At 47.3% G+C, this 57,671-nt stretch carries 53 protein-coding genes, 2 pseudogenes and 3 riboswitches (2 of these 58 only partly in view); of the genes and pseudogenes, 44 read left to right on the top strand and 11 right to left on the bottom strand.

The genetic code is table 11. From position 1 onward, the window contains the following. Both QMA01_RS15270 and QMA01_RS15265 read left to right on the top strand, forming a co-directional pair. Positions 1-198: the final stretch of a PTS galactitol transporter subunit IIC gene (locus QMA01_RS15270; protein WP_290185292.1), read on the top strand. Its footprint begins 1,167 nt before the window's first position; only the last 198 of its 1,365 coding nucleotides appear in the window; its start codon lies off the left edge, out of view; it ends in the stop codon at positions 196-198. Then, positions 195-482, top strand: coding sequence for a PTS sugar transporter subunit IIB (locus QMA01_RS15265; protein WP_290185294.1), 288 nt, complete (start codon positions 195-197; stop codon positions 480-482). Before QMA01_RS15270 ends, QMA01_RS15265 begins: the two co-directional genes overlap by 4 nt. A 69-nt stretch (positions 483-551) precedes the next feature. Here QMA01_RS15265 and QMA01_RS15260 read toward each other — a convergent pair whose 3' ends face one another. Further along, positions 552-1,982 carry a GH1 family beta-glucosidase gene (locus QMA01_RS15260; RefSeq protein WP_290215419.1) on the bottom strand — a complete coding sequence of 477 codons (1,431 nt, stop codon included), beginning with the start codon at positions 1,980-1,982 and terminating at the stop codon, positions 552-554. A gap of 126 nt (positions 1,983-2,108) precedes the next feature. Here QMA01_RS15260 and QMA01_RS15255 point away from each other — a divergent pair, with 126 nt between their 5' ends. Then, on the top strand, positions 2,109-2,573 hold the full coding sequence (locus QMA01_RS15255) for a MarR family winged helix-turn-helix transcriptional regulator (protein ID WP_203341157.1): 465 nt from the start codon (positions 2,109-2,111) through the stop codon (positions 2,571-2,573). A 76-nt stretch (positions 2,574-2,649) separates the two neighbouring features. On the opposite strand, the gene QMA01_RS15250 is transcribed toward QMA01_RS15255, so the two are convergent. Then, positions 2,650-3,165 carry a CarD family transcriptional regulator gene (locus tag QMA01_RS15250; protein WP_191716423.1) on the bottom strand — a complete coding sequence of 172 codons (516 nt, stop codon included), beginning with the start codon at positions 3,163-3,165 and terminating at the stop codon, positions 2,650-2,652. Positions 3,166-3,357: 192 nt separating this feature from the next. Here QMA01_RS15250 and QMA01_RS15245 point away from each other — a divergent pair, with 192 nt between their 5' ends. Beyond that, positions 3,358-3,570 (top strand): hypothetical protein, encoded by a 213-nt coding sequence (locus QMA01_RS15245; protein ID WP_191716422.1) that lies wholly within the window; start codon positions 3,358-3,360, stop codon positions 3,568-3,570. A gap of 198 nt (positions 3,571-3,768) precedes the next feature. Further along, positions 3,769-4,284 (top strand): YehS family protein, encoded by a 516-nt coding sequence (locus QMA01_RS15240; protein ID WP_203341156.1) that lies wholly within the window; start codon positions 3,769-3,771, stop codon positions 4,282-4,284. A 34-nt stretch (positions 4,285-4,318) separates the two neighbouring features. Here QMA01_RS15240 and QMA01_RS15235 read toward each other — a convergent pair whose 3' ends face one another. After that, positions 4,319-4,951, bottom strand: coding sequence for an NAD(P)-binding protein (locus QMA01_RS15235; RefSeq protein WP_290185299.1), 633 nt, complete (start codon positions 4,949-4,951; stop codon positions 4,319-4,321). A 260-nt stretch (positions 4,952-5,211) separates the two neighbouring features. Then, a riboswitch (SAM riboswitch) is annotated at positions 5,212-5,318 on the top strand. Positions 5,319-5,453: 135 nt separating this feature from the next. On the opposite strand from QMA01_RS15235, the gene sat reads away from it, so the two are divergent. The 14 genes from sat to QMA01_RS15165 all read left to right on the top strand — a co-directional run bounded on the left by sat (position 5,454) and on the right by QMA01_RS15165 (position 21,736). Then, entirely contained in the window at positions 5,454-6,617 is a 1,164-nt protein-coding gene (sat, locus tag QMA01_RS15230) for a sulfate adenylyltransferase (RefSeq protein WP_290215418.1), read from the top strand. An 18-nt stretch (positions 6,618-6,635) separates the two neighbouring features. Then, positions 6,636-8,414, top strand: a complete 1,779-nt coding sequence (locus tag QMA01_RS15225; RefSeq protein ID WP_290215417.1) for an SLC13 family permease — start codon at positions 6,636-6,638, stop codon at positions 8,412-8,414. A gap of 11 nt (positions 8,415-8,425) precedes the next feature. After that, the gene (gene cysC / locus QMA01_RS15220; RefSeq protein ID WP_203341152.1) at positions 8,426-9,028 is read left to right on the top strand and encodes an adenylyl-sulfate kinase; all 603 of its coding nucleotides are present in this window, start codon (positions 8,426-8,428) and stop codon (positions 9,026-9,028) included. Further along, a complete protein-coding gene (gene cysQ, locus QMA01_RS15215; RefSeq protein ID WP_290215416.1) occupies positions 9,028-9,834 on the top strand; it encodes a 3'(2'),5'-bisphosphate nucleotidase CysQ in 807 nt (268 codons plus the stop codon). Before cysC ends, cysQ begins: the two co-directional genes overlap by 1 nt. 146 nt (positions 9,835-9,980) lie before the next feature. Beyond that, positions 9,981-10,098: riboswitch (SAM riboswitch) on the top strand. A gap of 155 nt (positions 10,099-10,253) precedes the next feature. Then, positions 10,254-10,967, top strand: a complete 714-nt coding sequence (locus tag QMA01_RS15210) for a phosphoadenylyl-sulfate reductase (RefSeq protein WP_290215415.1) — start codon at positions 10,254-10,256, stop codon at positions 10,965-10,967. 84 nt (positions 10,968-11,051) lie between these two features. Next, positions 11,052-11,828, top strand: a complete 777-nt coding sequence (cobA, locus tag QMA01_RS15205) for a uroporphyrinogen-III C-methyltransferase (protein ID WP_290185311.1) — start codon at positions 11,052-11,054, stop codon at positions 11,826-11,828. A 12-nt stretch (positions 11,829-11,840) separates the two neighbouring features. Next, entirely contained in the window at positions 11,841-12,593 is a 753-nt protein-coding gene (locus tag QMA01_RS15200; RefSeq protein WP_290215414.1) for a sirohydrochlorin chelatase, read from the top strand. Positions 12,594-12,615: 22 nt separating this feature from the next. After that, positions 12,616-13,431: a uroporphyrinogen-III synthase gene (locus QMA01_RS15195; protein ID WP_290215413.1), complete on the top strand. Its 816-nt coding sequence runs from the start codon at positions 12,616-12,618 to the stop codon at positions 13,429-13,431. Between the two features lie 32 nt (positions 13,432-13,463). Continuing rightward, positions 13,464-15,302: an assimilatory sulfite reductase (NADPH) flavoprotein subunit gene (locus QMA01_RS15190; RefSeq protein ID WP_290215412.1), complete on the top strand. Its 1,839-nt coding sequence runs from the start codon at positions 13,464-13,466 to the stop codon at positions 15,300-15,302. 32 nt (positions 15,303-15,334) lie between these two features. After that, positions 15,335-17,050 (top strand): assimilatory sulfite reductase (NADPH) hemoprotein subunit, encoded by a 1,716-nt coding sequence (gene cysI, locus QMA01_RS15185; RefSeq protein ID WP_290215411.1) that lies wholly within the window; start codon positions 15,335-15,337, stop codon positions 17,048-17,050. A gap of 82 nt (positions 17,051-17,132) precedes the next feature. Then, positions 17,133-18,350, top strand: coding sequence for a threonine synthase (locus QMA01_RS15180; RefSeq protein WP_290215410.1), 1,218 nt, complete (start codon positions 17,133-17,135; stop codon positions 18,348-18,350). 49 nt (positions 18,351-18,399) lie between these two features. Beyond that, entirely contained in the window at positions 18,400-19,662 is a 1,263-nt protein-coding gene (locus QMA01_RS15175) for a dicarboxylate/amino acid:cation symporter (RefSeq protein ID WP_290215435.1), read from the top strand. A 197-nt stretch (positions 19,663-19,859) separates the two neighbouring features. Further along, the gene (locus QMA01_RS15170) at positions 19,860-21,059 is read left to right on the top strand and encodes an MFS transporter (protein WP_290215409.1); all 1,200 of its coding nucleotides are present in this window, start codon (positions 19,860-19,862) and stop codon (positions 21,057-21,059) included. A gap of 95 nt (positions 21,060-21,154) precedes the next feature. Continuing rightward, complete coding sequence (locus QMA01_RS15165; RefSeq protein WP_290185328.1) at positions 21,155-21,736, top strand: hypothetical protein; 582 nt, start codon at positions 21,155-21,157, stop codon at positions 21,734-21,736. A 77-nt stretch (positions 21,737-21,813) separates the two neighbouring features. On the opposite strand, the gene QMA01_RS15160 is transcribed toward QMA01_RS15165, so the two are convergent. The 3 genes and pseudogenes from QMA01_RS15160 to QMA01_RS15150 form a co-directional block, all read right to left on the bottom strand. After that, positions 21,814-22,185: a monooxygenase family protein gene (locus QMA01_RS15160; protein WP_290215408.1), complete on the bottom strand. Its 372-nt coding sequence runs from the start codon at positions 22,183-22,185 to the stop codon at positions 21,814-21,816. Then, positions 22,185-22,364: pseudogene (locus QMA01_RS15155) on the bottom strand (virulence activator alpha C-terminal domain-containing protein); the annotation flags it as partial. The gene QMA01_RS15160 and the pseudogene QMA01_RS15155, both read right to left, overlap by 1 nt. Before the next feature lie 12 nt (positions 22,365-22,376). Continuing rightward, positions 22,377-22,643 (bottom strand): PadR family transcriptional regulator, encoded by a 267-nt coding sequence (locus QMA01_RS15150; protein ID WP_238943263.1) that lies wholly within the window; start codon positions 22,641-22,643, stop codon positions 22,377-22,379. Between the two features lie 139 nt (positions 22,644-22,782). Here QMA01_RS15150 and QMA01_RS15145 point away from each other — a divergent pair, with 139 nt between their 5' ends. The 4 genes and pseudogenes from QMA01_RS15145 to metH all read left to right on the top strand — a co-directional run bounded on the left by QMA01_RS15145 (position 22,783) and on the right by metH (position 29,261). Further along, positions 22,783-22,950, top strand: a complete 168-nt coding sequence (locus QMA01_RS15145; RefSeq protein ID WP_290215407.1) for a hypothetical protein — start codon at positions 22,783-22,785, stop codon at positions 22,948-22,950. After that, a pseudogene (locus QMA01_RS18195) lies at positions 22,950-23,549 on the top strand (DUF6920 family protein). The gene QMA01_RS15145 and the pseudogene QMA01_RS18195 overlap by 1 nt, the downstream one beginning before the upstream one ends. A gap of 254 nt (positions 23,550-23,803) precedes the next feature. Next, a riboswitch (SAM riboswitch) is annotated at positions 23,804-23,908 on the top strand. Positions 23,909-23,980: 72 nt separating this feature from the next. Then, positions 23,981-25,840 carry a bifunctional homocysteine S-methyltransferase/methylenetetrahydrofolate reductase gene (locus tag QMA01_RS15130; RefSeq protein WP_290215404.1) on the top strand — a complete coding sequence of 620 codons (1,860 nt, stop codon included), beginning with the start codon at positions 23,981-23,983 and terminating at the stop codon, positions 25,838-25,840. Further along, positions 25,821-29,261 carry a methionine synthase gene (gene metH / locus QMA01_RS15125; protein WP_290215403.1) on the top strand — a complete coding sequence of 1,147 codons (3,441 nt, stop codon included), beginning with the start codon at positions 25,821-25,823 and terminating at the stop codon, positions 29,259-29,261. Before QMA01_RS15130 ends, metH begins: the two co-directional genes overlap by 20 nt. A 270-nt stretch (positions 29,262-29,531) precedes the next feature. Here metH and msrB read toward each other — a convergent pair whose 3' ends face one another. Beyond that, positions 29,532-30,662: a peptide-methionine (R)-S-oxide reductase MsrB gene (gene msrB / locus QMA01_RS15120; protein WP_290215402.1), complete on the bottom strand. Its 1,131-nt coding sequence runs from the start codon at positions 30,660-30,662 to the stop codon at positions 29,532-29,534. A 295-nt stretch (positions 30,663-30,957) separates the two neighbouring features. On the opposite strand from msrB, the gene QMA01_RS15115 reads away from it, so the two are divergent. Then, the gene (locus QMA01_RS15115; protein WP_290215401.1) at positions 30,958-31,965 is read left to right on the top strand and encodes an LLM class flavin-dependent oxidoreductase; all 1,008 of its coding nucleotides are present in this window, start codon (positions 30,958-30,960) and stop codon (positions 31,963-31,965) included. Further along, positions 31,955-32,080 (top strand): hypothetical protein, encoded by a 126-nt coding sequence (locus tag QMA01_RS15110; protein ID WP_263615975.1) that lies wholly within the window; start codon positions 31,955-31,957, stop codon positions 32,078-32,080. Before QMA01_RS15115 ends, QMA01_RS15110 begins: the two co-directional genes overlap by 11 nt. A gap of 326 nt (positions 32,081-32,406) precedes the next feature. Here the strand turns inward: QMA01_RS15110 and QMA01_RS15105 are convergent, their stop codons facing one another. Beyond that, positions 32,407-33,435, bottom strand: a complete 1,029-nt coding sequence (locus QMA01_RS15105; protein ID WP_290215400.1) for an NADP-dependent oxidoreductase — start codon at positions 33,433-33,435, stop codon at positions 32,407-32,409. Positions 33,436-33,617: 182 nt separating this feature from the next. Between QMA01_RS15105 and QMA01_RS15100 the strand changes: the two genes are divergently transcribed. The 6 genes from QMA01_RS15100 (at position 33,618) to QMA01_RS15075 (ending at position 39,981) form a co-directional block, all read left to right on the top strand. Beyond that, entirely contained in the window at positions 33,618-34,742 is a 1,125-nt protein-coding gene (locus QMA01_RS15100; protein WP_290215399.1) for an NADH-dependent flavin oxidoreductase, read from the top strand. Between the two features lie 240 nt (positions 34,743-34,982). Further along, positions 34,983-35,939 (top strand): sugar kinase, encoded by a 957-nt coding sequence (locus QMA01_RS15095; RefSeq protein ID WP_290215398.1) that lies wholly within the window; start codon positions 34,983-34,985, stop codon positions 35,937-35,939. 18 nt (positions 35,940-35,957) lie between these two features. Then, positions 35,958-36,581, top strand: coding sequence for a bifunctional 2-keto-4-hydroxyglutarate aldolase/2-keto-3-deoxy-6-phosphogluconate aldolase (locus QMA01_RS15090; protein ID WP_290215397.1), 624 nt, complete (start codon positions 35,958-35,960; stop codon positions 36,579-36,581). Positions 36,582-36,595: 14 nt separating this feature from the next. Then, entirely contained in the window at positions 36,596-37,672 is a 1,077-nt protein-coding gene (uxuA, locus tag QMA01_RS15085; protein ID WP_290215396.1) for a mannonate dehydratase, read from the top strand. Then, positions 37,669-38,505 (top strand): SDR family oxidoreductase, encoded by an 837-nt coding sequence (locus QMA01_RS15080; RefSeq protein ID WP_290185351.1) that lies wholly within the window; start codon positions 37,669-37,671, stop codon positions 38,503-38,505. Before uxuA ends, QMA01_RS15080 begins: the two co-directional genes overlap by 4 nt. A 138-nt stretch (positions 38,506-38,643) precedes the next feature. Continuing rightward, a complete protein-coding gene (locus QMA01_RS15075) occupies positions 38,644-39,981 on the top strand; it encodes a gluconate:H+ symporter (RefSeq protein ID WP_290185352.1) in 1,338 nt (445 codons plus the stop codon). 54 nt (positions 39,982-40,035) lie between these two features. Here the strand turns inward: QMA01_RS15075 and QMA01_RS15070 are convergent, their stop codons facing one another. Then, on the bottom strand, positions 40,036-41,364 hold the full coding sequence (locus QMA01_RS15070; protein ID WP_290185353.1) for a TrkH family potassium uptake protein: 1,329 nt from the start codon (positions 41,362-41,364) through the stop codon (positions 40,036-40,038). Positions 41,365-41,592: 228 nt separating this feature from the next. On the opposite strand from QMA01_RS15070, the gene QMA01_RS15065 reads away from it, so the two are divergent. The 13 genes from QMA01_RS15065 to QMA01_RS15005 all read left to right on the top strand — a co-directional run bounded on the left by QMA01_RS15065 (position 41,593) and on the right by QMA01_RS15005 (position 55,510). Then, positions 41,593-42,579, top strand: coding sequence for a TAXI family TRAP transporter solute-binding subunit (locus QMA01_RS15065; RefSeq protein ID WP_290215395.1), 987 nt, complete (start codon positions 41,593-41,595; stop codon positions 42,577-42,579). 28 nt (positions 42,580-42,607) lie between these two features. Then, positions 42,608-43,033 carry a DUF1850 domain-containing protein gene (locus QMA01_RS15060; protein ID WP_225218612.1) on the top strand — a complete coding sequence of 142 codons (426 nt, stop codon included), beginning with the start codon at positions 42,608-42,610 and terminating at the stop codon, positions 43,031-43,033. Next, complete coding sequence (locus QMA01_RS15055; protein ID WP_191716397.1) at positions 43,030-45,057, top strand: TRAP transporter permease; 2,028 nt, start codon at positions 43,030-43,032, stop codon at positions 45,055-45,057. The genes QMA01_RS15060 and QMA01_RS15055 overlap by 4 nt, the downstream gene beginning before the upstream one ends. Positions 45,058-45,284: 227 nt before the next feature. Next, a complete protein-coding gene (locus QMA01_RS15050) occupies positions 45,285-46,133 on the top strand; it encodes a MurR/RpiR family transcriptional regulator (protein WP_191716396.1) in 849 nt (282 codons plus the stop codon). Positions 46,134-46,265: 132 nt separating this feature from the next. Next, complete coding sequence (murQ, locus tag QMA01_RS15045; protein ID WP_191716395.1) at positions 46,266-47,150, top strand: N-acetylmuramic acid 6-phosphate etherase; 885 nt, start codon at positions 46,266-46,268, stop codon at positions 47,148-47,150. A gap of 24 nt (positions 47,151-47,174) precedes the next feature. Continuing rightward, a complete protein-coding gene (locus QMA01_RS15040) occupies positions 47,175-48,554 on the top strand; it encodes a PTS transporter subunit EIIC (protein WP_191716394.1) in 1,380 nt (459 codons plus the stop codon). A gap of 72 nt (positions 48,555-48,626) precedes the next feature. Beyond that, complete coding sequence (locus QMA01_RS15035) at positions 48,627-49,679, top strand: DUF871 domain-containing protein (protein ID WP_191716393.1); 1,053 nt, start codon at positions 48,627-48,629, stop codon at positions 49,677-49,679. A 168-nt stretch (positions 49,680-49,847) separates the two neighbouring features. Then, a complete protein-coding gene (nagE, locus tag QMA01_RS15030) occupies positions 49,848-51,764 on the top strand; it encodes an N-acetylglucosamine-specific PTS transporter subunit IIBC (RefSeq protein ID WP_191716392.1) in 1,917 nt (638 codons plus the stop codon). Positions 51,765-51,828: 64 nt separating this feature from the next. After that, entirely contained in the window at positions 51,829-52,989 is a 1,161-nt protein-coding gene (gene nagA / locus QMA01_RS15025; RefSeq protein ID WP_290215394.1) for an N-acetylglucosamine-6-phosphate deacetylase, read from the top strand. A gap of 5 nt (positions 52,990-52,994) precedes the next feature. After that, positions 52,995-53,735 (top strand): glucosamine-6-phosphate deaminase, encoded by a 741-nt coding sequence (nagB, locus tag QMA01_RS15020; protein WP_290215393.1) that lies wholly within the window; start codon positions 52,995-52,997, stop codon positions 53,733-53,735. 5 nt (positions 53,736-53,740) lie between these two features. Further along, positions 53,741-54,463, top strand: coding sequence for a GntR family transcriptional regulator (locus QMA01_RS15015; protein WP_203341127.1), 723 nt, complete (start codon positions 53,741-53,743; stop codon positions 54,461-54,463). 19 nt (positions 54,464-54,482) lie between these two features. Next, positions 54,483-54,752, top strand: coding sequence for a phosphocarrier protein HPr (locus QMA01_RS15010; protein ID WP_191716388.1), 270 nt, complete (start codon positions 54,483-54,485; stop codon positions 54,750-54,752). A gap of 23 nt (positions 54,753-54,775) precedes the next feature. Beyond that, entirely contained in the window at positions 54,776-55,510 is a 735-nt protein-coding gene (locus QMA01_RS15005; RefSeq protein ID WP_191716387.1) for an SIS domain-containing protein, read from the top strand. 155 nt (positions 55,511-55,665) lie between these two features. Here the strand turns inward: QMA01_RS15005 and QMA01_RS15000 are convergent, their stop codons facing one another. Continuing rightward, entirely contained in the window at positions 55,666-56,988 is a 1,323-nt protein-coding gene (locus QMA01_RS15000) for a CitMHS family transporter (protein ID WP_290215392.1), read from the bottom strand. Between the two features lie 178 nt (positions 56,989-57,166). Continuing rightward, on the bottom strand, positions 57,167-57,671 hold the 3' portion of the coding sequence (locus QMA01_RS14995) for a response regulator (protein WP_290215391.1). Its footprint extends 203 nt past the window's final position; the window shows 505 of its 708 coding nt (coding positions 204-708); the start codon falls outside the window, past its right edge; its stop codon occupies positions 57,167-57,169.

Genomic DNA, 57,671 nt, shown 5'->3' with positions numbered 1-57,671 from the left:
AATACCAGTATTTCCTCATTGATTGATGGAGCGGTTTGGACCACCTTCATCTTTGTTTGGATACCTAAAATCCTTAGCTGGTATGGCATGATCGGGCTGGGGCTGCTAATCTTATTCGGATTGATTTACCAAAATAAAATCAAACCAAAGCGACAGAAACGGACGGAAGCAGTCGCAGAAGGGGAGGAAGTTAAGTGAAAAAGCTATTGATCATGTGCGGAACAGGCATCGCCACTTCGACTGTGGTTAAAGGAAAAGTGGAACAGTGGTTGAAAGACAATAACTTGAGCCAGGATGTGAAGATTTACCAATCAAAAGTCAGTGACGAGATAAACAGGATTGATGAATACGATGTCGTGCTGTCCACCACGTTGGTGCCAAATAATATAAAAGAAAAAGTGATCGATGGGGTGCCGTTGTTGACTGGCATCGGAATAGAGAGCATGTACGAGAAAGTAATGGCTGAGATCAAACGTGAGTAGCTTGTAAAAAAATACAATCAGCCAGTGGCGTGTAGTGAATCTCGCAACTGGCTGATTGTATTAAGGGTACTAAAGCTCTTCTCCACGTGTCTCAATTATTTGCCTATACCAATGGAATGACAGCTTTTTCTTGCGGTTTAATCCATTTTTGTGGTCGACGTAGATAAAGCCGTACTGCTTTTTATAGCCATTGAGCCAGCTTAACAGATCAATGGCAGACCAGGCGTAATAACCTTTCAGGTTAATGCCTTGGCTTATGGCTTTTTTGATGACTTTTAGATGTTCTTCAATGTATTTGATTCGCGGAATGTCGACAATTTCACCGGCGATGATCGGGTCTTCATCACCCAAACCGTTTTCTGTAACATACATCTTGACGTCCCCATAGCGCGCTTTCAGCATATGGAGTCCATCCAGAAACCCTTGTGGCGAGATTTCCCAGCCCCATTTGGTATAAGTTTTATCGTCCATTTTGACAGTTCGGTAAAAGCCATCGAAAGAAGGACTGCCAGGAACCAACGTAGAAGTCTCCCGTGAATGTTCGATAGAAGAAACGGCTTCATGATTTTTTTCTACACGGATGGGCTGGTAGTAATTGAGTCCGATAAAATCATTGTGGTCAGCGTTTCTTTTCAAAGTGTCCAGCTCTTCGCCAGTCCAATCGGGCGTCCAGCCTTTTTCCTCCAGGTGCTTCACAACATACGGAGGATATTCGCCTTTTAAAATCGGATCGTAATACCAGTGGGTCTCATAGGCATTGGCATGCTCGGCGGCTCTCGAGTTTTCTTCGGTGTCGTCGACGCTATAAGCCGGAAGAAAGACGTGGGTGATTCCGATTTCACCGTATTGCTTGAGCGATTTATAGGTTTCCACTGCCTTGGCGTGTGCATAGAAAACATGATGGGTCGCCTGAAAGTATTTCTTTACATCGTTCTGAATGCCTGGTGGGTGGGCGCCTTTCAAATAGCCCAATCCACAGAACATAACGGTTTCGTTGAAAGTGATCCAATGCTTGACGCGGTCACCGAACGATCGGAAACAGATATCTGCGTATTTGACGAAAGCTTCTGCTGTCCGCTTATTGGTCCAGCCGCCATCTTTTTCAAGTGCCAGCGGCAAATCCCAATGATACAGCGTGACAAACGGAACGATGCCGTATTTCAGGCATTCATCGATTAGGTTATTATAAAATTTCAGCCCTTTTTCATTAATACTGCCGTCACCGTCCGGCAAAATACGTGCCCATGAAACGGAGAAGCGGTATGACTCCAGACCCATCTCTGCCATCAAACGGATATCTTCTTTGTAGCGATGATAATGGTCGACGGCGATGTCGCCGTTGGTGCCTTCGAATGTTTTGCCGGGAATTTTGGAAAAGACGTCCCAATTGGTCGGCCCTTTACCATCTTCGTTGGCGGCGCCTTCTACTTGATAGGAAGCAGAAGCTGCACCGAATAAAAAGTCATGTGGAAATTTCCGTGGAATGTCCTTGTTTTGCATAACTTAAAAACCTCCATCTTCAGCTATTATTCAGAGTATAACAGGAGGGAGGGGAACCAGACCACTTTCCGCAAACTTGTAAGTATTTCTACAAATTGACTTCGCCAGATGGAATCGGTATATTAAATGGCGAAGAAGATGATAGGAGTGAACTGTTTGGCCCCGGACGCGGAATTACAGAAGTTGAATTTGATCGATTTGATAAGCGAACGCCATATAACAACGCGGAGAATTTCGGAGAAGGCATGGAATGATAATAGCGAATTCCATATTTCCAATTCTGAATGGTACATTATGGCACGCATTTATAAAAAACAGCCCACCATTGCCTACGTTACGAAAAATGTGGATATTTCCAGGCAGGCGATCCATAAGTTCATTAAAAATTTAGCTTCTAAAGGATTAGTGGAAGTAAGGAATGTGGAAAATAATAAAAAAGAAAAGTGTATCCGGCTGACGGCTTTTGGGGAAGAATGCTACGAGAAAAACGAAGCGCTAAAAGTTCAGTTGGAAAATAAAGTCGCTGAGAAAATCGGCCCCGATCACATGGAAATCCTCAAGGACATTTTGAAATCCGATTGGGGTATTTAGCCGAAAATTCGAAGAACGCCCTGCTTCATCAATCGGTTGATGAAGCAGGGCGTTCTTGTATAGTGAAAAGCAGTTATTACACGACCGGAAGAGGTTCATCTTCCTTGATCATGTCATTGATTTGTTTATTGATTTCCTCAAAACTGGTGCCAAGCGCACGTGCCAGTTCTTTGAAAAGAATGATTTGGGTATTGTTTAAAAGTTTATAATCGCGTTCATAGAGCGTCTTTTTCTCTAGTTGCGTTTCGAACTTCTTGCGCATCAGCGTGTTGACGACTCTCGCAATTTCCATGCGTTCTCCCGTATTGATAACTTCAGAATATTTCTTTAAGCGGGAGTTTGGATGGTTGGTCCACTCGCCTCCAGGCTGCTTGAACGTTTCAATGATTTCAAGGGCTTCTTCTTTTTGAAGAAGTTTCAGCATGACAACTTTTTCGTTGTCGACTGGTGTACTGATGGTCACTCGGGTATTCTCCAAAGGATGCAATTTGTAATACTGCTTGGTGACGCCAGAAACGGTTACGTCCTGAATATCGTCAATTCTACATAAACCATGGGCGGAATAAATGATGTGATCTCCAATAGTGAACATTTTTTTCCTCCTCAACTTATCTCAACTAAATTCATCATAACATAAAAAACCTAAATTGTAAACTAGGTTGACAATTTAATTGGATGTATCTATAGACACAGAAAAGACAAAAATAAAGGGTTAAAAAGGTTTAGAAAAGGGAAACTAGAAAAGAATAGGTTAGTTGGTCATCAAAGCGGAGGTCACAATAAAATGAAGAGTGTAGAAGAAGCGAAGCAATTGATCATTGCGGAAAAACTGAGGCATTATAATGAACGGTTTGCGGATATTGAACGGGACCTGCAGTTTTTTTATGATGAATCATTAAATGACCCTGAATCCCTGGAAATTATTACGGTTCTACAGGATAAAGTAAAGCAATTAAAAGACATTAAAAATAAAGAAAATCAAGAGACAGCGATATAAAGCTGTCTTTTTTTGCTGTCTTTCCGGAAGCCTGATGAACTGTGAATTATGTGCTATTATTAGGGATGGATTTATCCCGCTTTACGGTCAGTGAATCAACTAACAATCAGTGGGGGATGAAGAAAACCCCCACTGATTGAAGTTTCTCTTTATAGTGGATAAGCATTCATTACTGGAAATCAACAGGAGGCAAAGAAAATGGATAATAATGATTTATTGATCAGATTGCGTTATGCACTGGATATAAAAAATAACGATATGGTCGAGATTTTTAAATTGGGCGGCATTGATTTGAGCAAGGACGAAGTGCTGAAAGTGCTGACGAAAACACCTGAAAGCGAAGAAGAGGATGACAGCATTTGGGCCGAACAAGATAACGATGACTACATCCGAGCGGATGACCATCTGTTTGAATCGTTTTTGAATGGCTTCATCATTTTCAAGAGAGGCCGTCAGGAGCCGAAACCAGGGCAACCTGAATTCCCGGAATCGACAAACGAGCGTTCCAACAACTTGCTTTTGAAGAAAGTGAAAATCGCTTTGCAGCTGAACAGTGAGGACATGCTGGAGATTTGGGATTTGGCAGGCGTCACGGTGACAAGAGGCGAGCTGGGTGCATTGCTGCGAAAAGTGGGACATAAAAACTATAAAGAATGCGGAGACCGCTATGCGCGCAATTTCTTGAAAGGCTTGGCGATCAAGTACAGAAGTTAACGCTCTTTATCAGCTCAAAAGGACTTGGAATGAATTATTCCAAGTCCTTTTTATTATTCATCAAAAGCCGCAATTCCCGGAGTGACGCTTCTTGTGACGCAACTTGTAAAAAGGATTCATCCAGAAAGCCACGGAGGTATTCTTCTTTTGCGTTTTTTGAAATTGTTGTTTTCTTGAGAAGCTGCCTTGCTTCAAAAAGAAAATCTAGGTATTGTTCATAACTTTCATCAAACTGAGACTTCAGATCTTGCTTGATTTTCTTTGCAAGCATCGGGCTGGCGCCGTTTGTAGAAACTGCGATGCTCAATTTTCCCCTTTTGACATGAGCAGGGAAATGGATATTGCCAGCCTCCGCTTCATCAGAGGCGTTCACTAGGCAATTGGAAGGTGCAGCTTTTCTGGACTCTGCGTTTGTAGCCGGATCATCGGTGGCGATGATCATCATGAAAGCCTCTTCGGCATCCGCTGGCTCGAAACATTTCTGCTTCCAGAGAATTTTACCTTCATCATCCCAAGCGATTATGGCAGGATCGGCCACCGGACTGATGACCAACAGCTCTGCTCCACTATCTATCAAACCACTCAGCTTGCGCTTCGCGATGCGTCCTCCACCTACCACAATCACTTTTTTTCCTTTCATTTCAATCATGATCGGAATCACCGTCATCTTCTCCGCCTCCTCAACTCTTTTAATATTACCAAAAATAATCTCTATGCGTTTTGTGGCCGCTATTCAATTCATCCTGGTAATTCAGATCTCATTTTTTCATTAGAAAAATATTTTTTATCCATCACCTGTTGATAGACTAACTTTTCTGTATAGAAAAAAATAAAAAACTTAAAACATAGTTTGACACTAGGAATAGTCTATTATATACTTTGTGAAATCAAATATTTCAAACAATTCAAATGAAAATTGAATATGCGTTCTTATCAAGAGAGACGGAGGGATTGGCCCTTTGATGTCTCAGCAACCCTCCTTTAAGGAAACGGTGCTAACTCCAATAGGCTTTCAATAGCCTAGAAGATAAGAAGATCGTTTTGTTTTTTCGGACCTTCTTCTTGTCGAAGAGGGTCCTTTTCTTTTTGTCCGAACGCCTTGGAGATTTGGTTTCAGAACGTTTTTGAAATAGACGGCACTACATAAAACTAACCTTGGAGGTAATGAAATGACAAGCAAAGCACACGGTGGAGATTTGGTAAACAGACAGGTGACGGGCAGTGAAAGAGAAAAGGCATTGAAAAATGCAGAGTCGCTTCCTTCTTTATTCATTTCGGATTGGGCAATCTCGGATTTGGAATTGATCGGAATCGGCGGCTTCAGCCCATTGACCGGCTTCCTCGGCCAAAAAGATTATGAAAGTGTGGTACATACATCCCGTCTCAGCAATGGAACGGTTTGGAGTGTTCCAATTACGCTATCGGTTACGGCAGAAGAAGCGGACAGCTATCAGGTCGGGGATGAAATTGCTTTGAAAGGCGAAGACGGCGTCATTTACGGAACAATCGAACTGACGGAAAAGTACGCATATGACAAGCAATTGGAAGCACAGAAAATTTACGGAACAACAGAAGAAGCACACGCCGGTGTGAAGAAATTATACGAACGCGGCGATGTTTACCTAGCTGGTCCGATTACTTTATTGAATCGACCAGACCACAGCGAATTCGAGGAATTCCACTTGGACCCAGTTGAAACACGCCAGTTGTTCCAGGAACTTGGCTGGAAGACGATTGTCGGTTTCCAAACGCGCAACCCCGTGCACCGTGCACATGAATATATTCAGAAAGCAGCACTTGAAGTAGTCGACGGCTTGTTGTTGAACCCGTTAGTCGGTGAAACGAAATCAGATGACATTTCAGCGGCAGTCCGGATGGAAAGTTACCAGGTCATTTTAAAGCATTACTATCCGGCAGATAGAGCACGCCTCGCGATCTATCCAGCAGCAATGCGTTATGCAGGGCCAAAAGAAGCGGTTCTTCATGCCATTGTCCGCAAAAACTACGGCTGCACGCATTTTATCGTCGGCCGCGACCATGCAGGGGTCGGTGACTATTACGGCACATACGAAGCACAGGAGTTCATCAGCCAGTTTGAAGAAGAACTGGGCATCCAAATCTTTAAATTTGAGCATTCGTTCTACTGCAATGCATGTGAGAACATGGCAACAGCCAAAACGTGCCCGCACACTGCAGAAAACCACGTCCATTTAAGCGGTACGAAAGTGCGCGAATTGCTTCGCAACGGAGAAAAACCGCCAAAACAGTTTTCCCGTCCGGAAGTAGCCGATGTACTTATTAAAGGCTTGCGGGAGACCGTAACAAGTAACTAAATTGAAGGATGGTTGCCCATGTCAGTCTCAATGGTTTTTGTGCTAATTGTCATCATCGCTATGGTCAGTGCGCTCCTTTTTGAAATTGCCCGCCCAGATATGATTGTGTTTTCGGCATTGGTGGTTTTGCTGCTGTCTGGAATTTTAACGACAGAAGAAGCGTTGCGCGGCTTTTCCAATCCGGGAATGCTGACCATCGCCTTATTGTTCATCGTAGTCGGGACTGTACAAAAGCATGGCCTAATCGACCAGATGATGATTGGCTGGCTGAACAAGGGCAAAAGCCTGAAAGGTTCACTGTTCCGTATTTTTCTGCCGCTTCCGTTAATCTCTGCTTTTTTGAATAACACGCCGATTGTCGTGACACTGACCCCATTATTGAAGAAATGGTGTGAAGAAAGGAACATTGCACCATCAAAGGTTTTAATTCCTTTGTCGTATGTAACGATTTTAGGAGGGACCATCACGCTGATGGGAACTTCAACGAATCTGGTAGTCCACGGTATGCTGATCGATTATGGGCTTCCTGGATTTTCACTGTTCCAATTGGCGATTGTCGGCATCCCCATCACTATTGTCGGCTTGATCTATCTATTCACCATCGGCAATATGCTTTTGCCCGAGAATAAAGGATTCAGCCAACAGGTGGCTGAAGATTCCCGGAAATACATTGCTGAAATGGTGGTGGAAGAAACCTTTCCACATATCAACCAAACAGTGGAAGAAGCTAAATTACGTGATTTAAAGGGATTGTACTTGATAGAAATCATCCGGAATCAGACACGGATTTCGTCGGTCAGCTCCAAAACGGTCATCCAGTCTGGAGACCGCTTAATCTTTACCGGGCTCATTGCCACCATCGCAGATCTCCAAAAAAGAAAAGGTCTGACCTTAAAGACGGGTACAAACCTCCAATTGGATGACTTGAAAAACGGCAATACGCAGCTTGCAGAAGCTGTCGTTTCCCATGAATCGTCGCTATTGTCAAAAACCATCAAGCAATCCCAGTTCCGCTCACGCTTTGATGCAGGTGTAATGGCCGTTCACCGCAATAACGAGCGCATCAAAAGCAAAGTCGGCGATATCATTCTGCGGCCGGGCGATACTTTGCTATTGCTCGCCGGCAATGGGTTTGTGGAAAAGTACCAGCAATCCAACGACTTTTATGTAGTGTCTTCTATGAAAATGCCTAAGGCACTTGAGGAAAGCCGCTTGGTGGGCTGGTTTTCATTACTGGTACTTTTGGGGGCAATCGCCTGTGTCATTGTCGGTTGGTTGAGCATGTTCAAAGCCATGGCATTGGCTGTGCTGATTTTGCTGGTGACCAAGTCGGTTTCAATGGACGATGCAAAAAACGACGTGCAGTTCAATGTGCTGCTGCTGATCGCCAGTGCATTCGGGGTAGGAGCGGCCATGACCAAAACTGGTCTGGCGCAATGGGCGGCGGATGGCTTGTTGGCAATCGGACAGCCGTTCGGCCTGCTAGCTATTCTGATTTTAATTTACCTGCTGACCAGCATCTTTACAGAACTGATCACCAATAGCGCTGCGGCTGTCCTGATGATTCCAATCGGCATTGAAATGGCCAGCAACCTGCAGCTTGATCCCATGGGCTTCGCAGTGATCATCACGATTGCTGCCTCTGCAAGCTTTATTACCCCAATCGGTTATCAGACCAACTTGATCGTCTATGGGCCAGGCGGCTACAAATTCATGGATTATGTCAAAGTGGGCACGCCACTCAGCATTCTGGTTATGTCGGTGACCATCGGAATCGTTTACTATTACTGGTTTTAGGAGGAGAAAAGATGACCAAATCAACGAATATTGTATGGCATGAATCAAGTGTCACAAAAGAGGACAGACAAAAATTGAATAACCACAAAAGCGGGGTGCTGTGGTTCACCGGGTTATCGGGATCAGGAAAATCGACGGTATCTGTGGCCCTGGAAAAAGAGATCCACGCACTTGGAATCCGTACCTATCTATTGGATGGGGATAATGTCCGCCACGGATTGAATAAAAATTTGGGATTCAGCCCGGAAGACCGGACAGAAAACATTCGCCGCATCGGTGAAGTTGGAAAACTGATGAGTGATGCAGGGGTATTGACGCTATCGGCATTTATTTCGCCGTATCAGGAAGATCGCGACCAGGTGCGTGCCTTGCTTGAAGAAGATGAGTTCATTGAAATATACGTCAAATGCAGTGTGGACACTTGCGAAGACCGCGACCCGAAAGGCCTCTATAAAAAAGCACGAGCCGGCGAAATCAAAGGATTCACAGGCATCGATGCGCCATATGAAGAACCGGTGAATCCTGAAATCGTCATTGAAACCGACAAGCAGACTTTGGAAGAGTCGGTTCAGACAATTACAGATTACTTGAAGAAAGCAGGATATCTGGGCTGATGGCCAGTGGCATTGATCCAGTGAAATTGCTGGAAATCAGTCTTGCAGCCGGCAAAGAAATCATGGCGGTTTATGGACAGGAATTGATCATTGAAGCGAAGGCTGACGATTCACCACTGACCATTGCCGATCAGCGGTCGCATCAGACCATTGAAAGAGGACTGCAGATTGCCTACCCAGACATACCGGTTCTCAGCGAAGAGGGCAATAAAATCCCTTATGAAGAGCGGAAAAACTGGCAGCGTTTTTGGCTGGTGGATCCACTCGACGGCACGAAGGAATTCATCAAACGCAATGGTGAGTTCACCGTCAACATCGCTTTAATAGAAGAGAACTATCCGGTTTTGGGTGTGATTTACGTGCCGGCCATGGATGTTTTCTACTACGGTGAAGAAAACAGCGGCGCATTTAAATTGGAAGCTGCTTCAGCTCGAAAGTTTGAAAAAACCGATGAATTATTCGAGGGAAGCATTCTGTTGACTGCAAAAAAAGCTTTAGACCGGACTCGAATCGTAACAAGCCGTTCGCATATGTCCGCTGAAACACAGGAATTCATCGATCGGATAAACGACGATAGCCAACCAATCGAACAGATATCGGCAGGCAGTTCACTGAAGTTTTGTCTGGTAGCAGAAGGGGGAGCGGATTATTACCCCCGCTTTGCACCGACTATGGAATGGGATACGGCAGCCGGCCAGGCGATTGTCGAAGCATCTGGCGGAGTTGTGCAGAGCGTTAAAGACCAAACCCGCTTTTCCTACAACAAAGAAAGCCTGAAGAATGGCTGGTTTTTGGCAAGAATCTAAAAAGCTTAAGGCTAGTGAATGAAGAAAATGGAAACTCTGTATTGCAGAAAGTAAATAAATGATATTTTCAGAGTTTTATTGACAGTTATCTTTTATTGCTATAGTATTTAGAGAAATTATTAAAACCAAGTAATCTTATAAGGTATTTCTTATCATGAGAGGTGGAGGGACTGGCCCTTTGAAGCCTCGGCAACAAGTTCTGGTTTTTGACCGGATACACTGTGCCAATTCCAGCAGGTTCCATTGGGATCTGGAAGATAAGAAGACAGGCCCCGCAAACTGCGAATTGGTACCCTCTCTTCTTGTTCCATTGGAAGAGGGGGTTTTTATTTTAGTGGCACGGAGGAATATCCAACCAACGGGACTGCTTACTGAAAATCTTTAATTCAATATATAGAAGTTTAAAGGAGGAAGTTAGGATGAGCCACGCTGTTTCGTACGAGCAATTTACTGGAGATCCATTTAAAGATCTGGCACCGGCCGATCTCTTGAAAGGGGCTGCTGATATTCTGCAATGGGCCTATGAATCCTATGGAGAGGATATTGTCTATGCTTGCAGCTTTGGGGCAGAAGGCATGGTGCTGATTGATTTGATCTCCAAGGTGAAAAGCGATGCCGAAGTGGTGTTTCTCGATACCGACGTCCACTTCAACCAAACTTATGAACTGATTGAACGCGTCAAGAAGCGCTACCCGAAATTGAATATCCGGATGAAAAAGCCGGAATTGACGTTAGAAGAGCAAGCCAGCCAGTTCGGTGATGAACTATGGAACAGCCAGCCGGATAAATGCTGTGATATCCGCAAGGTCAAGCCGTTGGAACAAACACTTTCGGGTGCACAGGCTTGGATTTCAGGCCTTAGAAGAGAGCAGTCAGCCAGCCGCAGCAAGACGGATTTCATCAACAAGGACAACCGGTTCAAGTCGGTTAAAGTTTGTCCGCTGATTCATTGGACATGGGACGATGTTTGGCAGTATATCCAATTGAATAGCCTGGAATACAACATTCTGCATGACGAAGGTTATCCAAGCATCGGCTGCAAGCATTGCTCTTTTGCAGTGACGACTGATGGAGACAGCCGCGACGGCAGATGGAAAGGCTTTGCGAAAACTGAATGTGGCCTGCATACATAATTAGGCCGGCAATAGAGTAAATTACCGATCAGAAAATGGCATAATCATCGTTTCTCTGGTTGAAAAAAGGAGTCTAGGAAGCTTATGAAAAAAGTCTATTTAGTGGGTGCAGGTCCAGGCGACCTTGATTTGATTACAGTGAAAGGGTTGAAAGCCATTCAGAAGGCTGATGTCATCCTTTATGATCGCTTAATAAACCAGGAATTGCTGGACGAAGCGAAAGAACATGCCCAATTGATTTATTGCGGCAAAAAACCCGATAACCATTCCTTGAAGCAAGAAGAAATCAACGAGCTGCTTTGCCGGTTCGCATTGCAGGGGAAAATCGTGACACGTTTAAAAGGAGGCGATCCTTTCGTCTTCGGCAGAGGCGGAGAAGAAGCAGAGGCATTGGTGGACCACAATATCCCGTTTGAAATTGTTCCAGGTATCACAGCGGGCATTGCAGCGCCGGCTTACGCCGGAATTCCGGTCACTCACCGTGATTACAGTTCTTCCGTAGCCTTTATTTCAGGAGTCAGCAAAGTGGGCGTCGACCAGGATGAATACTGGGAACATGTCGTCAAAAGCATGGATACGTTGTGCATCTACATGGGTGTCAGCAAGCTTCCTGAAATCTGTGGCCGCTTAATGCGCCACGGATTAAAACCGACGACACCGATCGCCTTGATTGAATGGGGGACGACAGAACGCCAACGGACGGTTACGGGAACACTCGAAGACATTATCCGAAACGCCAAGGATTTCGAGAATCCATCGATGATTGTGGTGGGAGAAGTGGTTCGATTGAGAGACAAATTGCAATGGTATGAGCAGCTGCAGGACGAACAGCAATTCCAGCTTGCCGCCCATGTTGGATAAGGAGATGGTGACATGCAGGCTGTACTTTACGTAAGCCATGGAAGCCGTGTAAAAGAAACACGCGATGAAGCGATGGCGTTTATGGAGCAGGTTCATCAAAAGGTAGATGTAACTCTTCACGAAACCTGCTTTTTGGAGCTGGCCAGTCCGGATATTGGGGAAGGAATTGACAGCCTTGTCAAACAAGGCGCGACAGCAATTGCAGTCGTTCCAGTTCTGTTGCTGAGCGCCGGACATTATTACGAAGACATTCCAGATGAAATCAAAAAATCGGTCTTGCGTTATCCGGATATCCGCTTTACTTACGGAAAACCGCTTGGTGTCCAAGATCGGCTCGTTGAGATTTTAGCTGAGCGTCTGCAGGAGACGACAGTGGAGCGATTGCCTGAAGCGAAGATTCTGCTGGTCGGAAGAGGCGGGAAGAGCTCGGAAATCACCCGTTCGGTTGAAGAAATTGCTGCGAAACTGGCAGTGAAAGCAAATGTACCGAACGTGGAAGTCTGTTATTTGGCCGCAGCTGCCCCGTCATTTGATGAAGGATTGCAAGCTTCCATCAATTCCGGCAGCAACCAGATTTTCGTGGTTCCTTATTTATGGTTCACAGGCCTTTTGGTGAAATCAATGCAGAAGAAAATCAACGCTTTGTCTTCAGACGACCAGCAAGTCATCTTATGCGGATATTTAGGCGACCATCCATCCATGGTGGATGCCCTGGCCGAACGCACACAGGAAGCGCTGCAAAGTGAGCAACAATTAGCATGGTGAATGACAGAAGGAGAGATTGAACATGAATGGATTGGCCGGAAAGAAAATTGGCGTCGCCGCAGTCCGCGCTGCAAAAGAAATCAGCTTGCTGATCGAAAAGCAGTCCGGTACACCTGTCATTCTCCCGATTCAGGGAAGACAACGGCTGAACGAAGACATCAGCGCACAGAACATCACAGATTTTTTAGCCAAATCTTTTGACTGGGCCATCTTCACGACGGGGATCGGAGCAAGAACTTTAACCGATTCCGCAGAAAGCATCGGACTTCAGTCGCGTTATATCGACAAGCTGAAAGAAACGAAATTGGCTGTTCGAGGCAGCAAAACAATGAAATGGATCAAAGAACATGGCTTAGAGCCGGTCCATGTTTCAGAAGACGGAACCATGAATAACCTGCTCGGGGCTTTGGCTGAAGAATACGAAGGCAAGAGCCCGCAGCGGATCTTTTTACAAGCCTACGACCAGGACGACGATAAACTGAAAAGCATCTTGGAGGAAAAGGGCCACTCGGTTTACTTATCCCGGCCTTATTCCTATGAAAAACCAGATCTTTACATAGTGGACCAATTAAAACAATCCATCATCGCACAGTCCTTGGACGCCATCGTTTTCACCAGTAAAACGCAGGTGAGGAATATCTTCGCCGACGCTGAGCAAAGCCAAGAACTGGCCAACGCTTTCAATGACCGGGTGCTGGCAGTTGCCGTCGGAAAAGTCACCGCCAATGAGCTGGAAAGCAATGGCATCAATCAAGTGCTGCAGCCCGAACACCAAAGGATGGGGGCTATGATCGTAGCGATTGACCATCATTACCGCCAGCAGCAAATTCTTCAATAAATAAAAATAAACGAATTTCGAGGTGAAACAATTTGCAATTGCAGACAATGAACAGCCCATTCGATCAGGAGCAGGTCGAGCTTATCAATCGCTTATTGCCGATGCTGACCGACAATCAAAAAATTTGGCTGAACGGTTATTTGGCCGGCACCCAGTCAGCCGCCACAGTAGCGGTGCAGGAACAACCCGGATTGGAATGGTATGCACAGCAAGGCGGTGCACCGGTTGCCACGCGTGAAATCACCATTCTGGTCGGCTCCCATACCGGCAACTGCCAATCGGTTGCCAAAGAGGTTTCGAAAAAACTGCAGGACAAAGACTATCAAGTGAAGCTTACTCCAATGGATGAGTTTAAACCAAAAGACTTGAAAAAAGTCGAAGATTTATTGGTCATCACCAGTACGCACGGAGACGGCCATCCGCCGGATAACGCCATTGCTCTTTATGACTTCCTGCACAGCAAACGTGCTCCGAAGCTTGATGATGTCCGGTTCTCGGTGTTGTCATTGGGGGACAGCTCCTACGAATTCTTTTGCCAGACCGGGAAGGATTTCGATAAGCGTCTGGAGGAATTGGGCGCCAAACGCATTCATCCGCGTGTAGACGCCGATTTGGATTTTGAAGAACCGGCAGAGGAATGGTTCGACGGCGTCTTCAGCATCTTGAACAAAGACAAAGAAACAGATCGTCCTGGTCCGGGAGCTGCTTCGGCTGCTCAAGAAATTCCAGCTGCCAGCAAGCCTGCCTATTCCCGCAGCAATCCGTTCAACGCGGAAGTTCTGGAAAATATCAATTTGAATGGGCGCGGGTCGAATAAAGAAACGCGCCATCTGGAACTCGATTTGGAAGGTTCTGGCCTGCAATACGAACCGGGAGACAGCTTGGGGATTGTTCCTGAAAACGAAGACAAGCTGGTTGATCAATTGATTGCGGCGGCAGGATGGAATCCAAATGATTCGGTATCGATCAACAAGCAAGGCGATACGAGCTCATTGCGCGACGCATTGATTACGACTTTTGAAATCACCAGCCTGTCGAAGCCGTTGCTTGAAAAAGCGGCCGCTTTTGCAGAAGGTGATGCCCTGAAAAATTTATTGGAACCTGAAAACAAAGAACAGCTCCAGGCCTACATTTATGGAAGAGACCTGATCGACTTGACGGAAGATTTCGGCCCATGGCAAGCGCCTGCTGCTGAATTCATTAAAATCCTGCGCAAAATACCGGTTCGCCTGTATTCGATTGCCAGCAGTGCAAAAGCGAATCCGGATGAAGTTCATTTGACCGTAGGCGCATTGCGCTACGAAGCGAACGGACGGAAACGGACGGGCGTCTGCTCGACGCAATGTGCAGAACGTTCAGAAGCCGGCGCAACGCTCCCAGTGTTCATCCAAAGCAATAATAGTTTCCGTTTGCCTGAAAATCCGGAGACGCCGATCATCATGATCGGTGCTGGAACAGGAGTCGCTCCTTACCGTGCTTTCATGGAAGAACGGGAAGAAACGGATGCACAAGGAGACGCATGGCTGTTCTTCGGTGAACAGCATTTCGTCACCGATTTCCTTTACCAGACTGAATGGCAAAGATGGTTGAAGGATGGCGTCCTGACGAAGATGGATGTCGCCTTCTCCCGGGATACGGCAGAAAAGATTTATGTGCAGCACCGTTTGATGGAAAAGAGCCAGGAAGTGTATCAATGGTTGGAAGCTGGAGCGAATGTCTATGTCTGCGGCGATGAAAAATACATGGCCAAAGATGTCCATGCTACGTTGGCGACCATTCTGGAGCAGGAAGGCAATATGAGTGCAGAGCAAGCGGAAGAGTATTTGACTTCCATGCGCAGCGACAAACGTTACTTGCGCGATGTTTATTAAGCAGACCCGCTCAACATTGAAAGGAGCTTATCATGAAAATTAAAGAATTGACTGACATAGAAGGCACTCCAAGTGAAATGGAGGTCATCAAAGACCGAACCAACTACTTGCGGGGCAATATTGAAGAAAGCTTTGCGGAGCGCTTGACGGCTTCGATTCCCGATGAAGACACCAAGCTATTGAAATTCCACGGCAGCTATATGCAGGATGACCGGGATATCCGCAACGAGCGTGCCCAGCAGAAACTTGAGCCTGCCTACCAATTCATGATCCGTGTCCGCCTGCCCGCAGGCGTTGCCACGCCGCATCAATGGCTGACGATGGACAATCTGGCAAACACACATGGCAATGGCACTTTAAAGCTGACGACACGCCAGACTTTCCAGATGCATGGCATTTTGAAATGGAATATGAAGAGCACCATCCAGGAAATGAACCATGCCCTGATGGATACGATTGCTGCTTGTGGAGATGTCAACCGGAATGTCATGTCGACATCCAATCCCTATCAATCGGATGTTCACGGAGAAGTTTATGACATTTCCCGCGAATTAAGTGAACACCTGCTTCCGAAAACAAGAGCCTATCACGAGATTTGGCTGGATGAAGAAAAAGTTGTCGACAGCAACGAAGCAGAAGAAGTGGAGCCGATGTACGGGCGCTATTATTTGCCGCGGAAATTTAAAATCGGTTTTGCGATTCCACCTGCCAATGATGTCGATATCTACTCCCAGGATCTTGGGTTTATTGCCATCTTGGAAGGCGGCAAGCTGCAAGGCTTCAACGTTACGGTCGGAGGCGGCATGGGCATGACGCATGGCGACGCGAATACGTATCCGCAATTGGCGCGCGTCATTGGATTCTGCCCGCCGGACAAAGTCAATGAAGTCGGCGAGAAAATCCTGACCATCCAGCGTGATTACGGAAACCGGACGGACCGGAAAAATGCCCGTTTCAAATACACTGTCGACAGACTGGGCCTTGATTGGATCAGAAATGAATTGAATACGCGCTTAGGCTGGGAGATTGAAGAAGAGCGACCTTTCCAGTTCGACCGCAACGGCGACCGTTATGGCTGGATTGAAAGCGACGGCAAATGGCATTTGACGCTATTCATCGAGAATGGCCGTGTTAAAGACTTTGACGGCTACCCATTGATGACAGGACTCCGTGAAATTGCCCATGTCCACACAGGGGAATTCCGCCTGACAGCCAACCAGAACTTGATCATCAGCAATGTCACAGCGACAAACAAAGCGAAAATCGATGCTTTGGTCGAGAAATACGGACTGACTGATGGCAAAGGAAATTCAGCGCTGCGCCAGAATTCGATGGCGTGTGTGGCATTGCCGACTTGTGGTTTGGCAATGGCAGAAGCGGAACGGTATTTGCCGGTGCTGATCAGCAAAATCGAAGATACGCTGGACGAAGCTGGCCTGCGTGACGAAGAAATCATCATCCGTATGTCGGGCTGCCCGAATAGCTGTTCACGCCCTGCACTTGGGGAAATCGGCTTTATCGGCAAAGCGCCCGGAAAATACAATATGTATTTAGGGGCGGGTTTTGCAGGAGACCGGCTGAACAAAATGTATCGCGAAAACATTGGAGAAGAAGAGATTTTAGCGACGCTGAAACCGATCTTTTTCCAATTTGCAAAAGAACGCCAGGAAAACGAACATTTCGGTGATTTCGTTATTCGCGCCGGTTATGTAGCGGCGGTCACATCGGGTCTTAATTTCCATAGCTAATCATATAAAGTCCAATCGATAGCCCGGGGGTAGTTTCCGGGCTATTGTTGTCAGGAAAATCCATGAAAGAGGAGTGTTCACATTGAAATACAGTTACATATCCCATCTTTATTGCCCGAAATGCGAGGCCATTTACGATACGAAGCAACAGCATCAATTATGCACATGCGGTTCGCCGTTATTGGTGGATTACCATTGGGACGAACTGAAAGCGGATCTGAAACGCAATGAGGTAGAAAAAAGGCAGCCGACTTTATGGAGATACCATGAGATGCTGCCGGTGGAAAACGAAGCGAACGTGGTGTCACAAGGCGAGGGCATGACGCCACTGATAGCGATGCCAGCCCTTGGAAAAGACATGGATGTGGAAAATCTCTATATGAAAGACGAGGGATTGGTGCCGACAGGGACGTTTAAAGCAAGAGGCGCAGCTGTCGGCGTGTCCAAGGCGAAGGAAGTGGGCGTCAAGGAATTCGCAATGCCGACTAACGGCAATGCAGGGGCTGCATGGGCCCTTTATGGCGCCAAAGCCGGTATCCAATCGACCATCGTGATGCCGCAGGACGCACCGAAAATCACGCGCAACGAAGTGGCCTTGTCCGGGGCGAATCTGTATTTAGTCAATGGACTGATCAGCGATGCCGGAAAAATCGTCGGACAAGCTGTAAAGGACTTTGGCCTGTACGATGTATCGACGCTAAAAGAGCCATACCGCATCGAAGGCAAGAAAACGATGGGTTTGGAAATTGCCGAACAGATGGGCTGGGAAATGCCGGACGTCATTCTCTACCCGACTGGCGGGGGAGTGGGCTTGATCGGCATCTATAAAGCCTTGAATGAACTGAAGAAACTGGGGTGGATCGAGGGCAATCTGCCGCGCTTGGTGGCTGTTCAGGCGACGGGTTGCGCGCCGATTGTCAAAGCCTGGGAAGAAGGGAAGAACGAATCCGAATTCTGGGCAAGTTCTAGCACACAGGCTTTTGGCATCAATGTGCCGAAAGCGCTGGGCGATTTCCTGGTGTTGGATGCCATCTACAAAACAAAGGGCTGCGCTATTGCAGTGGACGATCAGGAAATGCTTGCTGAACAAGGGAAAATTGCCCGTCTGGAAGGATCCTTCATCTGCCCTGAAGGCGCGGCTGTTTTTGTAGCCATCCGCGAATTGCGGAAACAGAACTGGATTAAAGCTGGTGAAACGGTTGTCGCTTTGAACACCGGAGCGGGCATCAAATACCCGGATACCGTAAATATCGATGTGCCCATTTTGGAAATCGGTGATTCGATCACTGTGAAGTCATAAGGAAGATGGAGAAATTCAGATACGTTGAAGGGGTGAACGAATCATGAAAATTAAAGGGAATTTGCTGGCACAGATTTTAATCGCTTTTGCGGTGGCAGTCATTTGGGGAATTGTGTTTGGTCCGGCAATTGAGGTTGTCGCACCATTGGGCGATTTGTTCTTAAGGCTGATCAAATTTATCATTGCACCTTTGATTTTGGCGACCTTGGTAGTCGGAATCGCCAGCACAGGAGACCCGAAACAGCTCGGGAGAATCGGGATAAAAACCATTTCGTATTATTTGGCCACCACCGGGATTGCCGTTGTCATCGGTTTGGGATTTGCTTATTTGATTTCACCGGGCAAAGGGCTTGATCTCAGCATTCCGGATACGACGGTGGAAGTAAATGAAACAGGCGGCACCGTCGCCACTTTGCTGAATATCATTCCGGAAAATCCGTTTGAAGCACTTGCTTCAGGCAACATTCTGCAGATTATCTTTTTCGCAGTTTTTATTGGGCTGGCGATTACGTTGGTCGGAAAACCGGCTGCGCCCGTCCGTCGTTTCTTTGAAGGGTTTGCAGAGGTGATGTATAAAATAACAGGCATTATCATGCGATTCGCTCCAATCGGTGTTTTAGGGCTAGTGGCACCGGTTGTCGGACAATACGGGTTATCCGTCTTGCTGCCCTTGGCGAAATTGATTTTGGCGGTGGCCCTTGCCTGCTTATTCCATGCAGCTGTCGTCTATTCACTGGCGGTCAAAACTTTAGGGAAGACCCGTCCGTTGAAATTCTTCCGAGGAATTGCTCCGACTGCGGCCGTTGCGTTCAGTACGTGCAGCAGTTCGGGCACCTTGCCTGTAACATTCAAGAATACCCAGGAAAACTTAGGGGTTTCCAGAAAAATAAGCAGTTTTGTGCTGCCTCTTGGCGCAACCCTGAATATGGATGGCGCAGCCATCTATCAAGGCATCGCTGTCGTTTTTATCGCCCAGGTTTCGGGAGTGGAGCTTACCTTGTCACAATTGCTGATTGTTATCTTTACAACCATATTAGCTTCCATCGGTGCAGCTGGGGTACCGGGCGCTGGCCTGGTTATGCTGGCGATGGTAGTGAGTGCTGCCGGTCTGCCGCTTGAAGGCATTGCTTTGGTTGCCGGAGTGGACCGCATCCTTGATATGTTCAGAACATCTGTCAACGTGGTTGGCGACGCTTCAGCCGCCGTTGTGGTGGCTGCCACTGAAAACGAGCTGTGGATCGATGAGCCGGCAGCAGATATCAGCTCTGATGAAGTTCCGGACGGTGAGCTCAGTGCTTGGAACTTCAAGTGATAGTGGAATAAAGAACTTAACAACAAGCTGAATTCTGAAACCCTTCATCAGTCCTTTAACCTGGTGAAGGGTTTTTAGTTGGGTGAAATCGTCATTCATGAAAGGGTGCTGTGGAGTTGTCGCCTATCTTATTTGCTTTTGCTGTTCTATGATAAGGAAAGAAGAAAGCCAGAGCGTTTTTTGGAAGGAAGATTAATATGGCAGCGGAAAAATGGAAGGCTTTATTTTGGATTGCACTGGCAGAGCTGTTTGCGCTGAGTCTATGGTTCAGCGCGAGCGTGACAGGACCAGAATTAAAAGAACTGTGGAGCCTCACGACACGAACGGAAGCCTGGTTGTCGGCAGCTGTTCCAGTCGGGTTTATCATCGGCACATTGTTCAGCGTCTACTTCGGCATTGCAGATCGCTTTAATGCGCGGAAAGTCTTTGCACTTTCCGCATTGGCAGGAGCGCTGATCAACGGACTGTTGCCGATTGCCGACAGCGCTCTTACTGGCATTGCATTGCGTGTATTGACTGGGGTGTCACTTGCCGGTGTTTATCCGACCGCGGTCAAACTGCTCTCACTTTGGTTTCCGACAAAACGAGGGTTAGCCCTCGGGATTTTGATTGCCGCTTTGACCTTAGGCTCGTCACTCCCCCATTTTATCAGCATCTTTTTTTCCTCTGTAGATTGGAAACTGGTCATCGTTGTAAGCTCGCTGCTGGCATTGGCTGCATCGGCTATTATGAACTGGATTGTGAAGGACGCCCCAGCTTCTTCACAACGTATGGTATTCTCCTTTAAATTAATTAAAAAAGTCTTGCTTAATAAACCTGTTATGCTGGCGAACTACGGCTATTTCGGCCACATGTGGGAATTGTATGCGATGTGGACATGGTTGCCTGTTTTTATTGCTGCCAGCTTTGCAAGTGCCTTGCCTCAAGTCAGTTCGGCAACCATCGCTTTCTCGTCTTTTGCCTCAATTGGAATTGCAGGAGCGGTTGGCTGTGTACTGGGAGGTTTAGTGGCAGACAAGTTAGGCAGGTCGCGGCTGACCGTTCTTTCTCTCGGAGTCAGTGGTGCCTGTTCAGTCATCATCGGTTTCACGTTCGGACAGCCTTTATGGCTGACGTTGCTGGTCGCAGTGATTTGGGGGATGTCTGCGATTTCCGATTCTGCCCAATTTTCAGCAGCGGTAACGGAATTTGCAGATGCTCCGTATTTAGGGACAGCTCTGACATTCCAAATGTGCATCGGGTTTTTGATCACCATTTTCTCAATCAATTTAATTCCAATTGTGCAAAGCATTATCGGGTGGGAGTGGGTGTTTGCAGTATTGAGCATCGGTCCTGTATTGGGCTTGATTTCCATGACGAAATTCCGTATCTATGAAATAAAATCAGCTAAACAATAGTCTTTAGTACATAGACAAAAAGAACTATCGCTTTTGCGTGAAAATGATTATGATAGAGAGAAAAGAACGTAGATGGTTGCAAAGGGGATAGCAGGATGAATTGGTTGCCGAAGAGAAAAGATAAGGTAGCAGCTTTCTGGGAATGGTTTGAAGACAATAAAGAAGCCTATTTTGATTTGGACGATTCCGGTAGAGACAAGCTCTTTAACCAATTGGAAAAGAAGTTGCATAAAGTAAACCGGCATCTGGCTTTTGAACTCAGTGAAGGGCTGGTGGACGGAAAACGGGAATTCATCGTCAGCGCTGATGGCATGGTGGAAGCATTTGATGCTGTGATCAATCTGGTCGGCCAAGCCCCTGATTTGCCACTCTTTACGATCGTGGCGTTTCGTCAGCCGCAGGAAGAAGAGGTTTCCATCGAGTATGGGGAAATTGAACTGTCATGGGAAGACATTTTCTGCACCTTCGAAAAAGACAGCGATGAAGTCAACCTGATTTTGTACATCAAAGGGTTTACAGAAGACAATGAAGATGAATTCGTCTCGGCTTCATTTATTCTGCTGGATACGATCATCGGCGAATACAATGCCGGCATGCGCATCGGTGAAATCGAATTTACCAGTTACGAAGGGCAGCCGGACGTCCGGCCAGTGAAGGAACTGCAAAGCCTTTTTTAATGGAGAGCGAAACCGCACTGAATAACCCAAGCAAAAGGCCTGTCTGAAATCTTCAGACAGGCTTTTTACTTTTGAACTTATGAGGATTGTTCTTGCTTATTAAGGCGTTGTCGGGCAGAAGAGTTGGCAGATATGATGGCTTTTCTTCCAAGCGCTTTGGCTAAGCCGAATTCAGGCATATTCACATAAATCGATTCCGATTGGCCAGGAGAGATAAGGTAGGTTTCATGATAGATGCCGACAGCGTCGCTGTTTCTTGCTTTTTGATTGAAGGTTTTCCAGGCAGACAAATGTTTTTGTCCTTTTGAATAAGCGTGCAGCTCTTCTTCGGAACCCCAATATTGAACCATGAAAGTAAGCGGCAATTTGAAGAAGTTTTCAGATGACAGGCAGCCCAGTCCATTGCAGCCTGCGTTGTCCGTAATCCATAATCCAAGGTGATCAGCCAAAACGGGGCATTGGGCTGCTCCATTAACTGCGTTTGAATCATTTCTTGAATACCACGATAAGTGTTGAGGCGCTCAGCCAATTTTTCGCAATAAGCCTCTAAATGGTTGAGTGTTTCCTGAACATCCTGATTTCGGCTGAAGAACAGTTTGAGGAATAATTCGTTTTTTTCTGTAGGCAACTGGTGAATGGGCTATTGAATCCATTCTTTTAGAACACGTTCTCCTTCAGCGGTAATCGTATACTCCTTTTTATCGGGTTTACTTTCCTGAACCTGATTTTCTACTGAGGCATAACCTTTTTCCACCAACACTTTCAAACTAGGATAAACCTGTCCATAACTGATTTTCCAAAAATGGTTCAGGCTTGTATCAATCATTTGCTTGATCGAATAACCTGTGCGGCAGTCTGTTGTCAATAGACCAAGAATGGCATATTGCGAATGATTTTCTCTAGCCATTTATACGCCTCCCTATATCAAGTTGATATATATCACTTTGCTATAAAATACTCTTTTTTTGACCTTTCGTATAAAATTTGATAATAAAATGCTTTATGCATTCAATAAACAGGTATAGCAAGTAAAAGGAGGGAGAGTGATGGAGAATAAAGAAAAAGCTGGAAAGAAAACAGGTCGGGCAATTTCCAACAAACTGACAGCAGATATGATTAGCTCACTGCCAACCTGTATAAAAGTGTGGTTATCCGAAATTGGGGCTATTGGCCATGAACAAATCAATTTGGTGAGTCTTAAGCAATCGGGGTAATGAAACTGAAACCAGAACAGAAGCAGTGGACCGTAACCGAAGCAGAGCAAATCAGCTATACGGATCCACCTGCTTTCCGATGGATCGTGAAGCTGAAAATGGGCAAAGGCGTAGTTGTGACAGGAAAAGACAATTTCCTGGAAGGGAAGGCAAGTATGCACATCAAGCTTGCAGGCATCATTCCGATTTCCAAAACAGTTGATGATGAAAAGACCAATGAATCGGCACTCCAGCGCTACCTGATGGAACTCGCCTGGTATCCTTCGGCTGTCCTCAGTCCCTTCATTTCCTGGTAGGAGGTGGACGCACACTCCGCAACAGCGACCATGAATTTTGAAGGCCTTAAAGGTTCTGTCACTTATTTTTTCAATGAACAAAACGAATTGCTGAAAGTGGAAGCCTGGCGCTACAAAGACAGTGGAGAAGACGCCCGTCCCCTGCTGTGCGTGGGCACTGTTAAAAAGCAGCGGAAAGTGGGGGGACTGACCGTTCCAGTGAAGATGGAAATCAGCTGGATGCTGGAAGAAGGGCCGTTTACTTGGTATCGATTTGATGTACATGACATACGATTCAATTCTATCAATGGACAATTTTCATGAAATGATGCTTTTAAGTGATGGACTGCAGACAGGATCAGTAGGCATTCTTGATTTCTTCCAATCATATTTATAGAACTTAACTCCTTTTCCTGGTCCATTTTCAACGGTTAGTTGAACGCATTAAGCTGTTTTATACATTAAATGTATACATTGTGAAAAAAATCACAGAAATTTCATTGTTTTTTGACAGATTGCCTTGACCTGCTCTTCAGATACAGGTACCATATTTAGAATACTTAAAACTGAATAGTGAATTCTTATCGAGAGAAGTTGAGGGACTGGCCCTATGATGCTTCAGCAACCAGCCGAAAGGTCAGGTGCTAAATCCAGCAGGCAAGAAATTGTCTGGCAGATGAAAAGGAACGAGTTTGATATCGTAAAGCCTTCTTTTTCATGAAGGCTTTTTTTGTATATATGGGAGGTTGAGAAGAGTGGGTTTATTAGACGAATTAAAGACCAGGATTTTGACAGCGGATGGAGCCATGGGAACATTGCTGTATTCATACGGCATCGAGTATTGCAATGAGGAATTGAATCTGCAGCGCCCGGAAGTGATTGAGAAAATCCATTTGGATTACATCAAAGCCGGCTCGGATATTATCCAGACCAACACATACGGAGCGAATGCAGCGAAGCTGGCACGCTACGGTTTGGAAGAGCAAGTCGCTGGCATCAATAAAGCCGCGATCGACATCGCCAAACGTGCAGCAGCGCCGGGCGGCCAATTCGTTTTCGGAACCATCGGCGGAATCCGCGGAATCCGGAAAAGCGATGCCACCCTGCAGGAAATCATTGCGATGGTGGACCAGCAGGCAAGCCACTTGTTGGCGGGAAATCCCGACGGCCTATTGCTGGAAACCTATTACGATTTCGAAGAACTCGCAGAAACGGTCAAGCACCTGAAAGGGATGACGGATACGCCGTTGATTGCGCAAGTATCCATGCACGACCCGGGGATTCTGCAAAATGGAATGTCGCTGAACGAAGCTCTTCATCAACTGGAAAGTCTGGGAGCGGATATTGTCGGCGTCAACTGCCGTCTTGGCCCGCACCATACCATTCAGGCCTTTGAAGAAGTCACATTGCCTGAAAAAGCGTTTTTATCGGCTTACCCGAACGCCAGCCTGCTGGATGTGGAGGATGGCCGGATCGTCTATGAATCGGAAGCGGATTATTTTGGGCGTGCCGCTTTGTTATTGAGAGAAGAAGGGGTCCGTTTAATTGGAGGCTGCTGCGGCACGACGCCGAAGCACATTGAAGCGGTGAAAAAGCACCTGAACCATTTGCCGCCGATTGTCCATAAAGAAGTCACGGAAAGAAAACCGATTGTCATCCGTGAAGCGGAAGCATTGGCAGTCAAACCGCTTCATGAAAAAGCCAAAACGGAACGGACCATCATTGTGGAACTGGACACACCGCGCCATTTGGATACCACTAAATTCCTGGAAGGCTCTGCCGCTTTGAACGAGGCCGGAGTGGATGCCGTAACCATGGCGGACAATTCTTTGGCATCGCCGCGCATCAGCAATATGGCGATGGGCTCCATCCTCAAACACAAGCAAGACATTCGGGCGCTTGCCCACATTACTTGCCGTGACCGCAACCTGATCGGTCTGCAATCGCATTTGATGGGGCTCGATGCGCTCGGAATCCATGATATACTCGCCGTAACAGGAGATCCGACCAAAGTCGGCGATTTCCCGGGAGCAACCAGCGTCTATGACGTCTCGAGCATGGAATTGATCCAATTGATCAAAAAGCTCAATGAAGGGATTTCATTTTCCGGCAAGCCTTTGCGGAAAAAAGCCAACTTTTCAGTCGCTGCGGCATTCAACCCGAATGTCCGTGTGCTGGACCGGGCCGTAGCGAGACTGGAGAAAAAAATCGAAAGCGGTGCAGATTATTTCATTTCGCAGCCGGTTTACACAAAAGAGAAAATCATCGAAATCCACGAAGCGACCAAACACCTGGAAACACCGATTTTTATCGGAGTTATGCCGTTGACGAGCATCCGCAGTGCCGAATTCCTGCACAATGAAGTGCCGGGAATCAAACTGTCGGAAGATGCGCTTGAACGTATGCGTGCCTGCGGCGAAGACAAAGGCCGCGCGACGGAAGAAGGCATCCAGATTGCGAAAGAATTGATCGATACAGCAGCCGAACTGTTCCATGGCATCTACCTGATCACACCGTTTGTCCGTTACGATATGACCGTGGAATTGATCCATTACATCAGACAACTAGATCAACAGAAAGAGAGCGATCCTATACATGTCCAAACATCTTATTGAACAACAACTCGAAAAAAGAATATTGATCATCGATGGAGCTATGGGAACGATGATCCAGAATGCGGATCTTTCCCCTGAAGATTTTGGTGGTGATGAATTCGACGGCTGCAACGAATATTTGAATATTGTCCGTCCGGAGGTCATTGAAGAAATTCATGCGGCCTATCTGGAAGCGGGAGCTGATATTCTTTGCACCAATACATTCGGCGGAACGCCGATTGTGTTGGATGAGTATGGAATCGGCGATCAGGCAGCGGAAATCAACCGGCGTGGAGTGGAAATCGCCAAAAAGGCGGCTGCTGCTTTTTCGACGCCGGAATGGCCGCGTTTTGTGGCCGGCGCTATTGGACCGACGACAAAAACATTGTCGGTGACGGGCGGCGCGACATTCGATGAAATGCTGGAAAACTTTTATGTGCAAGCCAAGGCTTTGATTGAAGGCGGAGCGGATTTGATCTTGCTGGAGACGAGCCAGGACATGCTGAATGTTAAAGCGGCGACCATCGGCATCAAGCAAGCTTTTGAAGAAACCGGAATCGAATTGCCGATTATGGTGTCCGGAACCATCGAACCAATGGGCACCACACTTGCCGGACAAAGCATCGAAGCGTTTTACATCTCGATCGAACACGTCAAACCTTTGTCGGTCGGCTTGAACTGTGCAACAGGACCGGAATTCATGACGGACCATATCCGTTCACTATCGGAGTTGTCGGACGGCTATGTCAGCTGTTACCCGAACGCCGGCCTGCCCGATGAAGATGGCCATTACCATGAAACGCCGGAATCACTGGCGAAAAAATTGCGCGGCTTTGCCGATAAAGGCTGGCTGAATGTCGTAGGCGGCTGTTGTGGGACGACGCCTGCACATATCAAAGCAGTCCGTGAAGCAATGGAGGGGCTGGCACCAAGAAAGCCGGATCCGGTTGACCATGGCCACGTAGTGTCTGGGATTGAACCACTGCAATACGATGAAACCATGCGTCCGCTGTTTATCGGGGAACGCACAAATGTCATCGGTTCCCGCAAATTCAAGCGCTTGATTATCGATGGGCAGTTTGAAGAAGCTGCAGAAATCGCCCGTGCACAAGTCAAGAATGGTGCACATGTCATCGATATCTGCCTGGCGAACCCGGACCGGGACGAAGTGGAAGACATGACCAACTTCATGAAAGAAGTCGTCAAGAAAGTCAAAGTGCCATTGGTGATTGATTCCACGGATGAAGAAGTCATTGAAGTGGCGCTGAAATATTCACAAGGCAAAGCAATCATCAACTCGATCAACCTGGAAGATGGGGAAGAGCGTTTTGACGCAGTGATGCCGCTGGTGAAAAAATATGGGGCAGCAGTTGTTGTCGGAACGATCGACGAGCCGGGAATGGCCGTTACACGTGAGCGCAAACTGGAAATTGCCGAACGGTCTTATGATCTGCTGGTCAATAAATGGGGTCTGGCACCGGAAGATATCATTTTCGATCCACTGGTCTTCCCGGTCGGTACAGGAGATCAGCAATACATCGGCTCTGCAGTAGAAACCATTGAAGGCATTCGCCTGATCAAGGAAAAAATGCCGCGAGCTTTGACCATTCTTGGCGTCAGCAACGTATCTTTCGGTTTGCCGCCGGTTGGCCGTGAAGTGCTGAATGCGGTTTATCTATACCACTGTACGCAGGCTGGATTGGATTACGCCATCGTCAATACAGAGAAACTGGAGCGTTATGCATCGATTCCGAAGCAGGAAATCGATATGGCCAATGAATTGCTGTTTACGACAACTGATGAAACTTTAGCTGAATTCACCGCTTTCTACCGCGATAAGAAAAAAGAAAAGACCGAAGACGATATCCCGAAAACGGTGCCTGACCGTTTGGCTTATTACATTATCGAAGGCACAAAAGAAGGGTTGATTCCAGACTTGGAAAAAGCCCTGGAGATGTACGATGAACCGCTGGATGTTATCAATGGACCTTTGATGAAAGGAATGGCTGAAGTTGGCCGGCTGTTCAATGACAATCAATTGATCGTCGCCGAAGTGCTGCAAAGTGCCGGCGTCATGAAAGCCGCGGTTTCATTCCTTGAACAGTTCATGGAGAAGAAAGAAGACGATTCCGGAAAAGGAAAAATCGTTCTGGCTACCGTAAAAGGCGATGTCCACGACATCGGCAAAAACCTGGTCGAAATCATTTTGAGCAATAATGGCTTTAAAGTAATCGATGTCGGCATTAAAGTGTCGCCGGCGACTTTGATTGAAGTGATCCGCAAAGAAAAGCCGGACATGATTGGCTTGTCTGGCTTGCTGGTCAAATCTGCAAAACAGATGGTCATCACCGCCCAGGATTTCAAGGAAGCGGGCATCGATGTGCCGATTCTGGTAGGCGGCGCGGCTTTGTCGAGACGCTTTACGGAAACCAAGATTTCAGCGGAATACGATGGACCGGTCATCTATGCAAAAGACGCGATGCAGGGGCTGGATCTGGCCAACCGTCTCCAAAGTGGAGCCGGCAAACAGGAATTGCTGCTGGAATTGGATGCCCAACAGGAAAAACGCCAAGCTTCTGAAGCAGCGCGCGCAGCCAAGCCGGCTGTTGCTGTTGCTGAAAAGCCGGTCAAGACGGTTCGTGAAGACGTACCTGTTTACGTACCGAATGATTTGCGGCGCCATGTGCTGAAGGAATATTCAGTGGCGCACCTGTATCCTTACGTCAACATGCGCACCTTGATCGGCCATCATCTTGGGCTGAAAGGCTATAATGATAAAACCCTGGCAAATGGGGATCCGCGTGCGGTTCAGCTGCATGAACTGGCTACGAATTTCTTGGGCTCCGGCTTATTGAAGCCATCTGGCCTTTATCAATTTTTCCCGGCTCAAAGTGACGGCGACGATGTCGTCATCTACGACCCGAAAGACGCCAAAACGGAAATCGAACGCTTTACGTTCCCGCGCCAATCGGCTCCGCCATTCCTATGCCTGGCCGATTATTTGAAATCGGTCGACAGCGGGGTAATGGATTATGTGGCCTTTATGCAAGTGACTGCAGGATTCGGTGTCCGTGACGAAGCAACACGTTTGAAAGAACAAGGCAAGTTCCTGGAAAGCCATGCACTTCAGGCAACTGCGCTGGAATTGGCAGAAGGCTTTGCCGAACGCATCCATCAGGAAATCCGCGACCAATGGGGCTTCCCGGACGCAACGGATTTCTCGATGCGCGAACGCTTTGCTGCGAAATACCAGGGGCAGCGCTTTTCTTTCGGCTACCCGGCTTGTCCGAATCTGGAAGATCAAGAAAAACTGTTCAACCTCATCAAGCCGGAAGACATCGGCGTCCATTTAACAGAAGAATACATGATGGATCCGGAAGCTTCCGTATCCGCCATCGTATTTGCCCATCCGGATGCAAGGTACTTTATTGTGGATCAATGAAGAAAAGCGGAAACGGCCGTGTAGCTCTGCCGGGCATAAGGCAGACCGGCAAAGTGGCGCTCTTTGCCACGGCGCTGGGTTGGCTTATGACCCAAAGAGCTGGGCGCTGTAGCTGGACAAGAAGAAAAGCGGAAGTAGACGTGTAGCTGGACAATACGTAAACAAAATAATAAGCAGAAGCAGGAAATTAAATTTTCCTTGCTTCTGCTTTTAATTTTGTTTAAAAAAAGACACTCAGCTTGATGCTGAATGTCTTTTCGGGCAGATAGATCAATTAACTTTATCCAGCAAAAAGCCGTAGCCTTCTGCTTCCATTTCCGCTTCTGGGATAAACAGCAGGGCGGCGCTGTTCATGCAATAGCGAAGTCCACCTTTGTCTTTGGGTCCGTCATTGAAAACGTGCCCCAAGTGGCTGTCGCCGGCGCGGCTTCTGATTTCAGTCCGTTTCATGAACAGCATGCCGTCTTCATGCTCAGTGACGACAGCTGGATCAATGGGTTTGGTGAAACTCGGCCATCCGGTTGTGGAGTCGTATTTATCCGCAGAAGAGAACAAGGGCTCTCCGGTAGTGATGTCCACATAAATGCCCGGTTCGTAGAAACCATCGTATTCATTGGAGAAAGAAGGTTCAGTCGCGTCTTCCTGTGTCACTTCATATTGGATGTCCGTCAACTTCGCTTTCAATTCTTCGTCGCTTGGTTTCGGATAAAGCGCCGGATCGATCAATGACTGAGCGCCTCCTTCAATTTCCTGATCTTCCAACGTATCAAACTCAACGTGGCAATAGCCATCCGGATTTTTTTCAAGGTAATCCTGGTGGTATTCTTCTGCCAGGTAATAATGTTCAAGCGCTTCGACTTCAGTGACGATCGGATCGTCATAGCGTTCTTTCTCTGCAGCAACTGCTTTGTCGATGACAGCACGGTCGGCTTCATTTTCATAATAAATGCCGGTCCGGTATTGCTCACCACGGTCATTTCCTTGCTGGTTCAGAAGTGTCGGATCGATGATCATGAAATAATGGCCAAGCAACTTCTCCAAGTCCACACGTTCGGGATCGTATCGGACGTGGACTGTTTCGGCATGTCCGGTATTGTCATGGATCACTTCTTCATAGCTCGGATTTTCGGTGTTGCCGTTTGCATAACCCGAGGTGACGTCATAGACGCCGTAAACCCGTGCCATATAAGCCTCGACTCCCCAGAAGCAACCGCCGGCCAGCCAAATATCCTGCAGTTTGTCTGTATCGAATTCAAGGTCTGTGTTTGGATTGTCTGGAAATTTGGATGTGCTTGTATCCGCCGATTGACCGGTGGCTGCACTGCCGGAATTGAAGGTTGAACACCCGGAAAGCACCAGCAGCAATAAAATCAAAAAGCCTAAAAATGAGATCTTTTTCATGAGGAAGCTCCTGCCTTTCATAATTGAGTAAGTTCACATGGATGGGTATGTTGATCGCAGGCAAGGGCAGCTTAAAAGTCATTGATGGAATGGAAATGGTGTAAACGTTTTCTTTGTTTTTCTATCTACAGTTTAATCGAATGCCTGAAAAAGAGGAACTGAAGCGGTTCGAAACAAGCGGCTATTTTATGAAGTATGTCACAAAATGGATTCACGTTCTATTGCAGGGCGTGATAGTGGAGAGGATTCGGAATGACATGCTAAGATTTAAGGACTTGCGAAGGGAGATAGACAGATGATTTCATTGAATATCCTCGATTATTCGCCGATTGACGAAGGCGGCACGGCAGCGGCTGCCCTGAAGCAGACAACGGAACTCGTTCAACTGGCCGAACGTCTCGGCTATAAGCGCTTTTGGGTGGCTGAACATCACCAGGTGGAGTCGGTTGCCGGCAGTACGCCTGAAATGCTGATGATGCATTTGGCGACGTCCACTGAGACCATCCGAATCGGTTCGGGAGGCGTTATGCTGCCGCATTACAGCGCTTATAAAGTTGCGGAGAATTTCCGGATGCTTGAAGCACTGCATCCGGGCCGCATCGATCTTGGCATCGGCCGCTCCCGCAGCTACCGGATTGTCAATGAAGCTTTAAATGAAAGCAAAACGAAACGGCTGCCTTATGATCAGCAATTGACGGATTTGCAGAAATACTTTAGTGATGACATTAACAGCGAGCACCGCTTTCGATCGTTGAAGGCCATGCCGATTGTGGAGACAGCGCCTGAATTGTGGCTGCTTGGAACCGGGCAGGGCAGCGCCCGTCTTGCTGCTGAACAAGGAATGGGCTATGCGTATGCCCATTTCGCTAAGCCATCGCAGCAAGGCGTGGAGGTAGTGGACACATACCGTGAAGAATTCCAGCCATCGCCCTTTCTTCAGGAACCGAGAGTAATCATCGCTGTTTTTGCAGTCGTTGCTGAAACGCTGGAAAAAGCCGAGGAGCTGGCGACGGCTTTTGATCTATGGCTGTTGTTTGTTGAATCCGATTCACCGCCTCCTTATTACCCGTCCGTTGAGACGGCGAAAAAGCGCGGCTTCAGCGCCAGTGAACAGAAAAAAGTGGCACGCAACCGGCAGCGTATGCTGATCGGCACACCGGAACAAGTAAAAGCCCAGGTCGAATCCATTGCAGAACGCTATAAGACAGACGAAATCACCATCATTCCGAACATTTTCGGAGCGGATAACCGCATGGACACGCTGCGTTTATTGGCAGGTGCATTTAATCTCAATGGAAAATGAAACCATTTCTGCTGCTTCTGCGTATACATTAAAAAGCAGAAGAGGCGGGGATGATGGATGGCAATCAAAACGAGAAGCAAGGAGAAAAAAGATCGCTGGTGGATTTTTGATGTAATAGACTTTTTCACTAGTATCTTGGATGTGATTTTCTTTCTTCCGCGTTCAGTTTTCCGGTTCTTCAAGGAATTATAAGGAAATCTGCTCGTTGGGGAGTGGAAAATAGTTGTCCTGGAAAATGTGTATCCGCATAAACAGAAAAACCGCGTCAGCGAGTGAGCTGACGCGGCTTTTTCGTGTTCGGAAAGTATTTATATGAGTTTGGAAAGTATTTCATTCGAAATGGAAAGTATTTGCGCCGTTTTGGAAAGTATTTCACTCCATGCGGATAGTATCGCCAATTAAATGGAAAAAAACCGCCCGAAAAGGCGGCTTTCCACAGTTTTATAGCTTTGCAAACTCAGGATCAGCAACTTTTACCAATTGCTTGCCGAGATTTGTGCCTTTGAAGAGTCCGAAGAAAGCTTCCGGCGTGTTTTCAAAGCCTTCAACAATCGTTTCGTCGTATTTCAATTTGCCTTCTTGGAGCCATTCAGCAAGTGCCGCGGCGCCTGTCGGCAACTCTTTCGCGTAATCGCCGAGCGTGAAGCCTTTCATCATGGAGCTGGTCTTGATGAATTTCCATTGCATGCGCGGACCGACGTCTTCGCCTGGCGAGTTGTAAGACGAAATTGAACCGCATAGTGAAACGCGTGCATTTCTGTTCAGCTGATTGATGACCGCGTCAGATACGTCGCCGCCGACGTTATCGAAGTAAACATCGACGCCATCCGGAAGCGCGTTGATCAAGTCTTCTTCAAAGCTGTCTTTCTTGTAGTTGACGGCTGCGTCAAAGCCGAGCTCATTGACCAAGTAATCGACTTTGTCATCAGATCCCGCGATGCCTACTGCACGTGCGCCTTTGATTTTAGCGATTTGTCCGACAATCGAACCGACTGCACCGGCCGCGCCTGAAACGACAACCGTTTCGCCAGCCTGTGGTTTGCCGATGTCCAGCAAGCCGAAGTAAGCTGTAAGGCCGGTCAATCCAAGAACGCTGAGGCGTGCCGTAATCGGTGCTTGAGATGGATCGACTTTTTGCAATTTCTCTGGAGCTGCTACATTGTATTCAGCCCAGCTAAGGTTACTGTTGACGATGTCGCCTTTTTTAAATAAATCCGAATTGGACTCGACCACTTCGGCAAGAACGCCGCCGACCAATACTTTATTTAATTCGAATGGTGCGATATACGATTTTACGTCTCGCATCCGGCCGCGCATATAAGGGTCTACTGATAAGTAAAGTGTTTTCAAGAGGACTTCGTTTTCGCCCGGTGCCGGAACGTTTTTTTCGACAAATTTAAAATCATCGTTGGTCGGCATGCCTTCAGGGCGATTCACCAAATGAATTTCTTTATGAGTTTGTGCTGTCATGGAAAATTCCTCCTAATTTACGAATTCGTTGAAAAGCGTAACATTCGAACTGGGGCTGGTCAAAAATAATGTACCAGAAAAAGGGGGCGAGCGTGTATTCTTGATTCCTGAAAATCCGTATGCTATTTTGAAATACCGAAGCCTTTCGGAAGAGAACCTATATGCAGAAAAGAGGAAGTTTCATGAATCCACTATATACAGAATTATTTAAAGAAATTACATTGCCGAACGGCGTCGTCCTAAACGACCGCTTAGGTGTAGCACCGATGACGACGTATTCCGGAAATGAAGACGGCACCGTCTCGGATCAGGAACTAACCTATTACAACCGCCGCGCTGGACTTGGAAGCCTGTACATATCTGCGTGCATCGCCGTTTCAGAAAACGGCATCGCGTTCCCGAACCAGTTTATCGGTTTTGACGACAATGCAATTCCGCGTTTGACTCAAATGGCTAAAGAAATGAAATCAAAAGGCAGCAAAGCGATTCTGCAAATTCAGCATGGCGGACGACAAGGGCAGGCTGAGCTGATCAAGACGAATGAAACGGTTGCGCCAAGTTCAGTGCCGAATGCATCAGGCAAGCCGGCACCACGTGAATTGACAGAAGCGGAAATCGAAGCGATCATCGTTGATTTTGGTGAAACGACTAGAAGAGCGATTGAAGCGGGCTTTGACGGCGTAGAAATCCATGGTGCCAATACTTACTTGCTTCAGCAATTCATTTCTACGGCTACAAACCTGCGCCAGGATCAATGGGGAGGCAGTTTGGAAAACAGCATGAAGTTCCCGTTGGCTGTATTGAAAAAAGTCAAAGACATTGTCGCTGAATATGCAGATGAACAGTTTATCGTCGGTTACCGATTGTCTCCGGAAGAAAACAATGAAACGACAGTTGGCTATACTATAGAAGAAACAAAAATTTTGGTGGAAGAATTGATTCAAGGCGGCATCCATTATCTTCATGTATCGCTGATGGAATTCAAGAAAAAACCAAGAGGCGCTGAACAAGGCGACAGCATTGTCCGTATCCTCGCGAACCACATCAATGGCCGCATTGCTTTTGTCGCAGTCGGAAGTGTGAAAACACCTGAAGATGCATTGACGGCATTGGAAGAAGGGGCGGATATCGTCGTGATCGGCCGCCAAGCACTGATCGATCCGGAATGGACCGAAAAAGTGAAGCAAGGCAAAGAACAGGAAATCCATCCGGTCATCACACAAAAAATGGTCGGCACCTTGGATATCCCGCAAAATATGTGGCACCTCATCACATCGTACGGCATGGTCAAAGTAGCAGATAATTGATGCAATAACTCTGAACGCCCAACTCTGGTTGGGCGTCTTTTATTGGTAAGGAAAATAAAATGAAGACCCATTTTGTGGAATACTAGACGTTAAAATTAACTACTTTTTCCGACTTGGTTGATTTTGAAAGCACTTTCATTTAAACTATTACTAAACCGGTTTAGTAAACCGATTTAGTAATAGTTTAATTATTGATAATGAAAATATAAAATTGCTTATATATTGGAAGGAGCAACCAATTTGTCTGATATCTATAGTGTTTTTACGCTGGGCGATGCATTAATCACCTTCAATCCGTCAGAAACGGGCCCATTACGCTACGTTCCGAATTTCACAAGAAAAGTCGGAGGAGCAGAATTGAATTTTGCAATCGGATGCGCACGCTTAGGTTTGCATTCCAAATGGGCTAGCCGCCTTGGAGGCGATGAATTCGGCCGTGTCATCTATAACTTCGCGCGTGGTGAAGGAGTAGATATGGCAGATGTGAAATTTGTGGAGGGTTATCCGACTTCCTTGAACTTCAAGGAAATCCGGGAAGACGGGTCGGGCAAGACCTTCTATTACCGATACCAGTCGCCGATCTTGACGATGGAACCAAGTGACATTACGGCGCAGATGTTCGAAGGAATTCATATCATCCATTTAACAGGTGTATTTCTGGCCATCGATCCGAAAAATCTGGCCATCACCAAACGGGTGCTGGAGATTGCGGAGCAGTTGAATATCCGAGTGTCTTTTGATCCAAACATTCGCCTTAAGCTCTGGACCATCGAACAGGCGAAAGCTGCATATATGGAGATTTTGCCTTCAGTGGATATTTTGCTGACAGGACTGGATGAGATTCAATTGATTATTGGAGATGCTTCTAAAGGAGCGCTGGAAAAATGTGCAGCAGACTTCTCCATCAGTCAATTGGTCATCAAGGACGGCAGCAATGGCGCACGTGTCTTTGTGGAGGGTGAGTGGTACGAAAAAGAAGCGTTCAGTGTCACCCCGATTGATACGGTAGGAGCAGGTGACGGTTTTGATGCCGGATATATTTACTCGGTGTTGCACGGCTACTCTCCAGAAGCGTCGCTGGAATTCGCCAATGGCGTCGGCGCGTTAGTGACAACTGTCTCGGGAGATAATGAAGGGCTTCCTTATTTGAAGGAAGTGCAGTCATTGATCCGAAAAGAAGCCGTAATTGAACGTTAACCTGAAGGAGGAAACTAAATGATGTTAAAGCATGATATTCTATTCCAATTGTCTGAAACGAAAGTGGTCGCGGTAATCCGCGGAAATAGTGCAGAAGAAGCGGTTGAATTGTCGAAAGCAGCGGTACAAGGCGGTATTCGTGCAATTGAACTGACCTATACAACGCCACACGTCCAGCGGGTATTTGAAGCGCTGGAATATGAAGATGTCCTGCTTGGCGCAGGCTCTGTACTGGATCCGGAAACAGCACGCCATGCCATTTTGGCTGGTGCGAAATTTATTGTCAGCCCGTCTTTTAATGAGGATATTGCGCCGGTATGCAATCGTTACGGCATTCCTTACCTGCCAGGCTGTATGACAATCCGTGAAATGGTGAAAGCATTGGAATCAGGAAGCGACATCATCAAATTGTTCCCGGCAACTAATTTTGATCCTTCATTTATCAAATCAGTCAACGGACCGTTGCCGCATGTGCGCATTATGCCGACTGGCGGCGTCAATTTGGAAAATATTCAGGATTGGCTTGCAGCCGGTGCAGTAGCCGTCGGAATCGCCAGCGATTTGAACAAAGCTTATGCAACAGACGGTTTTGATGGAGCAGTTGAGCTGAGCCGAAAATACATGCAGAAAACTGCACAGTAGAAGGAGTGATGACGATGAACATGACATTTCGTTGGTACGGGCAAGGCAATGACACGGTAACACTTGAACATATCAAACAAATTCCGGGCGTTAAAGGAATCGTTTGGGCACTTCATGATAAACCAGCCGGTGAAGTCTGGGAAAAAGAAGACATCCAAAAAGAAGTGGCCTATATTGAATCACACGGTTTTCATGCGGACGTCGTCGAAAGCGTCAATGTCCACGAATCCATTAAACTTGGAAACGCAGAACGTGATCAATACATCGAAAATTATAAGGAATCCATCCGCAACCTGGCGGAATTCGGCGTTAAAGTCATCTGCTATAATTTCATGCCGATTTTCGACTGGACACGAACAGAAATGTTCCATCCATTAGAAGACGGTTCGACAGCTTTGTTCTTTGAAAAATCAAAAGTAGAACAAATGGATCCCCAGGAATTGATTCGTACTGTCAGTGAAGCTTCGGATTTGACGCTTCCTGGTTGGGAGCCGGAAAAACTTGAACGCATCACTGAATTGTTTGAGGCTTATAAAGAAGTGGACGAAGCAAAATTGTGGAGTAACTTGGAATTCTTTCTGAAAGAAATCCTGCCGGTTGCTGAAGAAGCAGGCATCCAGATGGCCATCCACCCGGATGATCCCCCATACTCGATTTTTGGATTGCCGCGCATCATCACCGGAGAAGCAAGCTACGAAAAACTGATCGAGATTTCCGGTTCGCCATCCAATGCATTTACAATGTGCACCGGCTCGATGGGTGCAAGCCCGCAGAATGACATGGTGCAAGTGGCTAAAAAATATGCCAGCCGTTCACCATTCGCGCATATCCGCAACGTCAAAATTTACGACAATGGCGATTTCACAGAAACGTCCCATTACACACAAGATGGTTCGATTGATGTAAAAGGCGTCGTCAAGGAATTGCATGCACAAGACTACAGAGGTTACATACGGCCGGATCATGGCCGCCATATCTGGGGTGAAGTATGCAGACCGGGTTACGGTTTGTATGACCGTGCACTCGGCATCATGTATTTGCTTGGATTATGGGATGCTTATGAAGCAGCTGGAAAAGAAGGTGCAGAATGATTCCAATTCATGAAAACCTGAAAGGCCGTGTAGCGGTAATCACTGGAGGCAGCGGAGTCCTTTGTTCAGAAATGGCGAAAGAACTGGCGCGTCAAGGAATGAAAGTAGCCATTCTTAATCGTACTGCCGAAAAAGGCAAAAGCATCGCAATTGCTATCAAAGAAGCAGGCGGGGAAGCCCTTGCGCTTCCAGCGGATGTATTGGACCGGGCTTCATTGGAACTAGCGAAACAGCAGATTCTTGAAAAATTCGGGCGCATTGATTTGCTGGTCAACGGTGCGGGCGGCAATCACCCAGATGCTATCACGGGACCTGAAAGTTATACAGAAGAATCGGTTGGGCAATCATTCTTCGATTTGGATGCAGCCGGCTTTTCTTCTGTATTCTCATTGAATTTCACTGGTACATTCTTGGCGTGTCAGGTGTTCGGCAAGGAATTGCTGAAAAGCGAAGCACCGGCCATCATTAATTTATCTTCGATGAGCTCATATGCACCGCTGACAAAAATTCCAGCTTACAGTGCGGCAAAAGCATCGATTAACAACTTCACGCAATGGATGGCCGTTCATTTTGCTGAAACTGGTTTGCGTGTCAACTCGATTGCGCCCGGCTTTTTCCTGACAACACAGAACCGCGATTTGTTGATGGACAAAGACGGCAATCCGACGGCCCGCACGAAAAAAATACTGGAAGCGACACCGATGAATAAATTTGGTGAGCCGGAAAACCTGCTCGGAGCCTTATTGTTCTTGGCGGATGAATCCTATTCTTCTTTCGTCACTGGAACTACGATGGCAGTAGATGGTGGTTTCATGGCTTATTCCGGTGTATAAAAATATGCCCGTGCATTTTCCGCGCGGGTCTCTTCTAAAGTTCGTTGAAAGCGATTGCAAATTTTGGAAAAATAAATCAACCATCTACCAGAGTCGATGCGGCATAAGAGTTGGATAGGTTTTAACGGAGGAAAGAATATGGAATGGATTATAGAATCGCTGCCGATTATTTGGGTGGCACTGGGCGTAGCCTTGTTATTGTTCTTGAATATGAAAGTGAAATTAAACAGTTTCCTGTCTTTATTGATTGTAGCGATCATCGTCGGGATTCTGAATGGCTTAAGCCTGAACGATGTAGTCGAATCTGTTAAAGCCGGTTTCGGAAGCACGCTTGGAAGCCTCGCGTTGATTATTGGATTAGGTGCTGTACTCGGTAAGCTGATGGTCGACTCTGGAGCTGCGCAACAAGTTGCTTCAACTTTGTTAAGAAAGTTCGGTGTTAAAAATATTGAATGGGCAATCATCATCGTCGGTGGGATTTTCGGAATCTCTGTTTTCTACGAAGTGGCTTTCATCATTTTGGCGCCTTTGGTCATCAGTATTGCTATTGAAGCAAAAGTTTCCTACATGCGCCTTGGAATAACAATGGTTGCAGCGGCGACTTTGGCACATAGTCTGTTTCCGCCACAACCTGGGCCAACTGCGTTGGTTGCAGCATACGGCGCGGATATGGGAATGGTCTATATATTGGGGGTCGTGGTCTTTATTCCAGCCGTCATTGCTGCGGGGATTATCCTGCCTCGTCTGCTCGGCAATATGGAAAAACCGGTACCGCCTCTTTTAAAAAAGCCGAAAGAATTTAAAGAAGATGAAATGCCAGGATTCGCAATTAGCATCCTTGTACCACTGTTGCCGGCAATCATCATCACCAGTACAACCGTTTTCAATATTTTCGTTGAAGAAGGGACGACGTTCCACGAAATCATCAACTTCTTCGGTACAGCTGAAATCAGCATGCTGCTGGCTGTTTTGGTTGCTATTTATGTCTTCGGACTGCGTCGTGGCAAGAAAATGCACGAAGTCATGGATTCATTCGGCAGCGCCATCCAAAGTATTTCGATGATTATTTTGATTGTTGGTGCAGGTGGTGCCTTTAAACAAATCATCCTGGATTCCGGCGTCGGCGATTATATCGCTGTACTGATGCAGAACACCAGCGTCTCACCGCTGATCATGGCGTGGGTCATTACTGCCATGCTTAGAATCGCAACGGGTACGGGCGTCGTTTCCGCCATCACAGCAGCAGGAATCGTGGGGCCATTGATCCCGACATTCGACGTCAACCCTGTGCTGATGGTACTGGCGACTGCAGCGGGCAGCAACACGATTACACATGTCAATGATGCGTCATTCTGGTTGTTCAAAGAGTACTTCAACTTATCCATCAAAGAAACATTCCAAACATGGGGGCTTTTGCTGTTGACGACATCTGTTGTCGGTCTTGGCGTTGTTCTTCTGTTGAGTTTGTTCATGTAAGGAATCGAAAAAAGTGCAGCATCCAGATTTTTGGGATGCTGCACTTTTTTATTTTCAACCGGTATATACCGAATCGTAAGGATATCGGTAATGTTCATTGCGCGGTTTCATTAAGATAAAGAACAAAGTCAACGGCCCGACACGGCCGGTGAACATCACCAGGCTCAACAGGATTTCGCCAAGAGGACTTAAATCACCGGTAATGCCCATCGACAAGCCGACCGTTCCAAAAGCGGAAACCACTTCAAATGCCAAAGGCAGGAACGGAATTTTCTCCGTCACAGCCAATAAAAACAGGAAGAAGATTACCAGCAATACACTGATTGTGGTGATGGCGAGTGAACGCAATATCGCTTCCAGCCGGATGGATCTTCCAAAAATCTCAGGTTCGCGTTGTGAACGCAAAAACGCAACAGCTGCCAGGATGACAACGACAAATGTGGTCAACTTGATGCCGGAAGCCGTCGAAGCGCTGCCGCCGCCGATGAACATCAACAGCATGGTGAACAGCAGAGTTGGATCTTCAAAATTTCCGTAGTTCAGCGTATTGAATCCTGCAGTACGCGGAGTTACTGCACTGAAATAGGAAGCCCATAACTTATCCGGCAAGGACATATGCCCGAGAGTGCCCGGGTTGCCATATTCCAAAGCGAAAATGACGATCATGCCAATCGCATTTAAAATTAAAGTGCCGCTGACCATCAGTTTGGTATGCAATGCCCATTGGCGAACTGCTTTTTTTTGATAGACATCGATGACAACGGTGAACCCGATGCCCCCTACGATAAATAACGCAGAGATTAATAGGTTCACAAGCGGATCTCCGGTAAAACTCATCAAGTTATCAGGAAACAAGGAGAACCCGGCGTTATTGAACGCGGAAATGACATGGAAGACACTGTAATGGAGTGCATCTTTAAAGCCGAATTCCGGTATCCAGTAGAGGGTCAGCAGTATGATGGCAACCGCTTCTACAGATAAAGCAAAAGTGAGAATCAGTTTAACAAGCTTGACGATGCCGCCAATAGTACTTTGCGACAGTGATTCCTGGACGTAAATCCGGTTTTGGAGCCCAATTTTCTTACGGAACAGAATGAGGATGGCAACCGCGAATGTCATCAATCCGATGCCTCCGCATTGAATCATCACAAGAAGGACCAGCTCCCCAAATCCTGTAAGTACCGTGCCTGGATCAAAGACGCTGAGTCCAGTCACTGTCGTGGCCGAAGTAGCAGTGAAAAAAGCATCGGTCCAGGAAATTGGCCGTGTAGTCGCGAACGGCATCTTCAACAAAATTGTACCTGCCAAGATCAACAACAAAAAGCTTCCGGAAATCACCACCGGGGGAGAAACGGCGATCCGCTTCTTTTTCCAGGAACGCATACGAGACCCTTCCTTCATCGAGAGAACTGAAATATGAGCCTACTCTATGCCTGTTTGAAGAAACTGTCAATGAAAATTATCCACTAATACAACCCTTTCTTTAAAGTTTTGAAAAGAGCATCCGTAGTTGCAGTCTTTTAGTAGTTAGTATAATCAGAAAAAAGTGAATACTTCCTATGAATCCATACAGAATATCGGTATAATTAAAAAAAACAAGGGGGTAGAGAGATGAAGAAAACGAAGGCAAGTGCATTTTCTTTAGTCATTGCCGGAAGCATGGTCTTGGCAGCTTGTGGAGAAGACAATACGACGACGAATCCGGAAGAAGGCGGTGGGGACACTGCTGGATTGGAAGAGAATATTGTCACCATTGCTACTGGTGGAGCATCCGGGCCCTATAACATCATTGGATCAACGCTGGCTGAAACCTACAGTTCACAGTACGGCGTCAACTCGAGAACCCAAACAACCGGGGCCTCTGTGGAGAACGTCAACTTGATCAAAGAAGACAAAATCGAAATGGCATTCACGATGAGTGACGTGGTCAGCCAAGCGGTGGAAGGAACTGAAGGCTTTACAGAGCCGACAGATAAAATCAGCCAAATCGCTGCTTTGTATCCTAACTATGTGCAAATCGTCACCACAGCGGATTCAGGTATTGAAACTTTCGAGGACCTGCGCGGCAAGCGAATTGCAGTGGGCGATCAGAACTCGGGAGTGGAAGTGAACGCGCGTACGCTGCTTGAAGGCTACGGCATCACCTACGATGACATTCAAGTGGATTATCTGGGGTATGCGGAAGCGGCTGACGGCTTGCGTGCCGGACAGATCGACGCGGCCTTCCTGACAAGCGGCCTGCCGAATGCATCACTGCTGGAGCTTTCTGAAACACTGGACATCCGCATGGTTTCCATCGCTCCTGAAGATGTAGAGCGGGTAGCGGAAGACCAGTCCTACTTTATTGCACTTGAGATTCCAGCAGATACTTACGGAAATGAAGAACCTGTTCCGACTGCAGCAATCATGAACGCATTGGTGGTCCACTCGGATATGAGCGAAGACGATGTCTACGAATTGACCAAAACCTTCTTCGAAAATCTGGACACGCTCGAGAATTCTCACCAGGCAGCCGCCGATATTACATTGGAAGCTGCACAGGAAGGCTTGGTGGCACCGTTGCATCCAGGGGCACAGCGTTACTACGATGAACAATAAAGTATTGGCGGGAGGAGCATGTGTGATTATGCTCCTTTTTTTCCTGTTGTGGCGGATCCCTGTCGTACAATTCAACTTTGGCGGGGAACGCTATTATTTGAAAGAAACGGATTTTACCTTGCAATGGATCCATTCAGTGGAAAAAGAACAGTGGCTGGAGTTTTATGAGCGGGACGGCGACAGCCTGTTGCTGGCAGAAACGAAGTTTAAAACTTACGGCGCAGGTGTCCCTTCAGATGGAAAAATCATCCCGTCAAAAGATGGCTATGTCCATATGGAAATCGGACGGCTCTTCAAAGAAATGAATTTGACGGTCTCACAAAATGCACAAACAACGATAAAAACCGCCAACAAGGAAATTCCATTATATGACTATACGGAAGATTACGAGATGGTGACGATCACGATTGAATTTATTGATCTGTGGGATTATATGAGGGGGAATAAACTATGACAAAAGACAACCGGGATTTGGATGTTGAAAGCGTTTCTGCCCATGAAGAAGACAAAACCCTCAGCCAGGAAGTGCTGGAGAAATACGATACAGATGCCAAAGTCCGCAAACTGAAAAATCGGAAGCTGGTTTTTCTGATAGCAGCGATCGCCATCGCTTATTCGATTTATCATCTCTATGTGACCTTCAATCCGATGCCTGCCCTTCAGGCGCGGTCGATCCACGTAGCTGTCGGGATGGGCTTGATTTTCCTTGTCTATCCAACTTTCAAAAAGCAGGATCGCACGAAAATCCCTTTCTATGACTGGATTTTATTTATCTTCAGTTTGGGGACCGCGGGTTATTTGATATACGAATACAACGATATCATGACCACGCGCGGAGGAATCCCGAATACGTTGGATATCATTTTTGCGGTTCTGACGGTTGTGCTGGTCCTTGAAGCAGCACGGCGCGTAACCGGCATCATCCTGCCGATTTTGGCGTTGGTGTTCCTGGCCTACCCATTCATCAGCCATTTCGTTTGGATGCCAAACATGCTGATGACGAGGCCATTCGACCTTGGCGATATTTTTGGGCAACTCTATTTGAAGACGGAAGGTCTTTATTCGACGGCCATTTCGGCTTCCCTGCAATTCATCTTCCTGTTCATCCTGTTTGGTGCGTTTCTCGCCAAATCGGGGATGGGCCAATTGTTCAATGACCTAGCTATGGCTTTAGCCGGCAGCAGGCAAGGCGGACCTGCCAAAGTCGCGGTTATTTCCAGTGGGTTCATGGGCAGCATCAACGGTTCGGCGATTGCCAACGTTGTGGGAACCGGTGCGTTCACCATCCCCTTGATGAAAAAAATCGGCTACAATAAAAACTTTGCCGGCGCCGTAGAAGCGAGTGCCTCTGTGGGCGGGCAAATTTTGCCGCCGATCATGGGGGCGAGTGCCTTTATCATGGCTGAAACCACGGGCATCTCCTACGGAACGATTGCGCTTGCAGCTTTACTGCCGGCAGTGCTGTACTTTCTGGGCGTCATCATGCAGGTGCATTTCCGTGCCGGCAAAGAAAACCTGAAAGGCATTCCGAAAGCGGATTTGCCAAGAACCAAAGAAGTGCTGAAAGAAAAAGGCCATTTGCTGTTGCCGATTGTGGGCTTGATCTTCATGCTTTATACGGGAATGCCGATTGCCTATGCGGCATTCTATACCATCGTGCTGACGGTCATCGTGGCTGCGTTCAGAAAATCGACGCGCATGGGCTTTAAGGATATACTCGAAGCGCTGGAAAATGGCGCACGGCAATCCTTGTCTGTCATGATCGCCTGTGCGGTCGTCGGCATCATCATCGGTGTCGTCAGCCTGACCAGTTTTGGTACGGTTATGACGTCAGCGATTACAAGCTTTGGCGCAGGGTCGTTGTTCTGGACCTTGTTCCTGACAATGCTTGCCTCTATTGTTTTGGGAATGGGCTTGCCGTCCATCCCGGCCTATATCATCACGGCTACCATGACAGCGCCGGCACTTGCTGAATTCGGCATTCCGGTACTGGTTGCGCATTTGTTCGTATTCTACTTCGGAATTTTTGCCAACATTACACCACCGGTCGCACTCGCCGCATTTGCCGGTGCGGGGATATCCGGAGGCGATCCGATGCGGACCGGTTTAAACGCGCTGCGTTTGTCGATTGCGGGATTCATTATCCCGTACCTGTTCGTCTATAACCCAGCCATGCTGATGATCGATACGACCGGCATTGCGGTCAACGCCACCGAGTTTGCCTTGCCGCCGATACTGGAAATCGTGATGATCACCATCACCGCTATAATCGGCATCATTGGTTTAAGTGCAGCTGCAGAAGGCTATTTCCAGACAAAGCTCAATGTGCTGTTCCGCATCGTTCTCGGGGCGGGAGCGTTGATGCTGATTGTCCCCGAAACCTTGACGGATATCATCGGCTTGGCTATTGTATTAGGGATTTTCGTCATCAATTTCCTGAAGAGCAAAAAAGAAAATACGGCAGCCGCTGCCTCGTAACTTTATATCCCAGCCGGACAACAGGACTTCTGTTGTCCGGTTTTTTCAAGATAAATGGAATAAAGCAGCAACTTACGCAGACATATACTTCATTGGGAGAAGTGACTCAACATCTGCAGGACTTTCATGTATGCTAGATAAGTTGAATGAAAAATCTTTACGCACTGCTTTGGGATTTGGATAGGCAATCAGTAAATCTCGAAAGCAGAATTACAGGAGGTTCAAAGATGACTTCTTTGATGCAGAAAATAAAAGAAGTACTGCCCCAGTTATCTGATGCAGAGGGACGGATCGGTGAGTATGTTCTTGAAAATCCAGAAGCTGTCCCACATATGACGATAAAAGAACTCTCTGAAAAATCAAGTGTCAGTGAAGCAACGATTATCCGCTTCTGTAAATCGATCGGCATTGGCAGCTTTAAATCCTTTAAGCTGGCGCTGATGAAAGACTTGACCTTGACGGATAGCAATCTCACGGATTTTTCGGCTTTGACTAAGAAAGACTCTCCTTACGATCTCTTCCATAAAATCATTCACGTCAATAAATCTGCGATTGAATCATGTGCAGACTCGATGGACCGAAAAGAATTGGCAAAAGCGGTTGAAGCGATTCAACATGCTGGGAAAATTGTCTTTTTCGGAGTTGGGGGTTCTTCGACTGCTGCAGTGGATGCCCAGTACAAATTCACCAAACTGGGCTATCATTCGATTACCTCACTTGATTTTCATTACATGCTGTCGGTCATTCCGCACTTAACGGAAAAAGACGTCTTTGTCGCCATCAGTACTTCTGGAAAAACGAAAGATGTACTGGAACTTACACGTTTTGCCCAGAAAAAAGGAGCAACGGCTATTGCCATCACCACGCTGAGCAAATCGCCATTGTACAAAGAAGCAGATATCCGGCTATGCACGCCGAATGTGGAACAGGATTTCCGCATTGGCAGCATTCCTTCCCGGATGACTCAATTGACGGTCATCGACACGCTGTACATGAGCATTTTCCAACAGATTGGAGAAAAGGTTTTGCAGCAATATTACGATGCGCGCAGTGAAATGGAAAATCTGCGAAGATGAAGAGCCGTTAATAAGGCTCTTTTTTTCATGAGAGTTATGAAATTAAAATTCATTATTTAATTAATTTATATTGACATTAAATTTCTTGAGGATAAAATGAAAACAAGAAATAAAAGTAAAAGAGGTGATCCGATGCTGGAGAATTTATCCACAGAGAAACGCAATACCAACACCATGAAGATGGATGAAATGTCAGTGCTGGAAATACTGAAGACAATGAACCAAGAGGATCGTCTCGTACCAAAAGCCATTGAAATGGAATTGGCAGCGATTGAAAAAGCTGTCCAAAAAGCAATCCGTTCTTTTAAAGCCGGTGGACGATTGATTTATATCGGCGCTGGAACGAGTGGCCGCTTAGGGATTTTGGATGCAGTCGAATGTGTCCCGACTTTCGGAGTTTCACCGGAGCAGGTTATTGGGATCATTGCCGGTGGCACAGAAGCGATCAAGACGGCAATTGAAGGTGTAGAAGACAATCCGGAACAGGGTATGGCAGATTTGAAAGCGGTTTCTTTGGCGGCTGAAGATACGGTGGTGGGAATTGCGGCTAGCGGACGGACACCTTATGTAATCGGAGCTCTTCAATATGCTAAGCAAGTCGGTGCAGAAACGGTTGCCATGTCGTGCAATAAAGGTGCCGAGATCAGTGACTATGCAGACACGGCAATCGAAATTGAAACAGGAGCCGAAGTATTGACGGGTTCAACCCGGTTGAAAGCCGGTACTGCCCAGAAGCTGGTTTTGAATATGGTTTCAACAGCTGCTATGATCGGCATCGGCAAAGTGTACGGCAATCTGATGGTGGATGTTCAGGCCACCAATGAAAAATTGATTGAGCGTTCGAAACGCATCATCATGGATGCTGCTCAAATCGATTACGATTCGGCTCAGCATTATTACGACAAAGCGGACGGGCAAGTAAAAACGGCGATCGTCATGAGTCTGCTGGATTGCACGAAAGAGCAGGCCATCGAAAAACTGGAAACGGCCGGTGGATTTATTCGAAAGACTTTATAACATTTGGGGGAGCGGAGGGGCAGTATGAAAAAAGAACAACAAATGGCACATGACATTCTTGCCAAAATCGGTGGAAAAGGGAATGTCAATCAAGTAGCACATTGTATGACACGCTTGCGTTTATCGATTAAAGATGACAGCCTCGTAAATCTAAATGAATTGAAACGTGTTGATGGCGTGATGGGCGTCATTGAAGACGATACACTTCAAATCGTTGTAGGGCCGGGAACAGTCAATAAAGTTGCTGCTGAAATGAGCAATGAAACTGGCTTGGCGATTGGCGAAATGGCTGATATCGATGAAAACGATATGGACTTTGAAGAAAAAGCCGCTTTGAAAAAAGCCAAGCTGAAAGAAAAGAACAAGACACCATTCAAGCTTTTCCTGCGTCGTGTCGGGAATATCTTTATCCCGCTGATTCCAGGCCTGGTGGCTTCAGGAATTATCAACGGAGCAGCCAACTTCGCTAAAAATGCTGGAGTGGATGCTACTGAAACCTGGATGCAGATTTTATTGCTGCTTGGAAGTACAGTATTCGCTTATTTGGCTATTTTGGTCGGCTGGAACACAGCCAAAGAATTTGGCGGAACGCCGGTGCTCGGAGCCATTGCAGGAGGAATCCTATTCAACCCAATGCTGGCCGACATCGTGATTTATGGAGAGCCGCTGGTCGTCGGAAGAGGCGGGTTGTTCGGCGTAATTTTTGCTGCCTGGTTGATGACATTTGTTGAGAAGAACGTCCGCAAAGTGATGCACAGCTCAGTCGATATCCTGTTTACGCCACTGATCACGCTATTGGTTGTCGGCTTCTTCTCGCTTTATGCTGTTGTGCCGGTCGCTGGTCTCCTGTCAGACGGCATCATGACTGTTTTGACGTCTGTACTTGATGTTGGTGGAGTATTGGCAGGAGGGATCCTGGCTGGATTCTTCCTTCCGCTTGTTATGCTCGGCCTGCACCATGGTTTGACGCCGATTCACCTGGAGTTGATGAACACGGTAGGGGCGACTGCTTTGTTGCCGATTCTGGCGATGGCTGGAGCCGGACAAGTTGGCGCTACGATTGCCGTATTTATGAAAACAAAAAATCAGCGCTTAAGAAACATCATTAAAGGAGCTTTGCCTGTTGGCTTCTTAGGCATCGGGGAACCGCTTCTTTACGGCGTGACCTTGCCGCTTGGGCGTCCATTTATCACGGCTTGTATGGGAGCAGCATTTGGTGGAGCTTTCCAGGCAGTGATGCATACAGCTGCGCTGGGAATAGGCGTATCAGGTATCTCGTTGATCCCGTTGATTGCCGAAAGCAAATATCTCTGGTATTTCGTTGGTTTGGTCGTTTCATATATTTTCGGCTTTATCTTCACTTATCTATTTGGATTTAAAGAAGAGATGGCAGAAGGGATTTAAAAGAAAGGGAGAGAAATCTCCCTTTTTTCTATTTAATAAAATGCATGAGTCTAGTGAAAAGGAGTTGGCAGTATGCGTGGAATTTCAGTTTATTTGGGGGACGAGTCGTTTCAGAAATTGGAAATTTATATTGAAAAGGTCAGCAAGCTCGGTTTTGCATCGATTTTCACTTCGCTGCATATTCCGGAGGACAATCCATTGCTTTACAAGGAACGGCTGCAGCAATTAGGGCGCTGGGCAAGACAGTTTGATATGGAACTGATGGCCGACATTGCACCGCAGTCATTGGCTCATCTCGGATTTGGCTGGGATAACGCAGAAGGGTTGCTGGAGTGGGGACTGACAGGGCTACGGATCGATTACGGAGTAGACAATGAAATAATCGCAGCACTTTCCCATCAGATGAAAATCGCATTGAATGCCAGCACCTTAACAAAGGAAGGGCTAGCTGAGTTGGAAGCTGCAGGTTTGAAGAAAAATGCTGTGGAAATGTGGCATAATTTCTATCCGCGACCGGAAACAGGTCTGGACCTTCTGGAATTTGTACATACCAATCGCTGGCTGAAAAGTGAAGGATTGACCGTGATGGCTTTTATTCCGGGAGATGGAATTCTTCGCGGACCTTTACATAAAAGACTGCCGACTCTGGAAGAACACCGGGACATGGCTCCTTTTCAAGCCTATTTGCATTTGAAGGAATACGGCGAAGTGGATAAAGTCCTGGTAGGCGACATTACACTCAGCGAAGATAGCTTAGAGCAATTCAGTTTGTTCAATCAAGGAGAAATCCGGCTGCGGGCACAAGCCCTCGTGGAGGTGGAACCGCTGGCTGTCCAAACCAATCGCTGGGACGCAGCGCGGGACTGCATCCGTTCCATGGAATCGCGCCAATACGGTTTGATCGGCACACATCTGCTCGAACCGAACAACACTCTTGCAAGAGAAAAAGGCAGCATTACGGTCGACAACGAGCGTTATGGCCGTTACCGGGGCGAGTTGCAAATTACGAAGCGAGACTTGCCTGCAGATGACAAGGTCAACGTCATCGGCAAAGTCATTGATGAAGATCTGGCGTTACTTTCCTATATAAAAGGCGGAATGAAGTTTCGGATAGAGTGGATTTGAATAATCGGGAAAAGAGCTGGAATCTTCTTGGGATTCCAGCTCTTTTTCTCCTAGTAGGCTTCAAAGAAACCGCTTACTTTATTTCTAAAATCACCAAAATTGGTATAGACAACTATACCGATAATAGCTATAGTGAAAATTAAGAATACATAAAAGGGAGGAAATTCTATGTTCAGTTTTCTGCAGAAAATAGGGAAATCGTTGATGTTCCCAATCGCTACACTGCCGGCGGCCGCTTTGCTGTTGCGTTTTGGGCAGGATGATATGCTCGGCATTCCGTTCATGTCGGCAGCCGGTGCAGGGATCATCGACAACCTGGCAATCATTTTTGCCATCGGGATTGCGATGGGCCTTGCCCATGATGGCAATGGTGGAGCGGCTTTGGCCGGTGCCATCGCTTACCTCGTTTTGACTTCGGCGATCGTGACAATTAACGAGTCGATCAATATGGGCGTTTTCGCCGGTATTTTGTCCGGTATTGTCGGAGGTCTTTTGTATAATAAATTCTATAATGTGAAGTTCCCGCAATGGCTTGCCTTCTTTGGCGGCAGGCGCTTTGTGCCGATCATCACTGCAGCAACCATGACGATTCTGGCTGGCGTGCTCGGTTATGCATGGCCACCGATCCAAGACGGCATCGACAGTGCAGGTGAGTGGATTTTAAATGCCGGCATGTTCGGTGTCGGGGCATACGGTTTCTTGAACCGCCTGTTGTTGCCGACTGGATTGCACCATGTCATCAACACCATTGTTTGGTTTGATTTCGGTACTTTTACGGATGCTTCTGGAGAAGTGGTCCGCGGGGAAATCAACCGTTTCTTGAAAGGGGATCCAACAGCAGGACCATTCCTGTCCGGTTTCTTCCCGATCATGATGTTCGGTTTGCCGGCTGCCTGTCTTGCGATGTATGCGGCAGCTAAAAAAGAGCGCAAAGCCATTGTTGGCGGAATGCTCTTCAGTATCGCCTTTACATCGTTTTTAACAGGAATCACAGAACCGATTGAGTTTTCGTTCATGTTCCTATCGCCTATTTTGTATGTAGTCCATGCTTTATTGACAGGCGTCTCGATGATGGTCGCCTATGCGTTGGATATCCACCACGGTTTCGGCTTTTCAGCTGGAGCGATTGACTATGTGCTGAATTATGGACTCGCGAAGAATCCGCTGCTCCTATTGGTAATGGGCTTGGTTGTCGGAGCCATTTATTTTGTCATCTTCTACTTCCTGATCGTTAAGCTGGACCTGAAAACACCCGGCCGTGAAGACGAAGATGAAGAAGGTGCAGAAAATGCAGGCACTGGCAATAAAGCCGTTGACGCCAGAGCTTACCACACAATTGAAGCGCTTGGCGGGACAGACAATATTGTCGCCGTTGATTATTGCACGACGCGCCTGCGCATGACTGTTAAAGATTCAGATCGTGTAAACGAAAAAGACCTTAAGCGCCACGGTGCAATGGGTGTCATGAAAGTCAATAAAACCAATGTCCAGGTTGTCATCGGCACAGCAGTTGAATTCCTGGCAGATGCCATGAAGCCGCGCCTCGCCAATGGCAACCCGGCTCCTGCAGCGGGATCAGAAGCGGAAGTGATTGAAGAAACAACCGCTGAAGAGCCGGCAATGAAAGCGATTGTCGCAGAAGATTTTGAAATGCCGATTACAGGCGAACTGATTCCGTTGTCACAAGTGCCGGATGAAGTGTTTGCAAAAGGCATGATGGGGCCAGGGCTTGCCATCTTGCCAACTGGAGATACGCTCTATTCACCGGTTGACGGACGTGTGGTCAGTGTTTTCCCGACCAAACACGCCATCGGCATTGAAACGGATACCGGCATTGAAATCCTGATCCATGTAGGACTGGATACGGTCAACTTGAAAGGCGAAGGCTTTGAGACTTTGGTGGAGCAAGGGCAGCTCGTGCAGCGCGGAGACGCGATGTTGAAGCTTGATCTGGAATTCCTGAAAGCCAATGCGCCTTCAATCGCAACACCGATTATTTTCACAAACTTAACTGAACAACAAGTCACTGTCATGAAAGAGGGCTTCCAGGAGCACGGAACAGCTTCCATCCTGAAAGTCGAATAATACTAGCAGAAAAACCAGGGACATCCACAGTGATTTTCCTGGTTTTTCGCAAGGAGTGGTTGAGATGAAGAAAAGCATATTGATTTCCGGCATCGCCATAGCGGATGCTGCAAAAGAAAGTTACGTGGGAGACATCCTGCTGGAAGGCGGAAAAATCAGCCGTGTCGCAGAAAAAATTGAAGCACAGGCCGATGTTCATATTGAAGCAAGGGGCAAAAACTGGACAGCGTTTCCCGGGTTTATTGATGTCCACATTCACGGTGCGGCAGGGCACGACGCCATGGATGCCACACCTGAAGCAGTAAAGGGATTGGCTGGCGTGTTGCCGAAAGAAGGCACGACGAGTTTTCTGGCGACAACAATGACCCAATCAGATGAAGCCATTTCAGCTGCATTGAAAAATATTCGGGATTTCCAGATGGAGGATGGCCAGGCTGAAATGCTGGGCGTCCACTTGGAAGGGCCGTTCATTTCCGATAAGCGGGCAGGGGCACAGCCGATTGAACACATTGCGGAACCTTCCTATCCGCTATTCCAAAAATGGCAGAAGCTCAGCGGGAACCAAATCCGGCTGGTGACGCTTGCTCCGGAAATAACAAACGGATTGGCATTCATCAAAAACCTGGCAGAGGACGGTGTGATTGCGTCGATCGGCCATTCGGATGGAACGCTTGAGGAAGTGCAGGCGGCTGTCCGTGCAGGCGCGAGCCATGTCACTCATCTCTATAACCAGATGAGCCCATTCCATCACCGCAATCCCGGTGTCGTTGGCGCTTCTTTGACAGAAAAAGGCCTGACGGTAGAAGTAATCGCTGATTTTATTCACAGCCATCCGACTTCTGTTGAACTGGCTTTCCGCCAAAAAGGGGCAGAACGGCTGATCCTCATCACCGATGCGATGCGTGCAAAGGGCTTAGCGCCAGGCGTTTACGATTTGGGTGGGCAGGACGTGCAAGTTACCCGGAAAGACGCGCGGCTTGCCGACGGCACATTGGCGGGCAGCATCCTGACAATGGATGCCGCCATCCGAAACGTCCAATCGATCACCGGCTGCAGTTTGAACGAACTGGTTTCAATGACTTCCGCCAATGCAGCAAAAGAACTCGGCCTTTCGAATAAAGGCAGCTTGCAGGAAGGGACAGACGCCGATGTGGCGATTCTTGACGACAGCTTCACTGTCCAATTGACCATTTGCCGAGGAACAATCGCTTATACGAAGGAGTGACTGTGATGAAACTGATACGAGTCGAAAACTACGAAGAGATGAGCAGCAAGGCGGCGCAATTGGTGGAACAACAGATCCGGGACAATCCCCGTTCGGTGCTGGGGCTTGCAACTGGGTCGACTCCGCTCGGCCTTTATGAAAAGCTGATTGAAGGCGTTCGGGAACGCGGCATTTCCTACCGGGATGTCCAAACGTTCAATTTAGATGAATACCGTGGCCTTTCTGGTGAACACTCAAACAGTTATCGCCATTTTATGAATGACAAATTGTTTCAATCCATCGATATTCAGCTGAAAAATACCTACGTTCCAAACGGCAAAGCGTTGCCGGTCGAAGAAGAATGCCGCCGTTACGAAGCATTGATTGATGAACTCGGTCCGCCTCATCTGCAGATTCTTGGCATGGGGACAAACGGCCATATTGGTTTTAATGAGCCAGGCACGCCGGAAACGAGCCGGACTCATTGCGTCAAGCTTGAACAGTCGACGCGCAACAGCAATGCGCGATTTTTCAGCGACCGCGATGAAGTGCCGACGCACGCCATTACAATGGGCATCGAGTCGATCTTAAAAAGTGAAAAAGTTCTCCTGTTGGCTTCGGGCAAAAAGAAAGCACAGGCAGTCAAACGTTTTCTGGAAGGGCGCGTCAGCAAAGATTTTCCGGCTTCATTTTTATGGAAGCACAGCGATGTTACACTGATTGTAGACCGGGAAGCATACGGGCTCGTGAAGGCTGAAGAGGAGTGATCGCTGTGCTGGACAAACAATCGCCGATTCCCATTTACATTCAAATAGAAGAACAGTTGAAACAGCAGATCCAGCAAGGGGATTTCCCGATTGGCACCACGATTCCTTCTGAACGTGAACTGACTGAACGTTTTGACGTCAGCCGCATGACGGTGCGCCAGGCCATCACCAATCTCGTCAATGACGGCTTATTGTACCGTGAAAAAGGGCGTGGCACATTTGTGGCATCACCGAAAGTCGAGCAGCCGCTGAATGGTTTGACGAGCTTCACGGAGGATATGATGGCGCGCGGTATGGTCCCGAGCAGCAAGATGATTAACTTTGAGATTCTGGAGCCGGAATCCGACATTTCGGCCGCTCTGCAATTGGCACAAGGGGAGGAGGTCTATTTCGTCGAACGCATTCGCTTTGCCGACGACAAGCCAATGGCTATCGAACGCACCTATTTGCCGGTCAAACAGTTTCCGGACCTGCACCAGGATTCGTTCAAAGGTTCGCTGTATGCTATGATCGAGAAAGACCAGCAACTGACCATCAGCCGCGCCACTCAACGGATGGAAGCGGGCTTGGTGAAAAAAGAAGATGCTGATCTGCTGCAAATCAAACCGCCGGCAGCCATCCTGATGATTGAACGCATCAGCTATCTCGCGGGTGAAATGCCATTCGAAGTGGTCCGCAGCACCTATCGTGCCGACCGCTACAAATTTACGACCGACATACAAAGATAACAAAAGAGGAGAAATGGACATGATTGAAAAAAGCTATACCATCACAAGCGACGAAGGTCTTCATGCACGCCCGGCATCAAAATTGGTAGGAGCGGTATCCCCGTTTTCTTCAGACGTCAAAATGGTTTATAAGGAAAGAGAAGTAAACCTGAAATCCATCATGGGCGTCATGTCACTTGGCGTTTCCAAAGGCAACAGCATCACTATCACAGCTGACGGCAGCGACGAAGAATCGTTGATGGCCAAAGTCGACGAATTGATCGTGGCTGAAGGACTTGGACAAGCGTAAGCAGCTAGACTGGAGCTGATCGGATGTTAAGCAGTTATTTCAAACAAGTACAGGAACGTCTGGAGCTTGTCGAGAAAAATGAAGCAAAGGCGATGCTTGAAGCAGCCGGGAAAGTGGCATCTGCCATTCAGTCCGGCGGCATCATCCAATTGTTCGGCTGCGGGCATTCGCATATTCTGGCGGAGGAAGTGTTTTACCGCGCCGGTGGTTTGGTGCCGATCAAGCCGATTTTTGTGGAACCGTTGATGCTGCACGAAGGCGCGGTCCAATCGTCGCAACTTGAGCGGCAAAGCGAGTATGCGGCAGGATTCCTGAAAGAACAGGACTTCCGCGCAGGCGATATAGTCTTTATCATCTCGACTTCCGGCCGCAACCCCGTGCCGGTGGATGTTGCATTGGCGGCGCGGGAAAAAGGGGCATTCGTCATCTGCCTGACGTCACTGGAGTATTCCGGTAACCAGCCCTCGCGCCACATAACAGGCCAACACCTGTTTAATGCAGTAGACCTGGTCATCGACAATCATTCCGTGGCAGGGGATGCGATCCTGTCATACGAAGGTGTCGACGTTCCATTCGGTCCGACTTCCACTGTCGTCGGAGCGGCCATACTGAACGGCATTTTCGCGGAAGCCATTAAGAAAATGGCTGATGCGGGCTTTGAACCGCCCATTTTCCGGAGCGGCAATATCGACGGAGCGGACGAACATAACACGCAAATGATCAAGAAATACCACGAACGGATTCCATTGCTTTCCTGATCGTTTTTAGTGCACGGCAGAGATTTTCTGCCGTGCTTTTTTTTGTGCGATTAGGGCTGAACGTGCGTATATGCCCATATTCCGCAAACAACCAAAGAAATCCACATCAAAAAGCCAGCCACAGGTCCACTGTGGCTGGCTCTTAAACTATTTCCTTACACAACGCCAATCAAAATCGAAATTCCAAGCAAGACGATACTGAATCCCCACATGATTGGAAGCGAATAACGGATATGGCGCCCCATTTCGAGTCCGGCCAATCCAAGAGCCAGCCAAAGAGCTGGAGAAAACGGGCTGACGAATGTGCCGATGATATTGCCGATGATCATGGCATAGGCAGCCGACAAGGATGAGACGCCGAATTCAGTAACCACTTGTTCCACAATCGGGAATAAAGCGAAGTAATAAGCATCAGTACTAAGCAATAAATCAAAAGGTACACCCAAAAATCCGATGATGATGTGAAGATACGGAATGACGAAGGCGGGCAGGATTTTCACCAGATCATTGGCGATTGAATCCAGCATCAAGGTGCCGTTCAAAATACCAAGGAACGAACCGGCTGCCAAAATGATGGCGGCCATCAACAATGCGTTTGGTGCATGGTCTTTGATTCGGTCCATCTGGTCTTTCATATTCGGGTAGTTCAATGGCAAAGCCAAGCTGACACCAATCATAAAGGCAAAGCCGGCAGGGATGATGCCCCAAACCAAAATGCCGATGACGGCAATGGCCAAAAGAGTATTGACCCAAAGCAATTTCGGGCGGCGAAGAGATGCGGCTTTCAATGAAGCTTCATCTTGCGCCCCTTTAACAAGGGGCTGTGCTTCTTCATAAAGTTCTTCATTATAATCTCCGCGTTTGGCAATCAAGCGCTTTTCACGGATGGCCAATAAAACAGCCAATCCAATCAACAACACCAACCCAATCACCTGGACTTTGATTAACGGGCGCCATAATTCTGTAACATCAACGCCCAGCACAGCTGCCGTACGGCCAAGTGGGCCGCCCCAAGGCAGCATGTTCATGATACTGGCGGAAGTACCGACCAATAGCAGCAACAAATAAGGATTCATTTTCAAGCGTTTATACAAAGGCAATAAAGCAGGGATGGTGATCAGGAATGTCGAAGCGCCTGATCCATCAAGTTGTGCGACTGCTGCAATCAGCACAGTTCCGACTGCCACTGCAATGACATTTCCACGTGATACCGCAATCATTTTATTGATCAGCGGGTCGAACAAGCCGACATCCTGCATGATGCCGAAAAACAGAATCGCGAAGATGAACATGATGACAACGCTCATCACTGATTCAATGCCGCTGTTGAAGAAATCGCCGATTTCAGCAAAGCTGAAGCCCGCTACAAAAGCAGCAACAATCGGCACAAGAACAAGCGCGACGATCGGTGTGATTTTATTGCTGATCAGCAATCCGACAATGACAACGATGGTCAATAATCCAATAAGACTTAACATAAGAATTCCTCCCTGTAGATAAAAGACTAAAATGAAGGAGGAATTGTAAACGCATACAAAATCGCATTTTGTGTAAAATTCCTCTGCTTCTAAGTTATTGTTCTTAACTTAGCATAGAGGGATTTGAAAAATAAGATTATTCAATTAAGCGAACTAAAGAGCATTAAGGAGGTTTTGATCATTTTGTCCACGGAATATAACGTCTTTCGGGCCTGCCGATTTCTCCATAATTCAATTGTGCTTTTGCTTCGCCGATGGAAACGAGGTGTTCCAAGTAACGCCGGGCAGTGGAACGGCTGACGCCCACCGCTTTTCCGGTCTCCATGGCGTTGAGGCCTTCCGGGGCGGAGGATTGCAGAATTTCGATGACGCCGACCAAGGTCAGCTGGTCAATGCCTTTAGGCAAATGGCCATCAGCCGTCTCGGAAAGAACGGCAATAGGTTCGATGCCAATCAGCCTGTCGATGTCCGTCTGTTCCAGTTCTTGCCGGGAAGCAAGCAATGCTTTTTGTTCGCCGAAGCGCAATAATGCTTGTTCAAAACGGGCAAAATCCACCGGCTTGACGAGGTAATCGAAAATGCCGCAGCGCAGCGCTTCTTCAATTGTGGCCGTATCTTTGACGGCCGACAGCATCATCACGTCAACAGCGTGGAAACTGTGCCGGATTTCCTGAAGCAGTTCC

Source organism: Planococcus notacanthi (assembly GCF_030407825.1).
In the GTDB taxonomy this organism is placed as follows: Bacteria; Bacillota; Bacilli; order Bacillales_A; family Planococcaceae; genus Planococcus; species Planococcus notacanthi.
The sequence above is the reverse complement of the archived record's forward strand: the minus strand, read 5'-3'. Positions and strand labels throughout refer to the sequence as shown.

Coding starts and splice junctions, on each gene's coding strand:
- QMA01_RS15260 (WP_290215419.1), bottom strand. CDS start 1,982: ATGCAAAACAAGGACATTCCACGGAAATTTCCACATGACTTTTTATTC.
- QMA01_RS15255 (WP_203341157.1), top strand. CDS start 2,109: ATGGCGAAGAAGATGATAGGAGTGAACTGTTTGGCCCCGGACGCGGAA.
- QMA01_RS15250 (WP_191716423.1), bottom strand. CDS start 3,165: ATGTTCACTATTGGAGATCACATCATTTATTCCGCCCATGGTTTATGT.
- QMA01_RS15245 (WP_191716422.1), top strand. CDS start 3,358: ATGAAGAGTGTAGAAGAAGCGAAGCAATTGATCATTGCGGAAAAACTG.
- QMA01_RS15240 (WP_203341156.1), top strand. CDS start 3,769: ATGGATAATAATGATTTATTGATCAGATTGCGTTATGCACTGGATATA.
- QMA01_RS15235 (WP_290185299.1), bottom strand. CDS start 4,951: ATGACGGTGATTCCGATCATGATTGAAATGAAAGGAAAAAAAGTGATT.
- sat (WP_290215418.1), top strand. CDS start 5,454: ATGACAAGCAAAGCACACGGTGGAGATTTGGTAAACAGACAGGTGACG.
- QMA01_RS15225 (WP_290215417.1), top strand. CDS start 6,636: ATGTCAGTCTCAATGGTTTTTGTGCTAATTGTCATCATCGCTATGGTC.
- cysC (WP_203341152.1), top strand. CDS start 8,426: ATGACCAAATCAACGAATATTGTATGGCATGAATCAAGTGTCACAAAA.
- cysQ (WP_290215416.1), top strand. CDS start 9,028: ATGGCCAGTGGCATTGATCCAGTGAAATTGCTGGAAATCAGTCTTGCA.
- QMA01_RS15210 (WP_290215415.1), top strand. CDS start 10,254: ATGAGCCACGCTGTTTCGTACGAGCAATTTACTGGAGATCCATTTAAA.
- cobA (WP_290185311.1), top strand. CDS start 11,052: ATGAAAAAAGTCTATTTAGTGGGTGCAGGTCCAGGCGACCTTGATTTG.
- QMA01_RS15200 (WP_290215414.1), top strand. CDS start 11,841: ATGCAGGCTGTACTTTACGTAAGCCATGGAAGCCGTGTAAAAGAAACA.
- QMA01_RS15195 (WP_290215413.1), top strand. CDS start 12,616: ATGAATGGATTGGCCGGAAAGAAAATTGGCGTCGCCGCAGTCCGCGCT.
- cysI (WP_290215411.1), top strand. CDS start 15,335: ATGAAAATTAAAGAATTGACTGACATAGAAGGCACTCCAAGTGAAATG.
- QMA01_RS15170 (WP_290215409.1), top strand. CDS start 19,860: ATGGCAGCGGAAAAATGGAAGGCTTTATTTTGGATTGCACTGGCAGAG.
- QMA01_RS15165 (WP_290185328.1), top strand. CDS start 21,155: ATGAATTGGTTGCCGAAGAGAAAAGATAAGGTAGCAGCTTTCTGGGAA.
- QMA01_RS15150 (WP_238943263.1), bottom strand. CDS start 22,643: ATGGCTAGAGAAAATCATTCGCAATATGCCATTCTTGGTCTATTGACA.
- QMA01_RS15145 (WP_290215407.1), top strand. CDS start 22,783: ATGGAGAATAAAGAAAAAGCTGGAAAGAAAACAGGTCGGGCAATTTCC.
- metH (WP_290215403.1), top strand. CDS start 25,821: ATGTCCAAACATCTTATTGAACAACAACTCGAAAAAAGAATATTGATC.
- msrB (WP_290215402.1), bottom strand. CDS start 30,662: ATGAAAAAGATCTCATTTTTAGGCTTTTTGATTTTATTGCTGCTGGTG.
- QMA01_RS15115 (WP_290215401.1), top strand. CDS start 30,958: ATGATTTCATTGAATATCCTCGATTATTCGCCGATTGACGAAGGCGGC.
- QMA01_RS15110 (WP_263615975.1), top strand. CDS start 31,955: ATGGAAAATGAAACCATTTCTGCTGCTTCTGCGTATACATTAAAAAGC.
- QMA01_RS15105 (WP_290215400.1), bottom strand. CDS start 33,435: ATGACAGCACAAACTCATAAAGAAATTCATTTGGTGAATCGCCCTGAA.
- QMA01_RS15100 (WP_290215399.1), top strand. CDS start 33,618: ATGAATCCACTATATACAGAATTATTTAAAGAAATTACATTGCCGAAC.
- QMA01_RS15090 (WP_290215397.1), top strand. CDS start 35,958: ATGATGTTAAAGCATGATATTCTATTCCAATTGTCTGAAACGAAAGTG.
- uxuA (WP_290215396.1), top strand. CDS start 36,596: ATGAACATGACATTTCGTTGGTACGGGCAAGGCAATGACACGGTAACA.
- QMA01_RS15080 (WP_290185351.1), top strand. CDS start 37,669: ATGATTCCAATTCATGAAAACCTGAAAGGCCGTGTAGCGGTAATCACT.
- QMA01_RS15075 (WP_290185352.1), top strand. CDS start 38,644: ATGGAATGGATTATAGAATCGCTGCCGATTATTTGGGTGGCACTGGGC.
- QMA01_RS15070 (WP_290185353.1), bottom strand. CDS start 41,364: ATGCGTTCCTGGAAAAAGAAGCGGATCGCCGTTTCTCCCCCGGTGGTG.
- QMA01_RS15065 (WP_290215395.1), top strand. CDS start 41,593: ATGAAGAAAACGAAGGCAAGTGCATTTTCTTTAGTCATTGCCGGAAGC.
- QMA01_RS15060 (WP_225218612.1), top strand. CDS start 42,608: ATGCTCCTTTTTTTCCTGTTGTGGCGGATCCCTGTCGTACAATTCAAC.
- QMA01_RS15055 (WP_191716397.1), top strand. CDS start 43,030: ATGACAAAAGACAACCGGGATTTGGATGTTGAAAGCGTTTCTGCCCAT.
- QMA01_RS15050 (WP_191716396.1), top strand. CDS start 45,285: ATGACTTCTTTGATGCAGAAAATAAAAGAAGTACTGCCCCAGTTATCT.
- murQ (WP_191716395.1), top strand. CDS start 46,266: ATGCTGGAGAATTTATCCACAGAGAAACGCAATACCAACACCATGAAG.
- QMA01_RS15040 (WP_191716394.1), top strand. CDS start 47,175: ATGAAAAAAGAACAACAAATGGCACATGACATTCTTGCCAAAATCGGT.
- QMA01_RS15035 (WP_191716393.1), top strand. CDS start 48,627: ATGCGTGGAATTTCAGTTTATTTGGGGGACGAGTCGTTTCAGAAATTG.
- nagE (WP_191716392.1), top strand. CDS start 49,848: ATGTTCAGTTTTCTGCAGAAAATAGGGAAATCGTTGATGTTCCCAATC.
- nagA (WP_290215394.1), top strand. CDS start 51,829: ATGAAGAAAAGCATATTGATTTCCGGCATCGCCATAGCGGATGCTGCA.
- nagB (WP_290215393.1), top strand. CDS start 52,995: ATGAAACTGATACGAGTCGAAAACTACGAAGAGATGAGCAGCAAGGCG.
- QMA01_RS15010 (WP_191716388.1), top strand. CDS start 54,483: ATGATTGAAAAAAGCTATACCATCACAAGCGACGAAGGTCTTCATGCA.
- QMA01_RS15005 (WP_191716387.1), top strand. CDS start 54,776: ATGTTAAGCAGTTATTTCAAACAAGTACAGGAACGTCTGGAGCTTGTC.
- QMA01_RS15000 (WP_290215392.1), bottom strand. CDS start 56,988: ATGTTAAGTCTTATTGGATTATTGACCATCGTTGTCATTGTCGGATTG.